Genomic DNA, 57,039 nt, shown 5'->3' on the forward strand with positions numbered 1-57,039 from the left:
GACATCGTCATTCTCGATAATCTTGGAAGCCACAAGTCGAAAACTGTCAGGCAAATGATCCAGGCTGCTGGCGCCAGGCTGTGGTACCTGCCGCCATACTCGCCCGACCTCAACCCGATCGAACAGGCATTCTCCAAGATCAAACACTGGATGCGGCAAGCTCAGAAGCGCACCATCGAGGACACTTGGCGCCACATCGGTCACCTCATCCAGGACATCCAGCCTCGCGAATGCGCCAACTACTTCGCCAACGCCGGTTATGCTTCCGTCAAAATGTGAAACGCTCTAGGTTGCTGATACCGCTTTCAAGCAACGACACCGCTCGACGCGGCCGACTTCGCTGCTCAACATCGTTGGCACGTAGCACGGGATGGCTGAGGTTGCGATGAGTCGTCATTGTCGATGCTGCGGCTTGCGCTCACATACGGTGACAAGCGGATGTTTTCCGCGACAGCAGTTCCTTCATTGCTCACTGACCGGCGCTTCATGGCTGCGAGCCATTGTGCCCGCCGCAACTTGCAGCGAAGAACCAACCACCCAGGAGCCGGCAACAAAACCTATCAGGCCGTTCGGCAGGTTTTGGTCAAGGACAAGGATGCTGACGGACAGAGTTGCGGCAATTGACGCACCGAAGGTTCCGGCCGCACTCATGATCTCGACCGGCTCGGAACCGTTCCATTCTTCCGAGATGCTCGATGTCGGCCTGCCTGCGACATTGCCGGACAAATCAATTCCGACATAATAGCCAAGAGCTCCGTAGATCATCGTTATCAGCACGATCCAGCCGCTTTCAAACAGTCCGCCTTTCTGTCGTAACAGGGTCGCACCAACGTAGAGGCCGCAAGAGGCCCCAACGGCTGCCAGCCCGATTCTTTCAAGAAGATGGGCCGATTTGATCAGACTGGAACGGGCGATCCGAAGATTGCTGACGCGCCTGATTAAAGAGAAGGCGCTGGAAATTGCGCTGCTTATCTTCATAGGGGGCTCCTTCTGAGTAAGTAGCAGCCTACCGGCCGACCCCGAACAGAAGCTGCGTGAGTTGCGCGACGCCCTTTCATTCCAATTTCTGAAAATCTTTGCTGAGTGATGGGACTGGCTTGCTCGCGAGCAAGACGGAGCCAATCCAAAGCTGCGAGCATGCGGCTGCGCAGGCATTGCATCTCACCCGTGTATGCCAAATGGTGCGGGTGCGGCAATTTCTTGCCGGAGTGATAATTCAAAAAGAGAGCGATTGAGTATGAAGCGGTTCACACACTGCTCTTCCCTATCGCTCCATTCAGTCACAATTTCCGGAGGACGCGTCTGCATCGTCGCGATGACCCGACGGCGAACGCGCTCGAGCTGCAACGCGCGGTTGGTCAGCGAGCTGTCCGCGTCTCGCCGAGATCAGAGATCCGCACTTGGCTTCGTGAAGCTCGCAGTATCAGGCCGACCATTCCTCGCCCCAGACCTGGACGACGTGGCCGGGCGACACTTCGCGATATTGCTGCACGAGCGGCTGATAATCCGGTGCGCGCACGGGGCTTCTGATCTCATCGTTCGAGGCCTCGCGGCGCGTGCCGCGGCGCGACGGATCGGGCACCGGCACGGCGGCCATCAGCTTCTTCGTATAGGGATGCTGCGGATTGCCGAACACGGCGGCACGCGGACCGATCTCGACGATCTCGCCGAGATACATCACGGCGACGCGGTGGCTCATGCGCTCGACCACCGCGATGTCGTGAGAGATGAACAGATAGGCGAGGCCCATGCTGGCCTGAAGGTCGAGCATCAGGTTGACGACCTGCGCCTTGACCGAGACATCGAGCGCGGAGACCGCTTCGTCCGCGACGATCAGCTTCGGCCCGAGCGCGAGCGCGCGGGCGATGCAGATGCGCTGGCGCTGACCGCCGGAGAATTCGTGCGGGAAGCGCGCGGCCATGTCGGCGGAGAGGCCGACGCGGACGAGAAGGTCGGCGACCTTGTCGCGGGCCTGCGCCGCAGTGGCGAGGCCATTCGCGAGCAGTGGCGCCGCAATCGCAGTTCCCACCGACATGCGCGGATTGAGGCTCGCGAACGGATCCTGAAACACGATCTGCATGTGCTTGCGGAAGTCGCGTAAGGCCCGGCCGTTCATGGCCAGCACATCCTGGCCGTCGATCAGGACCCTGCCGCTATCCGGCTCCGTCAATTTCAGGATGGAGCGGCCCGTCGTCGACTTGCCGCAGCCGGATTCGCCGACCAGCGCCAGCGTCTCTCCGGCGCGCAAGGTGAAGGAGACGTTCTCGACCGCATGGACGCGGCCCGAAACCTTGCCGAACAGGCCCGAGCGGATCGGGAAACGTGTGGTGAGGCCTGAGACTTCCAGCAACGGCCGCTCGGCCGTCGAGACGGTGTCGGGCGTCTCCCCCGGCTCGTCCGAAGTACCCGTCACCTTGTCGACGATCGGAAAGCGCATCGGCCGCGCGCGTCCGTCCATCGAGCCGAGACGCGGCACGGCCGCGAGCAGCGCGCGCGTATAGGGATGCGAGGGCGCGGCGAAGATGCGCGCGGTCGCGTCAAGCTCCACCGCCTGCCCGCCATACATCACCACGGTGCGGTCTGCGATCTCGGCGACGACGCCCATGTCATGGGTGATGAAGAGGATCGACATCCCCTCCTCCTGCTGAAGCTCCTTCAGCAGCTCCAGGATCTGCGCCTGGATGGTGACGTCGAGCGCGGTGGTCGGTTCGTCCGCGATCAAGAGCTTCGGCTTGCAGGCCAGCGCCATCGCGATCATCACGCGCTGGCGCATGCCACCGGAAAAGCGATGCGGATGCTCGTGGAAGCGCGATGTCGCCGCGGGGATGCGGACGCGATCGAGCAGCCGGACGGTTTCGGCCTCCGCCGCCGCGCGCGACAGGCCGCGATGCTGGATCAGCGCCTCCGCGATCTGGAAGCCGATGGTGAGCACCGGATTGAGGCTCGTCATCGGTTCCTGGAAGATCATGGCCACGTCATTGCCGCGGATGTCCTTCATGCTCGCTTCGGGCAGCGCGAGCAGATCGCCGCCGGCCAGCATGACGCGGCCCTCGATGCGGCCGATCTCCTTCGGGATGAGCCGCATGATCGACAGCGCGGTGACGCTCTTGCCCGAACCGGACTCGCCGACGATCGCCACGGTCTCGCGTGGCGCGACGTCGAAGGATACGTTGCGCACCACCGGAATCCATCGCCGCTCGAGCATGAAGGAGGTGGTGAGGCCGGCGACCGAGAGTACGGGGGACTGCGCTTGTGCGATCACCTGGTTAGCTCTGCTCGCGTCGATGCTCATGCGAAGCCCCCTGCCGCGGAGACGGTGCGCCCCCTCCCCCGCTTGCGGGGGAGGGTTGGGGAGAGGGTGTCTCCGCAAGCGAGAACCCCCAAGAGGAGAGAGCCCTCACCCGCGCCTTCGGCGCGACCTCTCCCGCAAGCGGGAGAGGTTAAGCGAGTCCGTGGCTGCACCGATGTCATCATCACCATCGCGACCTCAGTAACCACGGCTGCGGTCGACACGCCCCGGCAGCTCCTCGCCGCGGCGGTGACGGGCGATGACGTCGAGCACGAAATCGACCGCCGCATCGGGCGTCGTCATGCTGGCATTGTGCGGCGTCAGCAGGATGCGCGGATGGCTCCAGAATGGATGGCCCGCCGGCAGCGGTTCGGGATCGGTGACGTCGAGCACTGCGCCTGATAGCGCGCCGCTGTCGAGAGCCGCGAGGAAATCGGCCTCGACGAGATGCGGGCCGCGCCCGACATTGACGAGACAGGCACCGCGCGGCAGGCGGGCGAAGAGGTCCGCATTCAGGATGCCGCGGGTCTCGTCGGTCAACGGCAGCAGGCAAACGAGAATATCGCTCTGCGCCAGAAAGTCCGGCAATGCGTCAGCGCCCGCGTAACAGGTGACGCCTTCGATCTCGCGCGGCGAGCGATTCCACCCCGATAGCGGAAAGCCGAACGGCTTGAGCCGTTCGAGCACGGCCTGGCCGAGCTGACCGAGCCCCATCACGCCGACGCGCCGGCGCTTGGCCGGCGTGATCCGGATCTCGCGCCAGACCTGCTGCTTCTGCTGGCTGATGAAGTCGAGGAGATCGCGATGCAAGCCGAGCACGGCCATGGTGACGTACTCGACCATGGTCTCAGCGATGCCGGGCTCCAGCATGCGGACCAGCGGAATGTGTGCCGGAACTTTCGTGGTATCGAACTGATCGACGCCAGCGCCAACCGAGAAGACCAGCTCGAGATTGGGAAAGGTCGTCGCGATGTCATCCGGCGGCACCCATGCCACCAGATGGCGGACGTCGGCGGGATTGCCGATGTCGGGCCAGAGCCGGAACGGCATGTCGGGCGCGCGCTGCGCGAAGATGCTCGCCCACTCTGCGCCGCGCACCATGTTGGCCTTGTAGAGAACCGTCATGCCGTCCTCAGAACGGGCTGACCGGCGCGAGCCGGCGGCCGTCGATCATGCGCTTGTGGCTGTAGGCGGCGGGATCGACCAGCGGCGTCGCGCCGGTCACAATATCGGCGGCGAGCTTGCCGGCCGCGGGGCCGATACCGAAGCCATGGCCGGAGAAGCCGGTGGCGAGGAAGAAGCCCGGCAAGGCATCGACCGGCGAGATCACCGGAATCGTGTCGGGCGTGCAGTCGATGGTCCCGCCCCAGGCTTCCGCGATCTTAATGTCCTTCAATTCCGGATTCGACTGGATCAGCGACGCGAGCGCCGCATTGACCAGCGACATGTCGGGCGCGGGATCGCGCACACGCTCGGCCTCGAAAGGAGACGGCTTGTCAAAACTCCAGCTGGTGCCGCGCATGAGCTGATCGAAGAACGACTTGCCGAACGACAGCTTCAAGCCGTTCTTGCGGTGTTGATAGGTCGGCCAGAAGGTGCGCGCGTAACGGAACAGGTCCGGCGACAGCTCCACGGTGCCGCGGTTGCGCAGCGCCAGCGTGAAGCCGCCGTCGAGGCGGCGGCGGATGCAGTAGAAATCGGTGCCGAGCGCGCCGGAGGTGATCTCCGGTCCCGGCGTGGTGCGGCAGGCGGTGGCATTGACGAGGCCGATCGGCAGCTCGATGCCGTGGCGGCGGCAGAACAGCGACGACCATGCGCCGCCCGCGAGCAGCACGGATTGGGTGCGGATAGTGCCCTTCTCAGTGACGACGGCGCTGACGCGCCCGCCCTGCGTCTCCAGTCCGCGCGCGGCGCAGCCTTGATGGATGGTGACGCCGTGCTTGCGCGCGGCGGTGGCAAGCGCTGGCACCGCCATCGACGGTTCGGCACGGCCATCGCTCGGCGTATGCAGGCCGCCGACCCATTTGTCGGTATTATCAGGCATGCGCTCGGCAACTTCCGCCGGCGTCAGGACGGTGGAGTGCACCTGCTGCTCGCGCGCGATCGCGGCCCAGCGCTCCCAGCCGGCAAGCTCGTCCTTGCTCTTGGTGAGGAAGAGGACGCCGGTGCGGCGGAAGCCGGCATCGACACCGGCATCGTTCTGCATGTCCTCCCACAGCCGCAGCGCCTCGCGGGCGAGCGGAATCTCCTCGCGGGCGCGCCCCTGCTGGCGGCACCAGCCCCAATTGCGGCTCGACTGCTCGCCGCCGACATGGCCCTTCTCGACCAGCGCGACGGAGTGCCCCTTCTTCGCCAGGTGATAGGCCGCCGAGACGCCGATCACGCCGCCGCCGATGACGACGACGTCCACCTGCGCCGGCAGGCGTTCATCGCTGTTGATACGGTTGAGCGGCGGGGACATGGGGCACTCCTGGAGTTCAGTTCGATCGAGTCTTGCTCGTCACGGGATGTTCATTCGCGGATCGAGCGCGTCGCGCAGGCCGTCACCGAGGAAGTTGAAGCTGGTCACCGCGAGCGTGATGGCGAGGCCCGGCGCGATTGCGAGCCAGGGCGCGCTGGTGAGATAGATCTGCGCGTTGTTGAGCATGTTGCCCCAGCTCGCGGCCGGCGGCTGGATGCCGTAGCCGAGATAGCTGACATAGGATTCGAGCAGGATCGCTTTCGCGACGTTCAGCGTCGCGGCGACCACGATCGGCGCGATCGCATTGGGCACGAGCTCGCGGAACATGATCCGTAAGTTCGACGAGCCGAAGGCGAGCGCGGCCACCGCGAACTCACGTTCGCGCAACGACCGCACCTGGGCCTCGACGACGCGGGCGACGGCCATCCACGCCGTCGCCGCGATCAGCACGGTGGTGGTGACGAGGCCGGGCTCGGTGAGCGCCGCGAGCGCGAGCAGGAGGAAGATGGTCGGAAAGCACAAGACGGCATCGACCAGTCGCATCAGGACCGCACCGACCACGCCGCCATAGAAGCCGGCAAAGGCGCCGACGGCAATTCCGACGGCCATCGCGATCACCATTGCGACGATGCCGATCGAGAGCGAGACGCGCCCGCCCATCATCAACCGCGCCAGCACATCGCGGCCGAGCTCGTCGGTGCCGAGGATATGCGCGCCCGACAGCGGCGGCGCAAACCGCTTCATGATGTCGATATAGGTGTCGTCGAACGGCAGCAGATAGGGACCGAAGGCCGAGCCGAGCACGAGCACCAGAATGATCACGGCGCCCGCGAGCGCCAGCCGGTGGCGGCGGAAGCGCCGCCACGCGGCCTGGCCGGGGGCAAGCTGGACGGTGGACAGGGCTGCGGTCGCCATCGCCTAGCCCACCCGAATGCGCGGATCGACGACCGCATAAAAGATGTCGGCAAGCAGCGAGCCGATCAGCACCATCGTCGCCGAGAACATCAGGATGCCCATGACCACGGGATAGTCGCGATAGCCGATGGAATCGAGGAACAGCCGGCCCATGCCCGGCCAGGTGAACACGGTCTCCGCCACCAGCGCGCCGCCGAGCAGCGTCGGAAACTGCAGGCCCGCGACCGTGATCATCGGCAGCAGCGCGTTGCGCAGTGCGTGCACGGTGAGGATGCGCCATTCCGGCATGCCCTTGGCCCGCGCGGTGCGGATGTAGTCCTGGTTGATCACCTCGAGCATCGAGGAGCGCATGAAGCGGCCCCACATCGCGGTCTCGACCAGCGCCAGCACCATGGCCGGCGCAATCAGGTGATGCAGCAGGTCGAGGAAGGAGCCGTCGCCGACTGTCTGCCGGTTGCCGGCCGGCAGCCAGCCGAGCTTCACGGAGAACACGTAGATGGTGACGAGGCCGAACCAGAAGGTCGGGATCGACAACGCGATCATGCCGCCGACGGTGGCAAGCATATCGAACAGCGAATAGCGGCGCAGCGCGCCGAGGATGCCAATCCAGCAGCCGAGCAGCACCGCGATGATCGTCGCCGTCGCCATCAGCTCCAGCGTGGCGCCGAGATGCGACGAGATCACCGACAGCACCGCCTCGCCGTCGCGATAGGAGCGGCCCCAGTCGCCTTTGAGCATCCGGCCGAACCAGTCGAGATATTGGATCGGCAGCGGCCGATCGAGCCCGAGCTGTTTGGTGACGCGATCGAGATCCTCCTGCGTCATCTGCGCCGAGGCCGCGAATTGCGACAGCGGACCGCCGGGCGCCATGTGCAGGATGGCAAACCCGATTCCCGAGACGATCACCAGCAGCATGATCGCCTGCGCCAGGCGGTTGACGACGTAACGGGCCATCTCAGGCGATCCAGCGTGTTGGACGTGTCACGCCCAATACCATTCGCGCATGTTCCAGCTGTTGATCGACATGTTGATGTTGGGACGGAAGCCTTGCAGCCCCTCCTTGATGCCTTCGGCGATGAAGCTCTGAAACAGCGGCAGGATGGCGAGGTCGTTGCGGATCAGCTTTTGCAGCTCGCCATAGGTCGCCTTGCGCTGCGCCAGGTCGAATTGCTTGGCGCCTTGGGCCAGCAGCCGGTCGGCCTCGGCACTCTGATATTGATAAGTGTTGTAGCCGCGGCCGCCCTTGGCGGGAATGGCGCCCGAGCCGAAGCGCGGCGTCACGTCGGGGTCGCTGCCCAGCATGAAGTTCACGCCGACGATCACCGAATTGAACTTCGATTGCTGCCAGAAGTCGCCCCAGATCACGGCCGCCGGCATGTTGTTGACGCGCATCGCCGCGCCAATGGCCCGCCAGTCCTGGATCAGGAGCTGCTGGCACTGTTCGCGCACGGCACTGCCCGCCGTCGTCGAGTTGGCGAACTCGAGCTTGACGCCGACCTTCTCGCGAATGCCGCTGGAGCCGCGAACCCAGCCCGCGGCGTCGAGCAGCGCGTTGGCCTTGGCCGGATCGTATTTGTGCTGCGGCAGCCCCTGCTGGAACGACCAGGCCTGCTGCGGCACGAAGCTCTCGGTCGGCGTCGGCAGACCGTAATAGAGCGCGTCGATGATCGCCTGCTTGTTGATGCCGAGATAGAGCGCCTCGCGCACAGCACGATCGGTGAAAGGGCCAAAATCCAGGTTCGGCGCGATATGCTCTACCGAGGACGTCGAGGAGACGAAGATCTTGCGGCCCTTCAGCGTCTTTGCCTCCTGCACGAAGTTCGGCAGGATGCCTTGCAGGCCGGTGTAGTCGACCTGACCGGTGCGGAATTGGGTGTAGAGCACGGTGAGATCAGGGATGTATTTGAAGACCACGCGTTCGACGTACGGCCCCTTGCCATGATAACCGGTGTGGGCGTTCAACTGGATATGGTCGCCGGGCACGCGCTCGCCCCAGCGAAACGGGCCGGTCCCGACAGGCGCATTGTGGAACGGTGAGGCGTTCGGATCGGACACCTTCTCCAGGATGTGCTTGGGCACGATGAAGGTGAACGACGCCAGGATCGACATATAGGGCGAATAGGGCGCTTCCATCCGCCAATGGATCTCGTCGGGCGCCACGACGGTGATGTCCTTGACGAGGCTATGGCCGACCCGGCTGCGCGCGCGGAAACCGGGATTGTTGATCAGCTCGATGGAGAATTTGACATCCTCTGCCGTGAACGGCGTGCCGTCGTGCCACTTCACGTCGCTGCGGAGCTTGATCTTCCAGGTCAACCCGTCGGCCGACAGGCCGCCGTTCTCGAGGGTCGGGACTTCGCGAGCGAGGTCGGGAACGAAATTCCCGTCGGGATCGATGTACCAGAGCGGCGAGAACACCTGCCACCAGATGCCCTGATCGACCTCGATACCTGGCATCAGCGGATGGAAGACGGTCGGCTCCTGCGACAGCGCCGCGATCACCTGGCCGCGCGGCTTGTCCGGGGGAGTGGTCGGGCGTTCGGTCTGGGCGAAGGCATTACCTGAAAACGTCCATCCCGCTGCGGCGCCGGCGCCGAGCTGGAAGAATTGACGGCGATTCGGAATGCCGAGATGCAGTGCCCCAACGCCGTGCTTGCCGGTGTCGTCTGCCATGACCCACTCTCCGTTTCCGCACGCGGCACCGTCTCCCGCGCCCCCGAGACCCCGGCAAAGGGACAGGAGTGGGCTTTAGTGCTTCTAAATTTTTCAGTCAAAATTTCATCATGACTAAATACAGCTGTCAATCGCATTGCTAGTATGCGCGACCTTTTCACTCCGACTGAAGCCATGGGACCGATGCGGTCCGAGGCTGAGATGATGCATGGGAGAGCGACATGGATGGTCGCGGCGAAACGAACAGTCCGAAGGACGCCTCGACGATCGAGGCTGACGATGCGGGCGACCAGCGCCTGGGTGAAACCGTGCGGCTGCTGCGGCAGCGCGCCGGCCTCTCGATCCAGGACGTCGCCAACAAGACCGGCCTCTCCACCGGCATGATCAGCCAGCTCGAACGCGCCCGCGCGATGCCGTCGGTCCGCACGCTGCGCCTGCTCAGCATCGCGCTCGACGTTCCCATCTCCTATTTCTTCGAGAGCAGCGATCCCGTCGACGGGCAACGCTACATCGTTCGCAAGAACAACCGGCGGCTGCTGCGGCTCACCGCCAGCGGCGTCGTCAAGGAAGCGCTGACCCCGGAAGGCAAAGGCCAGCTCGAGCTCTACGAGCTCACGCTCAACCCCGGCGCCTCCTCCGGCACCGACTTCCTGCAGCACACCGGCGAGAAGGCGGGTTACATCCTCTCGGGCAGCCTGCGGCTGTGGCTGGACAACCAGGCCCACCTGCTGGAAGCCGGCGACAGCTTTCGTTTTCCGAGCATCGTGCCGCACATGTTCGACAACCCGACCCAGCAGGTGGCGCGCGCAATCTGGGTGACGACGCTGCGCGAAAACCAGGGCGAGACGTCCTCGCAAAAGCAGGCATAGCCGATTGACTAGCTCATCCGCCGCCGCAGCGTGGCTGACGGCGTCTCGCCGAATTTTTCGCGGTACGCGCCGGCCATGCGGCCGAGATGGGTGAAGCCGAGATCGAAGGCGATGTCGGTGATGGAGGCATCGCGGGCGGCGTGCGCGAGGCGCGCGTGCAGGCCAGCAAGGCGCATGTCGAGCAGCATCTCCGAGATGGATAGGCCGAAGTGACGGCGGAAGCCGAGCTGGAGCGCGCGGATGCCGATGCCGGACACGCAGGCGAGCTGCGCGAGATCGAGCGGCTCGCCGGCATTGTCCGCCAGATGGTCGCGCGCGACGCGGAGCGCGCGCGGCAGGCGCTCGGCCTGCCCTGAGAACGTTTGAATCGCGTCCGACAGGCCATGCCGCTGCCGGTTGAGGAGATGATCGAGCAGCGCCTCGCGCCAATCGGCCACCGCGACTGGCGACAGCCTGCCGGAGGGACCGACACGCTCGGCGAGCGTCATCAGCTCGGCAAGGCTGGTCTGCAAGGCCCGCCCGGAGGGCGCGTCCAGGTCGATCACCGGATCGAACTCGACCCTGCCTGCCGCCCTGCCCGACAGCGCCGCGGCGCGCTGCTCGACCATGCGGCGGTCGAGCAGCAGGATCGCCTGCGCACAATCGCTCCACATCATCCGGGTCGGAATCGTCGGCGACAGCAGCGACGCCGTCCGGTCCGGCGCGGCATCGAGCTCGCTGACGCCGGCACGAATGCGAGCGGTGCCCGCAAGCGGGACTTGCACCAGGAAGAAGCGCTCGAGGCAGCCGGGATCGATACTGACCGATCCGCCATAGGCGACGTAGTTGATGGAGAAGCCGTCGAACGCCGCGCAATTGTGCCGGGCGGAGAAGCCGGCCGCGCGTGGCTGTGTCGGCTCGAGATCGTGCGGGCAGAAGATGCGGCCGATCTGCTCGGCGGCTTCGTCGACATCGTCAGTGGTGACGCGGGCGAAGGCCGCAAGCCGCTCGGCTGCGGGCGCCCTTGCGCTCATTTCCAGCACGGCTGCGGACGTCATCGACCACGCTTCGCGTCGCGGAATTGCTTTAAGCCTATAATAGTTCCCCTGACGCGAAAAGGGTCGCGCCCGCAAAATCGTCGTGCTGCATGGCCATAGGCGCATCCGGATTCGTTTAGCGGATAGACAGCCGGCCTATAGCTGGCCGAAGCTCCGTCCCCGCCGGAATCCATGAGGAGCAAGCCATGACTGCACTCGAAAAGGGCATTACTGCAAACGGCACGGGCTATGGCGGCAAGAGCTGGAACATCCTTGGCCAGGTCTATTTCCCCAAGGCCGTCACTGATTCCACCTTCGCGTTCGAAACCAACAGCGATCCCGGGCAGTTCGTGCCGGTGCACATCCATCCGACCCAGGACGAGTTCATCCTGGTGCAGGAAGGCACGCTCGACCTCAAGCTGGACGGCCAATGGGTCAAGGCTCATGCGGGCGACCTCGTGCGCATGCCGCGCGGCATTCCGCACGGCTATTTCAACAAGTCCGACAAGCCGTGCCGGGCGCTGTTCTGGGTCTCGCCGATGCAGAAGCTGGAGGCGCTGTTCAACCAGCTGCACAATCTGACCGACCCTGCCGAAGTCGTGCGCATCTCGGCGCTGCATGAGGTCGACTTCCTGCCGCCCGAGGCCAATGACTAGGCGACCCGCCTCCTCCGCTTGCACCTGCTTGCAGCCCGGCCGGCCGCGCCTTGCGGCCGAACGCGGCCGCTCGCGCGCCAAACACATCGAGCAACCCCATGGTCAGCCCAAAACATGTCTGCGTGATCGGCGCCGGCGTCTCCGGTCTTGCCGCCGCAAAAGCGTTCTCCAGCCGCGGCCACCGCGTCACCATCGTCGAGCGCAGCGGCGATCTCGGCGGCGTCTGGGAGCCGGCGCGCTCCTATCCTGAGGTGCAGACGCAGAGCCCGAAGGAGCTCTACCGCTACACCGACCGCGCCATGCCGGACATCTATCCGGAATGGCCGACCGGGCCGCAGGTCCACGCCTATCTCGCCGACTACGCCAAGAGTTTTGGCCTGGATCATATGCTGCGCCTCAACACCGAAGTCGCCGGCATCGCGCGGCGCGCCGACGGCAGACCGGGCTGGATCCTCGCCTTGACGAGCAAGGATGGCACAACGAACGAAGACTTCGATTTCGTCGCGGTCTGTACCGGACAGTTCAACGAGCCGCGCGAGCTGCATTGCCCCGGCGAGGACGGCTTTCTGGCGCAGGGCGGCCAGATCCTGCACTCGTCGAAATACGGCGACCCGGCGCTGGCGAAGGGACGCCGCGTCGTCGTGCTCGGCGGCTCGAAGTCCGCAACCGACATCGCCGTGAATGCGGTGAAGTCAGGCGCGCGCGAGGTGACGATCGTCATGCGCGAGCCGGTCTGGCGCATCCCCTATTTCATCGGCGGCCTCGTCAACTTCAAACGCATCCTCTACATCCGCGCGCAGGAGGAGATGTTTCCGGGCTGGGGCGCCAGCGCGATGGCAAGGCTGGCACATCGCATTGCCGCGCCGCTGGTCTGGGCCAATTGGCGCGGGCTGGAAAGCTTGCTCAAGGCGCAGCTCAAGCTCAAGCAGTGCAAGATGGTGCCGACGGAGCGGATCGAGGACGGCGTCAACTGCTCGGTGCCGATCGCGACACCCGGCTTCTATCCGATGGTGGCCGACGGCCGCATCAAGGCGGTGTTCGGCACGTTCGACCATTATGAAGGCGACAACATCGTGATGAGCGGCGGCGAGCGCGTCGGTGCCGATGTCGCCGTGCTCGCGATCGGCTACAAGCTCGGCGTGCCGTTCCTGCCTGAGGTTTATCGGCAGAAACTGGTCGACGCGGACGGGCAGTACCGGCTCTATCGCCTGATCGCCAACCCTGATCTGCCGGAGCTCGGCTTCGTCGGCTTCAACTCGTCGTTCTGCACCGTGCTCTGCGCCGATCTCGCCGCCAACTGGCTGGTGCGCTATGCCGACGGCCAGCTCGCCAACCAGCCGACGGCCCAGGCGATGCGCGACAACATCGAGATGATGCTGCACTTCAAGCGCGTCGAGCGGCCGGCCGCGGGCGTCTATGGCGGCCTGTGCGTCGCGCCCTATCACTATCGCCATTTCGACGAGCTGATGGCCGACATCGGCGCGAAGAATCAGAAGCGCGGCGGGCTCAAAGGCCACTTCCTGCCTCCGGACGCGGATGCCTATGCGAAGTTCCTGGCGACGGCGCCAGACTATCGCGCGGCGTAAGACGTGTCGGACTTCGGCAGCACCGTCTCGAGATCCGAATCGATCACATCCGCCGTACGCTGATAGTGCTGCTGCAGGAGCGCGACGGCATCGTCGGTCTTCCGGTCGAGCACGGCCTGGAGGATCTGTGCATGCTCCGTCCCGATCTTCCGGACCGGGTAGGCCTTCGCAATCGACATCATGCGATAGCGGTAGAGCCGGTCGGCAAGCTGCTCGCAGAAGCCGAGCAGCGGGCGCGAGCCGCACAGACCAATCAGCGTCGCATGAAACGCGCGGTGCACCTTCTCCCACTCGGGATTGTCCGCGAACTTTTGCGGATCGAGCGAACGCGGCGTGCGGTCGAGGCGGTGATGCGTCACCAGAAGCGCCTCCTCCCATTCTTGGGTCGCGTTCTGCATGGATTCGCGCAAGGCCAGCCCTTCGACCCAGCAGCGCGTCTTGGTCAATTCCCGGAGCTCATCCTTGCTGACCGGCTTCACGTAGAAGCCGCGCTGCTCCATGCCGACGACGAACTCCTCGGTGGTGAGACGGTTGAGCGCCTCGCGGAGCGGAGTCTGCCCGACATTGTAGTGCTCCATCAGGAAGCGCGACTGGAGCTTGCGTCCGGGCGCAAGGCGCGTGGTCAAGATGTCGGCCTTAAGGCGGGCATAGATGCTCGTCGCCAAGGTCGCCGGCTGCTCCATCTTCTGGCTCGACAGGTCAGATCTCATGAAAGTTCCCACTGATTCATCGAGCTTTCTTGTACATCAGGCGACCCCGAGACCATAATTTATAAATTTTATCTTTACGACGATTTTTATATAGATTATCGATCCGCCAACGCCAACAATTCTTGTGGGGATCGGCGCCGGCCGGCCCGCGAACTCTGACGAGGAAGTCCGATGTCCAATTGCCCCGTGGCCGCCCTGCGCAGCGTCGAGATCACGACGCCGCGCCTTGGCGCCTCGGCCGACTTCTACGCAAAGGTCTGGGGCCTCGATGTCGCTGCCGAAGCCGAGGGCACGGTCTATCTCGCCGCCACCGGAGCGGATCTTCACGTTCTCGAGCTCACGCAGGGCGAACGGGCTGCGCTGCGCAAGGTCACTTTTCGCGTGCGCTCGCGTGACGATCTCGACCGCCTGTTCGCGCGCGCATGTGAGGCGGATTGCGAGATCATCACGCCGCCCGGGGCATCGTACGCGCCGTCGGGCGGCACGCACTTCGTGATCCGCGAGCCGCAAGGCTGCTGCATGGAGTTCGTCCACGGCGATCGCACCAAGACGGCGCGCACTGTGGCTGACCGCCCCGAGCGGCTCGCCCACGTCAACATCAACAGCGCCGACATCGAAAAGCTCTCGACGTTCTACCAGCAGGTGCTCGGCTTTCGCCTGACCGACCGCTCGAAACTGATGGCATTCCTGTGCTGCAACAGCGATCACCACGCCGTCGTACTCGCGGAAGCACCGGTCAACGGTCTCAACCACGTCGCCTTCTTGATGCCGGATCTGGAATCGGTGATGCGCGGCTCCGGCCGCATGATTAATCACGGCTTTCCGATCGGCTGGGGAGTCGGCCGGCACGGGCCCGGCGACAATGTGTTCGCCTATTTCGTCGATCCGGATGGGGTCGTCATCGAATACACCGCCGAAGTCCTCCAGGTCGACGACAACTACCGCGCGAAAGGACCCGCCGAATGGGTCTGGCCACCGGGACGCACCGACCAATGGGGCATTGCGCCGCCCAAGAGCGAGGCCTGCAAGAACGCGCAACTCTCCGTGCTCTTCGACGCGGATCGCCACGCATGACGACGCCCTCGACCACCACGGACTACGACGTGCTCGTCGTCGGCTTCGGGCCCACCGGCGCAGTCGCGACCGGCCTGCTCGGCCATCTCGGCCACCGCACGCTCGTCGTCGACCGCCTCACCGACGTCTACGACAAGCCACGCGCGATCGCGCTCGATCACGAGATCTTTCGCCACTTCGACAATATGGGATTGGCCGATGCGATCGCGCCCCATGTCGAGCCCTTCACCGCCTCCGAGCATTTTGGCGTCGACGGCCAGTTGATCCGGCGCGTCCACATGATCGCAAAGCCCTATCCGCTCGGGTACACGCCGAGCATGGTGTTCAGCCAGCCGCCGGTCGAGGCGGAGCTGCGTCGTCACGCCACGAGCTTTGCCTGCGTGCAGGCCGAGCTCGGCGCCGAGCTGGTCGATCTCCTGCAGCGGCCGGATCGTGTCGAGGCGAAGCTGAAGGATGCCGGCGGACAATTGCGCACGGTGACGGCGCGGTACGTCCTCGGCTGCGATGGCGCCTCGAGCACGGTGCGCCAGATCGCCGGGATCGCGCTCGAAGATCTGATCTTCGACGAGCCCTGGCTGGTGGTCGACGTGCGGGTTGATGAGGCCGCGCTCGCAAAGCTGCCGCGAAACTCCGCGCAGTTCTGTAGTCCGGCGCGGCCCGTGAGCTTCCTGATCGGCCCCAAGAACCATCGCCGCTGGGAGATCATGCTGCTGCCGGGCGAGGACCCCAGGCAGATGGAACGGCCAGAGAACGTCTGGTCTCTGCTGTCGCCCTGGCTCACGCCGGAAGACGGCGAATTGTGGCGCGCGGCATCCTATCGTTTCCACGCGCTGGTGGCCGCCGATTGGCGCAACGGCCGCGTCGTCATCGCCGGCGATGCCGCGCATCAGCAGCCGCCCTTCATCGGCCAGGGCATGTGCCAGGGCCTGCGAGATGCGACCAACCTCGTCTGGAAGCTCGATTCCGTGCTGAAGGGCATCTCGCCCGACGCCCTGCTCGACAGCTACACGGCCGAGCGCAAGCAGCACGTGATTGAACTGACCGGCAAGATCAAGACGATCGGCCAGTCGATCTGTGAACGCGATCCCGCGGCCGCGCGACGCCGCGATACGCAGATTCTCCTTGAGGGCGGCGGCAAGCCGCTCGAAATCACGCGGCAGGAAATCATCCCGCCGCTGCGCACGGGTTTCCTGATGAGGCAGGATGGTGCGGCGCGCGGAAGCCTGTTTCCGCAGCCGCAGGTCCTGCGCGGCGACAAGGCTTGTCTGCTCGACAAGATCACCGGATCCGGCTTGCGCATATTCATCGACGGTCGCCGCAGCGATGCGCCGTCTCTAATCGCGCACTGCGCCGCGCATCCGGAGTTGATCCCAACGGCAATCGCGCCTGCCGGCACGGACGCATCCGGCATGCTCGAGGAGACCGACGGCGTGCTGGCCGGCTGGTTCGACCGACACGGCGTCGCCGCCGCGGTCGTGAGGCCCGATCATTACGTGTTCGGGACGGCGCGCAACGCGGGCGAGCTCGGCTCTCTCTTGCGCGAGGTCGGCTCGCGTCTGCACGGCCATCTCAATCCCGATCTGAACATGGAGAAGACTGCATGAAACTCGCAACCGTTGCGATCGACGGACGGAGGACCTGGGGCCTCGTCGAGGGCGACAATTTCCTCGATGTCGGCGCCGTGCTCACTACCCGCTATGCCGATCTGAGGGCCGCCATCGCCGGCATGCTCGCCGGTGTCGCGGATGCGAAGTCCAGGGCAGCCGATACGCCGCTTGCCAAGCTCAGCTGGCTGCCGGTCGTTCCGAACCCGGACAAGATCCTGTGCGTCGGCCTGAACTACGAGACGCACCGAAAGGAAACCGGCCGCCCCGAGGTCGAGCACCCCACCATCTTCTCGCGCTATTCCAACAGTCAGACCGGGCATCTGAAGCCCATCATCCGGCCGCGCGTCTCGACCGATCTCGACTTCGAGGGCGAACTCGCGGTCATCATCGGCAAGGCCGGGCGATATATCCCCCGCAGCGAGGCGATGGGCTTTGTTGCCGGCTACGCCTGCTACAACGACGGCAGCATCCGCGATTTCCAGCGCCACACCCATCAGTTCACACCGGGCAAGAATTTTCCTGATACCGGCGCGTTTGGCCCGTGGATGATGACGCCGGATGAGCTCGGCGAGCTCGGCGAGCTTAAGCTGACCACACGCCTCAACGGGCAGGTCGTGCAGGAAGCACAGATCAAGCACATGATCTTCGATATCCCCCGCCAGATCGAATATTGCTCGACGTTCACCCGGCTCGAGCCCGGTGACGTCATCGTCAGCGGCACGCCCGGCGGCGTCGGCGCCAAGCGCACCCCGCCGCTCTGGATGAAGCCCGGCGATATCGTCGAGGTCGAGGTCGAGAAGCTCGCCATCCTGCGCAATCCGGTCATCGACGAGGCGCCGTGAGCGATCCGCCCGACGTCCCTGCACCTCGGCGGCGGCGAGGCCTGCCTCGTTCGCCGCCGGGCCGACGCGCCTGATTTGAGACGACACAAGCAAAAGCCAAAGAGGGGAAACACATGAGCAACACCGCTGAGGTCATCGCCGGCGCAACCGATCGCGCCGAAGCCGCGCCCATCACGCCCGCATTCCGCAAGCTCGTGGTCGCATCCTCGCTCGGATCTGTCATCGAGCACTATGATTTCTTCATCTACGCCTTCACCGCTCCCATCGTGTTCGATCGCTTCTTCTTCCCGAAGATGGATTCGACCGCGAGCATGCTGGCGGTATACGCGACCTTTGCAGTCGGCTTCGTCGCCCGGCCGCTCGGCGGTATGGTGTTCGGCCATTACGGCGACCAGCTCGGCCGCAAGGCGATGCTGACGATCACCTTCGTTCTGATGGGCGTCGCGAGTTTCCTGATCGGCTGCCTGCCGAGCTATGATTCGATCGGACTCCTGGCGCCGATCGCGCTGGTCGCCTTGCGCTTCCTGCAGGGCTTTGCCTTCGGCGGTGAATACATGAATGCGGTGTCGCTGACGCTGGAGAATGCGCCATCGGCGAGGCGCGGCTTCTTCGCCTCCTTTGTCAACGCGTCCGGTCCGATCGGGGTGATCCTGGCCTCCGGCTTCATAGCTTTGCTCGGCTCTCTCTCGACGCCGCAGGATTTTGCACAATGGGTCTGGCGCGTGCCCTTCGTGCTGAGCCTTCTGCTGGTGGTGCTCGGCACCTATATCCGCCTCCAGGTCGATGAATCGACCCTGTTCAAGGCGGTGCAAGCCTCGGCCGCGCGACCGAAGGCACCGCTGCTCGACGTGGCGCGGTCGTGGAAGAAGTCGGTGCTGTTCGGCTGCTTCGCCAACATGGTGCACAGCACGTTCCAGTACATGAGCACGGTCTTTGTGCTCGGCTATGCCGTCAGGACGCTGGGCATGGCGCAAGCCAACGTCACTTTCGGCACCATGGTCGCCAACGTGCTGGAGATGTGCATGGTGCCGCTGATCGCGGCCTATTCGGACCGCTTTGGCCGCCGCCCGTTCATTGCGCTCGGCATCCTGCTGGCGGCGGCGTGGTACCCGATCTACTTCCAGCTCGTCGCGACCAAGGATCCGACGCTGCTGATCATCGGTCTCGTCGTCTCGATCGGCGTCATCCACGCCCTGATGTTCGCGCCGGAAGCGGCCTTTACGGCAGAGCTATTTCCGACGGAGGTTCGCGTCAGTGGCTCCTCCCTCGGCAAGCAGCTCGGCATCATCCTGGGCGGCGGCATCGCGCCGCTGGTCGGCACCGCCCTGATGGGATCAAGCGGCAGCTTCACGCCTGTGATCCTCTATTTCGAGGCGATCGCGGCCTGCGCCTTCATCGGTATCCTGCTCGCCCCGGAAAGCGCGAAACGCACGCTCTAGGCAGCGCGACCACTGGAGCACCGCCAGCTCCAGAGCGATTGCATCTCGCCAGCCGCCGCCCCCGACGCTTACGATCCCCGGTGACGATTCGACCGGCGCCGGGGAACCGCCATGGGACAGAGATATCTGATTGCCGCAACCCTGACTGCTCTTGGCTGGCTCCTGACGGCGCCCGCCCTCGGACAGCAGGGTCCGCTCACCGCGCGGCAATCCGAGGCGCTCGCCACCTACGAGCGGGCGCTCGCCGACTTCAAATCCATCCTCGCCGAGCGGCGGCGCCAAATCGACGCGAAGGAGCCGCTGCCGAACCTGCCAGGACAGGCGCTCTATCTCGCGCGCGTCGCCGTGATCAGCAGCTACAAGGATCTCACCGACGCCATGCCGTCGCGGATCGGCCGGCCGAACAAGTTCGAGATTCCGCCGGCCTATTTCGATGCCGACATCGAGCCGCTGGTCGACGAATACGGAAAGCTGTTCGACCTCATGGAGGCGCCGCCGGCCAATGCGCAGAACTCGCCAACGCCGTTCAAGGACGTCGTCGATCTCGCGGTCGCGATTGCGCGCGCGAAGGGCCTTGCGCCTGAACATGCCGAGGCCGCGGGCCGCATCAGCCTCGGGCTGTTCTTTGCGGAGACCAACGGCAAGCAGAATGTCCGCAATGCGCGCTCGAACACCTATATGGGGAGCTTCCAGACCGGCCCCTCCGAAGACCGCAACGGTCGCAGGAAATGGGAGGCCATCAAGGGCGACATCGTCGCCATCGATCCGGCGCTGAGTGCGCGCGACGACAAGGAAGAGGCGCGGGCCCGCGGCACTGACCATCGCTTCAACCACTGGACCAACGTGCGCGACGGCCTGATGAACGCGCATGCCGACCTGTTTCGGGAGATACCTGGAATCGTGAGGACGCTGCCTGACCCGATCGACCAGATGAAGCTGTTCGAGCTGATCCAGATCGTTCCCACCCCGACCAGGTCCGCGCTCAAATCGGGCGATCTCCTGAACTACAGGGTGTCCAGTCCCACGATCATGAAGCACCTGCGCAACAACAGCATTTTTGCTTTCGGACAGGCCGACCGGGCGCGCAGCTCGGCAAGCTACCGCGAGATCCTCGCTGCGATGTGGCTGTTCAATCGGAAGTTCGAGCGCGCGATGGCGAAGTACGCGGAGATCAGGCCGCGCTGATGCATCGGTTGCAACCGCCAGTGGAGGTTGTAGTCTCGCGATCTCATCGGCGACACGGACCGTTGCATGCGCATTCTCGTTCTCGGCGGCAGCCAGTTTCTCGGGCGCGCGATCGCAAGCCATGCTCGCGCCAGCGGTCATGACGTGACCTGCGCCGCCCGCGGCCTTACGGGGCCGATGGCCGCGGGCGCGCGCTTTGTGCGGATCGATCGCGATGTCGCCGACGGTCTTGCGCCGCTCGCGGGTGAGAGATTCGACGCCGTGGTCGATGTCTCGCGTCATCCCGGCCAGGTCCGTCGCGCCGTCGCCGCGCTGAAGCGGCCGGGCGTGCATTGGACTTTCGTTTCGACGATCAGTGTCTATGCGGACAACCGCATCCCGGGGCAACGCGCCGACACGGCGCCGCTGCGCGAACCTGTTGCGGGGGAGATCGAGCACAGCACCGACGCCATCTATGGCGCAGCCAAGGTCGCTTGCGAGCAAGCAGTCGGCCACGATGCCTTCATCTGCCGCGCCGGCCTGATCGCCGGACCGGAGGACCCGACCGGACGGTTCGCCTACTGGCCGGCGCGGCTGGCGCGCGGCGGCGAGGTGCTGGCGCCGGGATCGCCGGAGGATGCCGTCCAATTCATCGACGTGCGCGATCTCGCGCAGTGGATCGTGCATGCGGCAGAGACCCGTCTCACCGGCATCTATGACGGGATCGGGCCAATTCGCTCGCGCGGCGAATTCCTGGCCGAGTGCGCATCCGCGCTGGGCGCGTCGTGCACGTTCACCTGGGTCGACCGTGCCTTTCTGGAAGCGCATGACGTGCGGCGCTGGGCGGGTCCGAAATCGCTGCCGCTGTGGCTGCCTCTGCCCGACTTCGCCGGCTTCATGACGCGCGACACCTCGCCGGCGCGCGCGGCCGGCCTGACCTCGCGACCGCCGGGAGACACCGCGCGTGCTACGCTGCATTGGCTTCGCGCCAGCAAGGGACTGGTCGTCGGTCTCACCGCCGAAGAAGAGAAGGACGTGCTTGACGCCTGGCATGCGCATCGTGCGCTTGGTGAAGAGCAGGACGATCGCATATGACCTGTGGCAGCTGCCTGTGCGCACGCCTCGTCCTTCGAGACGGCGCTTACGCGCCTCCTCAGGATGAGGCTAAATAACTGTCAAAGACACACCGCCCGTTGCGGCGCAAGGCCTGCGACCACCATGGCTATGGTGTTCCACGGCCGGGCATTTGTTGGTAGCCTGCCGCACCGACAGACAGCAACCGGGGGCCACCGAATGACGCGCGCGAATCCCGCATCTCCCGCACGAGGTAGGAAAGCGTGGAGTCATGTCGGGCGGGTTTTGGCAACGGCAACCGCCGTGATCGCACTCACCGGCTGTGAGGACAAGAACACGTTCGTGGCGCCGCCGCCGCCCAAGGTCGACGTCGCGACGCCCGTGCAGCGTCCTGTGACGCGCTACATCGAGGCCACCGGCAACACCGCGCCGATCAAGAGCGTCGATCTGGTCGCGCGCGTGCAGGGCTTTCTGCAATCGATCGACTATCAGGACGGCACCTTCGTCAAGCAGGGCACCCAGCTGTTCACGATCGAGCCGGAGACCTACAAGCTCAAGCTCGAGCAGGCGCAGGCGGCCGAAACCGGCGCGCAGGCCTCGCTGCGGCAGGCGGAAGCCGACTACAAGCGGCAGGCCGAACTGGTGCAGCGCCAGGCGGTCTCGCAAGCCACGCTCGACACCTCGACCTCGAACCGCGACAACGCCCAGGCCAATCTCCAGCAGGCTCAGGCCAACACCAAGCTCGCCGAAGTCAATTACGGCTACACCAAGGTCACGGCGCCGTTCGACGGCGTCGTCAGCGCGCACATGGTCTCGATCGGCGAGCTCGTCGGCGTCTCCTCGCCGACCCAGCTCGCCACCATCGTCGCGATGGACCCGATCTTTGTGAACTTCACCGTCAACGAGCAGGACGTGCTGCGCATCCGCGCCGAGGCGGCGCGCCGCGGGCTGACGCCCACCGACCTCAAGCAGTTTCCGATTCAGATCGGCCTCCAGACCGAGACCGGCTACCCGCATCAGGGGGATCTCGATTATGTCTCGCCGACCCTCAACCAGTCGACGGGCACGCTGGCGGTGCGCGGCCTCGTTCCCAACGACAAGCGGGTGCTGCTGCCCGGCTATTTCGTCCGGGTCCGCGTGCCCTTCGACCAGGAGAAGAGCGCCCTGCTCGTTCCTGATACTGCGCTCGGCAGCGATCAGGGCGGCCGCTATCTGCTCGTGGTCAACGGCGACAACATTGTCGAGCAGCGCAAGGTGCAGATCGGCCCCGTCGATAACGGCCTGCGCGTGATCGAGAGCGGCCTGAAGCCGGAGGACCGCGTGGTGATCGCGGGGCTGCTGCGCGTCATCCCGGGCCAGAAGATCGACCCGCAAGCGACGAAGATCGACCAGTCCCAGGCGTCTGCCAAGTAGGAGCCGCCGGCCATGATCTCAAAGTTCTTCATCGAGCGACCGGTCCTCTCGAACGTCATCGCGCTGCTGATGATCCTGATCGGCGGCGTCGCGCTGTTCAATCTCGCCATCGCGCAATACCCCGACGTGGTGCCGCCGACGGTGCAGGTCACCACGCGCTATCCCGGCGCCAGCGCCAAGACCGTGATCGACACAGTGGCCTTGCCGATCGAGCAGCAGGTCAACGGCGTCGAGGACATGCTGTACATGCAGTCCTACAGCGGCTCGGACGGCACCTACACGCTGACCGTGACGTTCAAGATCGGCACCGACCTCAACTTCGCGCAGGTGCTGGTGCAGAACCGCGTCTCCAGCGCGCTGTCGCAATTGCCGCAGGCGGTGCAGAACCAGGGCGTCACCGTGCAGAAGCGGTCGACCTCGATCCTCTTGTTCGTGACGCTGACCTCGCCGGATGCAAGGTACGACAGCTTGTACTTAAGCAACTATGCCACCATCAACATTCGTGACGAACTCTCGCGCCTCCCCGGCGTCGGCAACGTCACCGTGTTCGGCGCCGGCCAGTACTCGATGCGGATCTGGCTCGATCCCAACAAGCTGCAAGTCCGAGGTCTCGTGCCGCAGGATGTCATCCAGGCGATCCAGCAGCAGAGCCAGCAGGTCTCGGCCGGCCAGGTCGGTGCGCCGCCGACGCCGCCGGGACAGGCGTTCCAGTACACGCTCAACGTCAACGGACGGCTCGACGACGCCAGCCAGTTCGAGAACATCATCGTCAAGTCAGGCACCAGCGGCGACGTCACGCGGGTGCGCGACGTCGGCTGGGTCGAGCTCGGCGCGCAGACCTACAGCCAGATCTTCTCGCTCAACAAGCAGCCGGCGGTCGGCATCGGCGTGTTCCAGTCGCCCGGCGCCAACGCGCTCCAGGTCGAGCAGGCCGTCGAGAAGAAGATGGCCGAGCTCGCCAAGCGCTTCCCGGAAGGGATCAAATACGACACGCCATTCGATACCACCAAGTTCGTGGAAGCCTCGGTGCACGAGGTCTACATGACCTTGATCGAGGCCGGCCTGCTCGTGCTGGTCGTGATCCTGGTGTTCCTGCAGGACTGGCGCGCGATGCTGGTGCCGGCGACGACCGTGCCTGTCACCATCATCGGCGCGTTCGCCGCGATGGCGGCGCTCGGCTTCACCATCAACATGTCGACGCTGTTCGCGATCGTGCTCGCGATCGGCATCGTGGTCGACGACGCCATCGTCGTGGTCGAAGGCGCCGCCCACAACATCGAGCAGGGCATGAACGGCCACGACGCCGCGATCAAGGCGATGGACCAGCTGTTCGCGCCGATCGTCGGCATCACCCTGGTGCTGATCTCGGTATTTCTGCCGGCCTCGTTCCTCGCAGGACTCACCGGCCGCATCTATTCGCAATTCGCGCTGGTGATCGCCGCGACTGCGCTGCTCTCCGCCATCAACGCCGCGACCTTGAAACCGACGCAATGCGCGCTGTGGCTGCGGCCGGCGGTGCCGCCGGAGCAGCGCAATTTCTTCTATAGGGGTTTCAATGCGGTCTACAACCGCGTCGAGCGTGGCTACACAAGGCTGATCACGTTCCTCGTGAAGCACGCCACCATCTCGGTCGCGTTCGCCCTGCTGGTCATCGGCGCCAGCGGCTATGGCCTGTCGCGGGTGCCGACCGGCTTCCTGCCGATCGAGGACCAGGGCTATCTGATCGCCGCCGTGCAACTGCCCGACGGCGCCGCGCTGGAGCGGACGCAAGCCGTGCTCGACCGAGCGAGCGGGCTGATCAAGGACACGCCAGGCGTGGCGCAGGTCATCACCATCGCCGGCATCTCCGCGCTCGACAACAGCGCCAGCCTCGCCAATGCCGGCGTCGCCTACATCATCCTGAAGGACTGGGACGCCCGCAAGGGTCCCGGCGAGGATCTGCGCTCGCTGGTGTACGGGCTGAACGACAAGCTCGCGACCATCATGGAGGCGCGCACCATCGTGCTGCCGCCGCCGCCGATCCAGGGCATCGGCAACGCCGCCGGATTCTCGATGCAGGTTGAGCTGCGCGACGGCAACAGCGATTTCGCCAAGCTGCAGGCCATCACCGGTGCGATGGTCTCTAACGCCCAGAGCCAGAGCGCGCTGCAGCGCGTGCAATCCTCGTTCCGCTCCTCGGTGCCGCAATTCAACGTCGAGATCGACCGCATCAAGACCCAGACCCTGCACGTGACGACGGATCAGGTGTTCTCGGCGCTGTCGACCTATCTCGGCTCGTCCTATGTCAACCAGTTCAACAAGTTCGGCCGCGTGTTCCAGGTCTACACCCAGGCCGATCCAGCCTTCCGCGTCACCGAGCGCGACATCGCCAACATGCAGGTGCGCAACTCGAACGGCGACATGATCCCGATCGGCACCGTCGCCAAGATCACGCCGGCGACCGGGCCATCGCTGATCAGCCTCTATAACCTCTATCCGTCCTCGACCGTGATCGGCCTGCCGGCGCAGGGCTACTCCTCCGGCCAGTCGCTGAAGCTGATGGAGGAGATCGCGGACAAGACGCTGCCGCCGGGCACCGGCTATGAATGGACCGCGATGTCCTACCAGGAGAAGGCCGTCTCGAACCAGATCTACTGGGTGTTCGGCCTTGCCATGCTGCTGGTCTATCTCGTGCTCGCCGGCCAGTACGAGAGCTGGTACGCGCCGATCTCGGTGATCCTCGCCGTGCCGCTGTCGCTGCTCGGGCCGATGCTGATCCTCTCCGGGCTCAAGATCGACAACAACCTCTATTGCCAGATCGGCCTGATCCTTTTGATCGCGCTCTCGGCCAAGAACGCCATCCTGATCGTCGAGGTCGGGCTCGAGCTGCACGGCCGCGATGGCAAGCCGCTCCTGGAGTCCGCGATCGAAGCCGCGCGCGCCCGCTTCCGCCCGATCCTGATGACCTCGTTCGCCTTCATCCTCGGTGTCGTGCCGCTGGTGCTCGCGACCGGCGCCGGTGCCAGCGCGCGCAAGTCGATCGGCATCACGGTGTTCTCGGGCATGCTGGCCTCGACCTGCCTTGCGGTGCTGTTCGTGCCGGCCTTCTTCGTGGTGGTGCAGCGCTTCGAGAACTGGCGTGCGTCGAAGAAGGTGGCGAAGGCAGTGGCGGAGGTGAAGGCTTAAGAGCCGCTGGGTCGGATGGACCGTGCCGCGCGCTCAGTGTAACCTTTCCCGCGTGCGGGAGAGGTCGGCGCGCAGCGCCGGGTGAGGGCTTTCTCCTCTGGGAGACTGTCCCAATGCGGAGACAGCCCTCTCCCCGGCCCTCTCCCGCAAGCGGGAGAGGGGGTGCACCGTCCGCGCAGATATAGCTTGCCCTCAAGCCTTCTCCGCCGGCGCCTGCTGCGCCTCGCCGCTCGACACCAGCAGCACGGACACCTTCGATTGCCTCAGCACGGCGTCGGCGACGCCGCCGAAGGAGAGATGGTCGGCCTGGATGCGATCGACGCCCATGACCACGAGGTCGACGTCGGTGGTGTCGATCTCGCGCAGGATCGCGGCCTCCGGCGCCCGGTTCAGCCGCAGCGTGGTGGTGATGTCGACGTCGTAGCGGGCCGCGAGATCGCTGGTGTCCTTGAGTATGCCCGTCTCCTGGCTCAGTCCGCGCGAAGTGCCACGCTGTGCGCCCTTGTCGCGCGTCGTCGCCACATAGATCACCCGCAGCGAGCCTGAGCCGGCCAGCGCCACCGCGACTTCGGCGCCGCGCTTGGAGACGCCGCTGCCGGAAACGGGAACCAGGATGTTGAGCGCGTCGGGCTTCGGCTGCTTCAGATGCTTGCCCTTGCCCACGACAATCGCGAGCGGTCCTTCAAACTGCGCGGCGATGTCGTCGATCCTCCGATCGAAACGGTCCTTGGTCGCGATCACCTTGTCGATGCCGACGACCAGGAGGTCGAAGCCCTTGCGGGCCTCGTCGGCAATGGTCTCGCCGAGCTCCGCGCGGCCGGTGCGGGTGACGACGTCGATGGCATCGCCATTTCCGGAGACGGTTTCGGCGGCCTTCTTCACCACGGCTTCGTGACTCTCATGGCGGTCCTTCTCCTGCTCGTTGGGCCGCTGGCCGATATGCAGGACGGTGATCGGCAGGCCGCGCATGCCGGCGATCAGGCCCGCGACGTGGGCTGCGAAGGTGGCGTTGGAGCTTTCGTCCACCGCCAGCAGGGGACGCTCGAGATTGGCGATGAAGCCGCGCTTCTCGAATTCTTCCCGCTCCAGCCGCTCCTTCTCCTCCTTGCTCATCGGCAGCCTGGCCAGCGCCCCGCGCAGCATCGGCGGCATCGCCATCGTGGTCACGATCGCCATGGTCACGATCATCGTGAACAGGTTCTGGCTGAGCACGCCGATGGAGAGGCCGATGGTGGCGATGATCACCTCGGTCGAGCCGCGCGCGTTCATGCCGCTGGCGAGCGCCAGCGACTCCCTGGCATTCAGCCCGCCCACGGTGCCGCCGACGAAGGCGCCCCCGAACTTGCCGACGCTGGCGATCACGACGAGGAGCCCGGTGAGCATCAGGAGGTCGGGATCGCGCAGCACCGAGAGATCGGCGCTGAGTCCGGCGAGACCGAAGAACACCGGCATGAAGAAGCTCGAGATCAGCCCGCGCAGGCGCTCGTCGATCTGCCGCGTCAGGATCGGGGATTCGCCGACCAGGATGCCGGCGACGAAGGCCCCGAGCACCGTATGGACGCCGATCAGATGCGTGATCAACGCCATGACGCTCATCAACAGCAGGATCACGGTGATGACGGGCGCCGCGCTGACAAGCGTGTCGTTGGCCCAGCGGATCAGCTGGAACACCAGGCGGCGGCCGATGGTGAAGCTGACGGCAAGGAAAGCGAGCGTCCCCAGCACGGCTTTCGCCACCGAAGCGATATCGAGCGTGCCGTGCGAGGCCAGGCTGAAGATGACGGCGATGATAATCCAGCCGATGGTGTCGTCGATGACGGCGGTCGCGACGATGATCTGCCCGACATTGCGCCGCATGAAATTCATCTCGCGCACCACCACGGCGACGATCTTCACCGAGGAGATCGACAGCGCCGTGCCCATGAACAACGACGCCACCAGGCGCTCCTGCGGATTGGGCAGCAGCGCATCCGGCAGGAACTCGCCGAGGGTGAAGCCGCAGGCGAAGGGCACCAGAATGCCGGCAATCGAGATCGCGATCGCGGCCCTGCCGACCTTCCGGACCAGCTTGAGATCGGTCTCCATGCCGGTCAGCAAGAGCAGCAGCAGAATGCCCACCTGCGCGATGCCGTCGATCATCGCCTTCTGCTCGGGCGTCTTGGGGAAGATCGCGTGCTGCGCCTCGGGCCAGATCCAGCCGAACAGCGACGGCCCCAGCATGATGCCGGCGAGCAGTTCGCCCATCACCGAGGGCTGGCCGATCCGCTGCATGATCTCGCCGAGACCGCGGCCGACCGCCATCAGCAGCGCGATCTGCAGGATCAGGAGGAATTCGGAGGGCCCGGCCGATTTGCCGGCTTCGGCGCCGGCCGCAATGGTGGTGAGGACAAGCGCCGCGGGGACAAGGCCGACCGGTCGGAGCAGGCGCGATCGCATGCAGGTTTCTTTCCCCCTTCATCTGCCCCGGTGTCGGGGCCACAGAGGATAGAACCCGCGGAAGGCGGAGCCGGTTCCGCTGCGCGCGGCGGGGTTCAAAAACGAAAAGTGCGAAAACAACCCCATGCACAGTAGAGATGAGGTTGAAAAAGCCCGCGAATTTCGGTCTTGCCGAAACGGCTTGCTCCGTCGGGCAAAACACTGGCAGAATGGCATCGTGGGTGGCAGGGTGCCTCCTCATCCCCCCGCGCAGCGAAGCAATCCAGAGTCCCTCCGCGGAAAGGTTCTGGATTGCTTCCGCCTTCGCCGAGGCTTCGGCGGACAAGTCGCTGCGCTCGCAATGACGAGTGGAGAGAGTCCCAACCTTACGCCCCGCTCGTGCCCCGGACGCAGCGCAGCGCCACCCCGGCGATGCGAAGCATCGTCCGGTTCGGCGGTGCGCTGCTGAGCCGGGGCCCATGTCTCGATGGAATTCGCGGCCTCTGGGTCCCGGATCGGCGCGCGCTTGAGGCGCGCTTGTCCGGGACACGAGATTTCATGCCGCCTGCGGCGTCCTGATCTCGCGCGGCAGGATCAGCGCGGCGGCGATCGCGAGCAGGCAGAGCGCAGCGAAGGCGTGCAGCATGGTGACGAAACCGCCCTGCTCGTAGAGCCAGGCGACCAGGCCGACGGACGCGCCGGCCGCGGTGAAGCCGACGAAATAGCGCACGGCATAGGCGCGCGAGCGCCATTCCTCGGTGGTGTACTTGCCGACCATGGCGTCGTTGACCGTGACCTGCCCGAACGCGCCCATGACGATGCCGATCGAGACCACGATCAGCGGCAGGTTGGACAGGCTCGCAGCCAGATACAGGAACGGCGCCAGCATGAAGGACAGCGGCAACGCCACCGTCTTCAGCGAATAGCGGTCGAGCAGCCGGCCGATCGTGTACTGCGTCATCGCGCCGAACACGTAGACGCCGGCGGCGATGACCCCTAACAGCGCCGGGCTCTTGGTGAGGTCCGCGAGCCGCTCGGCGAACAGCTTTGGCAGCGCCACGTTAACGGCATTGAACGTTGTCGAGATCGCGATCACCACGATCAGCAGCGCCAGGATCACGCGCCACATGTCCTGCTTTGCCACCCGCGCCTGCGCTGCCGCCTGCTTCGAGCCCTTGCGATCCTCGTGCACGACGCTCATCGCGAAGCCGATGCCGATCAGGACCGTGACCACGCCGGGAACGATGAAGGTAAAGCGCCAGCCGAGATATTGGCCGATCACGCCAGTGACCAAGGCCGACGACGCCACGCCGAGATTGCCCCAGACGCCGTTGATGCCCATCTCACGGCCGAGCCGGTCGGCATAGGACACGATCATGGCGGTGCCGACGGGATGATAGATCGAGGCAAACATGCCGATCGCGAGCAGCGCGGCGCCGAGCTGCACGGGTGTGTGCACGAAGCCGACCGCGATCATGGAGGCGCCGATGCCGACGAAGAAGATCAGCATCATATGGCGGCGGCTCCAGCGGTCTCCGAGCCAGCCGGTGAGCAGCGAGCCCGCGCCGAAGGCAACGAAGCCCGGCGTCGCGTAAGGCAAAAGTTCCGAATACGCCATGCCGAGCGCCGGGCCCATGATGATGACCGCGGCGGCGAAGATCAGCATCGAATAATGGTCGATGAAATGGCCTGCATTGACGAAACTGATGACCCGGCTGGGACTGTTCATACGGAATCCTCTCCTACTCCGAAAATGAGTTATATGTCGTGGCCATGACGGGATGCTGCCAATGACTGTCTTGGAAACGCCAATCCTCCGGGAGGTCCGGAGCAATCACCGCTCGCCCGCGGGCGTACACCTGGTCGCCCGCGATTATCCCAAGGCGATGCGGATCGAGCCGCACCTGCACCGCGAGGCGCAGCTGATCTATGCCGCGAAGGGCACGATGCAGGTGACGACGCCCGGGGGACGCTGGCTGGTGCCGCCGGACCGGGCCGTCTGGGTGCCGGCCGGGCTCGAGCATGCCATCGACCTGCTCGCCGACATCGAGATGCGCACGCTGTATTTCGACCTGGCTTGGCTGAAGCGCGAAAAGCGCTATGAGGGATTGACCAGGGAATTCGTGGTGCGGGTGTCGCCGCTGCTCAATCAGGCGATCCTGGCGCTGTTCGACGCGCGCAACACCGAGGAGCGCACCGAGCTCCTGGTCCGCCTGGTGATGCTGGAATTGCACCAGGCCGAGGATTCCGCGACCTTCGTGCCGCTGCCGCATGAGCCGCGCTGCCGCCGGGCCGCGATGATCGTGCTCGACGATCCCACCGGCCTGCACGACATCGACACGCTGGCGCGCGAGGTCGGAACCTCGGCGCGCACACTGTCACGGCTGTTTTCGAGCGAGACGCAGCTGAGCTTCAAGAGCTGGTGCCAGCGCGCGCGGATCGCGGCGGCGATCGAGCGCCTGTCGACGGATGCCAGCGTGTCGATGAAGCAGCTCGCGACCCAGCTGGGTTATGCCAGCGTGCCGGCGTTCTCGGCCGCGTTCCGGCAGGTGACGGGGCGCACGCCGACGGAGTTTGCCACACACTCGGTGTCATCGCCCGGCTTGACCGGGCGATCCAGTACTCCGAGACGGCGCGGCTAGAAACGAGAAGCCGCGGCGTGCTGGATGCACCGGTCAAGCCGGGGCATGACAGCGCGCTTTGGAATGAGCACTGCCTGCCATATCAATCTCCCCGCCCGGGCATGACGGCATTCTCCAAACGCAGGCCCCAACTAAAGATGCCGCATTCCCCTGCTTGATTGTGATCGGCTTCCACCCAAATCCCATGTAAGCTTCCGCAACGCACAAACCTGAATCGAAAGCCCAGATGGCCAACGCGTTCTTCTCCGACCTGCTCGCCACCATCTCCGAGCGCGGGCGCACGCTGCTTCGCCGCGGCGACGCCTCGGACACCAAACGGGATGCCGATGGACTGCTCGAGCTCTGCGGCGCGCTGCTGTCCGGCCGGGGCGAAGCCTCCGGCACCGCCATGGCGCGCGAGGTGCTCGATCTCTATCAGGAGCTGGACGCGGCGGGACGCCGCGCCTTTTTCGAAGGACTGGTGCACTTTTTCGGCCCCGACCGGGAACGATTGTCCAAGGCAATCGAACAATGGCGCGCCAAGCCGACCGATGAGGATGCCAGCGCGCTGCACTTTGCCTCCGAGCCGCGGCGGCAGGAGCTGATCCGCCGACTCAACCGCGCGCCGGGCGGCACCGGCGACCTCGTCAACATGCGCGCCGATCTGCTCGGCATGATGAACGGACACACCGATCTCGCCGCGCTCGACCGCGACGTCTCGCATCTTCTCTCTTCGTGGTTCAACAGGGGGTTTCTCGTGCTGCGCAGGATCGACTGGTCGACCCCGGCCAACATCCTCGAAAAAATCATCCGTTACGAAGCCGTGCACGAGATCTCCGACTGGGACGATCTGCGCCGCCGCATCGATCCGGTCGACCGCCGCTGCTACGCCTTCTTCCATCCGGCGATGGTGGACGAGCCGCTGATCTTCGTCGAGGTGGCGCTGACCGAGACCATCCCCGGCGCGATCGCGCCGCTGCTCGCGGTCGACCGCCAGCACCTTCCCATCGCGAAGGCGCGCACCGCCGTGTTCTACTCGATCTCCAACACCCAGCGCGGCCTTGGCGGCATCTCCTTCGGCAGCTTCCTGATCAAGCAAGTGGTGGAGGAGCTGCGCCGCGAGCTCCCGAAGCTCGACAGCTTCGTGACGCTGTCGCCGGTGCCCGGCTTCATGGCATGGGTGAAGCAGGACAAGGACCTGCCGCTGTCGGACGAGGACCGCGAGGCTCTGAAGCGCCTCGACGATCCCAAATGGTTCGAAAGCCCCGAGACAGCGGCGCTGCTCCGCAACGTGCTGGAGCCGCTCGCCGCCTATTACTTCCTGAAGGCGCGCACGCCGAAGGGCCGGCTAATCGATTCCGTCGCCCGCTTCCATCTCGGCAACGGCGCAAGACTCGAGCGCATCAATTGGCTCGGCGACCTCTCGCCCAAGGGCATACGCGAGTCCGCCGGCGTGATGGTCAACTACCTCTACCGCCTCGACGACATCGAGAAGAATCACGAGGCCTACGCCAATGACGGCGAGGTGGTGGCGTCGAGCGCGGTGAAGAAGCTGCTGAAGGGCGAAGGGCGAAGGCTGCTGGATATGCGGTTGTCGTAACGAGGCCGCCCGGCTCGCGCCACGGCGTCATTGCGAGCGCAGCGAAGCAATCCAGGCTGCGACCTGCGGAAAGACTCTGGATTGCTTCGCTGCGCTCGCAATGACGGAGTGTGGGGCGACAGTAGGGCTACTCCGCCAGCGCCTTCATTTCCTTGTAGAGATCGGACTTGCCTTCGAAGCCGATGCCGGGAAGATCGGGCATGGTGATGTGGCCGTTCTCGACGCGGACACCGTCCGGGAAGCCGCCGTAAGGCTGGAACAGGTCGGGGTAGCTTTCGTTGCCCCCTAAGCCGAGGCCGGCGGCGATGTTGAGTGACATCTGGTGGCCGCCATGCGGGATGCAGCGGCTCGGCGACCAGCCGTGGGTCTTCAGCACCTCCAGCGTGCGCTGGTATTCGCACAGGCCATAGGACAGCGCGCAGTCGAATTGCAGCCAGTCGCGGTCGGGGCGCATGCCGCCGTAGCGGATCAAATTGCGGGCGTCCTGATGGCTGAAGAGATTCTCGCCTGTGGCCATCGGGCCGGGATAGAACTCGGCGAGCGCGGCCTGTAGCGCGTAGTCGAGGGGATCGCCGGCCTCCTCGTACCAGAACAAGGGGTAATCGCGCAGCATTTTCGCGTAGGCGATCGCCGTCTCCAGATCGAAGCGGCCGTTGGCGTCGACGGCGAGCTGCGCGTCGTTACCGATCTCCTTCAGCACCGCCTCGATGCGGGTGCGGTCCTCGTCGATATCAGCGCCGCCGATCTTCATCTTGACGACGTTGTAGCCGCGGTCGAGATAGCCGCGCATCTCGCCGCGCAGCATCGAGAGATCCTTGCCGGGATAGTAGTAGCCGCCGGCGGCGTAGACGAAGACGCGCGGATTGGCGGTGACGCCGTGACGTTCGGCGAGCAGGCGGAACAGCGGCTTGCCGGCAATCTTCGCCACCGCGTCCCACACCGCCATGTCGATGGTGCCGACCGCGACCGAGCGCTCGCCATGGCCGCCCGGCTTCTCGTTGGTCATCATCGCGCCCCAGACCTTGTCGGGGTCGAGATTGTCGCCGGCGCTATCCAACAGCGACTTCGGATCAGCTTCGAGAATACGCGCGGCGAAGCGCTCGCGGATCAGGCCGCCCTGCCCGTAGCGGCCGTTGGAGTTGAAGCCGTAGCCGATGACGCGCTTGCCGTCGCGCATGACGTCGGTGACGACGGCGACGAGGCTCGTCGTCATCTTGGTGAAGTCGATATAGGCGTTGCGGATCGGCGAGGAGATCGGTTTGGTGATCTCGCGGACGTCGACGATGCGGATGGACATGGGGCTGGCCTTTGGTGGTTATTATCGTCATTGCGATCGAAGCGAAGCAATCCAGAGCGTCACCGCGGAAATAGTCTGGATTGCTTCGTCGCAAGGGCTCCTCGCAATGACGAGGAGAGAGCGGCGCACTCAGCCCACCTACTTCTTATCCCGGAAATACGGCTCGACCGGGCCGTGCACCTTGATGGTCAGCGGATTGCCGTAGCGGTCCTTGGCGTTCCCTGCGGTGACGCGGACCCAGCCCTCGCTGATGCAGTACTCCTCGACATTGGTCTTCTCGATGCCCTTGAAACGGATGCCGACGTCGCGCGCCAGGATGTCCGCGTTGTAATAGGGGCTGTTCGGATCGACCGACAGGCGGTCCGGAAATTCGTCGCTCATGATTGTCTCGCTCACAACAGTGTTTCGATTTGCTGCCGCAATCCTTCGGGCCGTGCGGTCGGCGCGTAGCGCGCGACCACCTTGCCGGCACGGTCCACCAGGAATTTGGTGAAATTCCATTTGATGGAGGCGCCGAGAAGCCCGGATTGCTGGCGTTTCAGGTACTCATACAGAGGATGCGCCTTCGGCCCATTGACGTCGATCTTCTCGAACAGCGGGAAGGTGACGTCGTAATGGGTCGAGCAGAACTCCTGGATCTCGCTCGCCTGCCCCGGCTCCTGCGCGCCGAACTGGTTGCAGGGAAAGCCGAGCACCGCGAAACCGCGCGGGGAGAGATCGCGATAGAGATCCTCAAGACCGCGATATTGCGGCGTGAAGCCGCATTTGCTCGCGGTGTTGACAATCAAGAGCACCTGCCCCTCGAAGCGGCGCATCGGCACCTCCTCGCCGGCAAGCGAGTTGGCCTTGAAGTCGTAGATGGCGGTCATCGCTAGCCCACGGGATCGATCGGCGACGGCGGCACGCCGCCGGCCTCGATCGCTTCGCCCGCAAGCAGACAAAGGTCCTCGCGGTAGCGGCCGGAGACGATGTGCACGCCGACCGGCGCCTTGCCGACGAGTCCGGTGGAGACGACGAGGCCCGGCAAACCCATGAAGGGAATCGCGATTTGCGGCAGCTGCGCTTCCCAGACGCGCTTGAAGGATTCGTTGTCCTTGCGGTCGAGATGATCCGGGAACGGCAATTCGCCGGAGACCGGCGTCAGCAGCACCGCATATTGTTCGAAGAACAGCATCCATTCGCGCGTCAGCGTGGCTCTCCGGGTCAGCGCCTTGGCGTAATTGGCCTGGTCCATCGGCGTGACCCTATTGCGGTTGCCGCGCAGGCAGGCCAGCGCGCCGGGATCGCCCTCGCGCTCGGCCATCTCGAGCTGCGCCTCATAGCCGTCGCCGAGCCAGAGTTTTATTTGCCACTCCACCGCCTCGCGCATCGGCGGCGTGTCCGCGATGATGTCGACAGTCCAGCCGGCACGTTCGAGGCGCTTGCCGGCATCGCTCACCGCCGCCTTCACCTCCGGCGTGGCGGCAAGGCCGCCCGGATTGAGGCAGAGCGCGGCACGCTTTTCCCGTGCGGGTCCTTGCAGCGGCACCGGCACGAACCAGGGGTCGCGGATGTCGCGGGCCGACATCGCTTCGAGCGAGATCCGCAAGTCATTGACCGTCCGCGCCAGGGGGCCCGACACCGCCATGATCTGCGGCCCGATCGGGCGCTCCGGCAGCGCCGGGTTGAAGGCGGGGATGCGGCCGAGCGTCGGGCGCAATCCGTGCACGCCGCAGGCATAGGCGGGATAGCGGATCGAGCCGGCAATGTCGGTGCCATGGGCAATGTGGCCGATGCCGGCCGCGACCGCCGAGCCGGCGCCGCCGGAGGAGCCGCCCGGGGTCAGCGAGGCATCACGGGGGTTCTTGGTGTCGCCATGGATCAGATTGGTGGTGAACCAGCGGTAGGAGAAGGCCGGGCAATTGGTGCGGCCGAGCAGGATGGCGCCGGCTTTGCGGAAATTGGCGACCACCGGATTGTCCTCGCGCGCGATCACGTCGCGCTGGAGCTTCAGGCCGTTGGTGGTGGCAAAGCCTTCCTGGTCGACATTGGCCTTGATGGTGACGGGGACGCCGGCGAGCACCCCGGGATCCTCGCCCCGTGCGATCGCGGCATCGACGGCATCGGCCTGCTTGAGCACGTCGTCCGGCCGGTGGTCGATCACCGCGTTGAGCTGGGGATTGACGGCATCCAGGCGCGCCAGACCGGCCTTGGCGGCCTCCCTGGCGGACACCTTTTTGGACTTGACGAGGGTGGCGAGGTCGGCAGCCGACAGGCGCCAGAGATCTTGCATGGCTTGCTCCGTGTAACCGGCGTCTTTTAACGCCGGCAACGCGGCAAAGCCATGCGGATTTCGCGGGGGTGAAGGGCGGGTTTGGTGCCGGGCGGTGCCTTATTCGCCGTCATTGCGAGGAGCCCTTGCGACGAAGCAATCCAGACTGCCCCCGCGGAGGGATTCTGGATTGCTTCGCTTCGCTCGCAATGACGGTGGAGGGAGCTGCGTGCCCCTGACGTAGCCTTGCGCCCGTCTAATGCTTCGTCGCCGACTGGTCCGGCAGGTCCAGCAGGGCCTCGGTGAAGGGAAACTCCAGCACGATCTCGCCGTCGGCGTCGGTCACCTCGATGACTGCCTCCAGCAGGGCCCGTTGGGTGCCTTCCGACTTCACGACTTCAAGGATCATCTGGCGCGCGACCTCCCAGGCGCGATCGGGGTTGCGCAGGTCCTCGCCGTCAGGATCCACGATCAATTCGTCGCCGATACGGGTGTTGAAGAAATATCTGGGCATGCCTGATCCAATGGGGTCGCCTGTAGTCGAATAGAAGCCGTTCCATACTCACAACTCGTTTATACCGACAGGGATCACGACCTATCGGCGATTTTGCGTACGGCTTCGTTCATCTTTACGGCGGCAATGCGCTCACTTTGCAGTGCAACAATTCCGCTGACCTAATACCTAGGTCGGGAAAATTTCACTGGCGAACTTTTCCGCCAGCATTAGTTTAACGGGCGGGCGGATACGTCCCGAATTCGCAAGATGGAGAGCCGAAATGGCCTGGAAAGCCCCGAAGATCGTCGAAGTGCCCTGCGGCATGGAAATCAATATGTATGTGAGCGCCTCCCGCAAGTAAGCGGTTGGTGAGATCGCGTTCTGCGCAGGTGGATCTTTCGGTCACGATGCATTTCCGGAAGACGGGATTTGTGTCGGCCTGAGACCCACCTCGCGAATTTGCCTCCAGGAGACGGATCATGCTTCGCGTCGTCGTCCTGGGCGCCGGGGCCGGCGGCGGAGTTCCGCAATGGAATTGCGGCTGCGAGGGCTGCAGAGCGGCCCGCAGCGGCGGCCACGAGCTTCAAAGGACCCAAGCCTCGATCGCCTTCAGCGGCGACGGCGAGCACTGGTTCCTGATCAACGCCTCTCCCGACCTGCGGCAGCAATTGAATGCCACGCCACAGCTGCACCCCAAGGCGGGCGCACTGCGTCACACGCCAATTGCGGGCGTGATTTTGACCAACAGCGAAGTCGATGCGGTGGCGGGCCTGCTGTCGATGCGCGAGGGTTCGTCCTTCACGATCTATGCGCATGAGAAGGTGCTGGCGATCCTCGGCGCCAACAGCATCTTCAACGTGCTGAACGAGAAGAACGTGCGGCGCCAGCCGATCGCTCTTCGCGAGCCGTTCGAGCCCCGCCTGCCGGATGGTGCGCGCTCCGGCCTGGAGGTGCTGCCCTTCGCGGTGCCGGGCAAGTCGGCTTGGTATCTGGAAGGCAAGGTGCATCCGGGCGGCGAGAGCGGCGACGGCGACACGCTGGGCCTGAAGATCACCGACAGGGCCACGGGCAAGTGCTTCTACTTCATCGCGGCCTGCGCCGAGGTGACCGACGCGCTCAAGGCCGAGATCGATGGTGCCGCGCTGGTGTTCTTCGACGGCACGGTCTGGCGCGACGACGAGATGATCAGGGCCGGCCTCGGCCACAAGACCGGCAAGAGCATGGGACATGTCGCGATGTCCGGCGACGACGGCGCCATCGCACGGCTGGCCGACCTCAATATCGACAGGAAGCTGTTTCTGCATATCAATAACTCGAATCCGGCGCTGCTGCCCGGCTCGCCCGAGCGCAAGGCTGCGGAGCAGGCGGGCTGGCAGATACCCGCTGACGGAACGGAGATCGTGCTGTGAATGCCGCGTCACTGACTGGAATGACCGCGCTCTCGATCGGCAAGGACATCAAGCTCACGAGCGCCGAGGAGCTCGAGGCGACGCTGCGCCATATCGGGGCGACGCGCTATCACAGCCTGCATCCGTTCCATAAGCTGCTGCATGGCGGCAAGCTGAACAAAGGCCAGGTGCAGGCTTGGGCGCTCAACCGCTACTATTACCAGAGCACGATCCCGATCAAGGACGCGGTGGTGATCTCGCGCTTCCGCGACCGCGCCACGCGCGTGGAATGGCGCCACCGTATCGAGGACCATGACGGCGATGTCGGCTCCGAGGGCGGCATCGAGCGCTGGCTCAAGCTGACCGAAGGCCTCGGGCTCGACACCGCTTACGTGGAATCCAACGAAGGCATTTTGCCGGCGACGCGCTTTGCGGTGGAGGCCTACGTCCACTTCTGCCGCGAAAAAAGCCCGCTGGAGGCGATCGCCTCCTCGCTCACCGAGCTGTTCGCGCCGAACCTGCACGAAGAGCGCATCTCCGGCATGCTGGAGCATTACGACTTCGTCAACCCCGAGATCATGAGCTACTTCAAGCGGCGGCTGGCGCAGGCGCCGCGCGATGCCGGTTTTGCGCTCGACTATGTCAAGACGCATGCCACGACGCCGGAGCAGCGTGCGCTTGTGTGCAACGCGCTGATCTTCAAGACCAACGTGCTGTGGGTGCAGCTCGATGCCCTCTATCATGCCTATGTCGAGGGCCACATTCCGCCGGGCGCCTTCGTGCCCAAAGCGGGCTGAAGAGGAACAGTAATGGCCGGGCCGCGTCATATCAGCGTCAGCGAGACAAGCCGCCCCGTGCTGCCGCGGCATGCCAAGCTGAAATATGACGAGACGCGACAAGTCTGGGTGATCCTGGCGCCGGAGCGGGTGCTGGCGCCGGATGAGATCGCGGTCGAGGTCTTGCAGCTCTGCAACGGTGAGCGCAATGTCGGCGACGTCGCCGATCAACTGGCCGCGAAATACGCCGCGCCGCGCGAGGCGATCCTGGCCGACGTCATCGTCATGCTGCAGGATCTCGCCGACAAGGGCTTTCTCACCGAGGCCCGGGAGAAGACGTCATGAGCGATTTGCTCGGCAACATCCCGCCCGACACCAGCGACAGCCTCGCGGTGCTGGAGAAGCAGCGCTCGACGGCGGAGGCTTTTGGTATCCCGCTCGCCGTGCTGCTCGAGATCACCCATCGCTGCCCGCTGCAGTGCCCCTACTGCTCCAACCCGGTCGAGCTCGACCGCTCCGGCAAGGAGCTGACGACCGACGAGTGGAAAAAGGTCTTGAGCGAGCTCGCCGAGATCGGCGTGCTGCAGGTGCATTTCTCCGGCGGCGAGCCGACGGCACGCAAGGACCTGGTCGAACTGGTGAAGCATGCCAGCGACGCCGGCCTCTACACCAACCTGATCACCTCAGCCGTGCTGCTGACGCGCGAGCGGCTGAGCGATCTCGCGGATGCCGGGCTCTGTCACGTGCAGATCTCCTTCCAGGGCGTTGAGGAAGGCCTTGCCGATCGCGTCGCCGGCTACAGGAACGCTCATCGCAAGAAGCTCGAAGTGGCGAAATGGACGCGCGAGATCGACCTGCCGCTCACCGTCAACGCGGTGATGCACCGGCAGAACCTGCACCAGCTCCCCGACGTCATCCAGATGGCGCTCGATCTCGATGCCGACCGGCTCGAGGTCGCCAATGTCCAGTATTACGGCTGGGCGCTGAAGAATCGCGCCGCCTTGATGCCGACGGTGGCGCAGCTCGACGAGTGCACGCGCCTCGTCGAGGAGGCGCGCGAGCGGCTCAAGGGCCGGCTGACGATCGACTATGTCGTGCCTGACTATTACGCGCTGCGGCCGAAGAAGTGCATGGGCGGCTGGGGCCGGCAGTTCTTCAACATCTCGCCGGCCGGCAAGGTGCTGCCCTGCCACGCCGCCGAGAGCATCACCGGGCTCGAGTTCGAATCCGTGCGCTCCAATCACTCGATCGCCTGGATCTGGCAAAACTCGGACGCCTTCAACCGCTATCGCGGCACCGGCTGGATGAAGGAGCCCTGCAAATCGTGCGAGTTCCGCGAGATCGATTTCGGCGGCTGCCGCTGCCAGGCCTTTGCGCTGACGGGCGATGCGGCCAACACCGACCCGGCCTGCGCGCTGTCGCCGCTGCACGAGACCATCTTCAAGCAGGCCGAGCGCGAGGCCGAGGGCGAGACCAACCGCTTCCTCTACCGTAACTTCGCCGGCGGCACCCTGGAATCCGAGAATGACGCCTGACGCCGACGCAGCCAGCTCGGTCAGGCGCGCCGATCCCTTTGCGCCGCTGACCTCGGACATGCTCGACGTCGGCGACGGCCATGAGCTCTATGTCGAGAGCATCGGGCGCGCGGACGGAATCCCTGCGGTGTATCTGCATGGCGGACCCGGCAGCGGTTGCCAGCCGGACCATCGCCGGCTGTTCGATCCGGACCGCTTCTGCGCCGTGCTGTTCGACCAGCGTGGCTGCGGCCGCAGCCGTCCCAAGGGATCGCGCGAGCACAACACCACGGCGCATCTGATCGCGGACATGGAGAAGATCCGCGAGAAGTTCGGCTTCGAGCGCTGGATCGTGGTCGGCGGCTCCTGGGGCGCGACGCTGGCGCTGGCTTATGCAGAGGCGCACCCCGAGCGCGTCTCGGGCATCGCGCTGCGCGCGACGTTTCTCGGCACGCGGGCCGAGGTGGAGGCGGCCTTCACCTCGCGCCTGTCGCAATTCCATCCCGCGCTCTACGAGGATTTCCTCAGCGTGCTGCCGCGGGAAGAACGCGAACGGCCGGTGGAGGCCTATTGGCGCCGAGTCCTCGATGCCGACCCGGCAGTGCACGGTCCTGCCGCGCGGGCCTGGCACGACACCGAGCGCACGCTCTCGGAGCACAAGCCCGCAAAGACACGGCTGGACCTCGCCTCGCTCAACGTGTGGCGGACGCTGCCGGCGACGCCGTTCATGGAGGCGCATTATTTCGTCAATGACAGCTTCATGAGCGAGAACCAGCTGCTGCAAAACGCGGGCCGGCTCGAAGGCATTCCCGGCATTATCGTGCAGGGGCGCTATGATCTGTTGTGTCCTCCTGCGACATCCCAGGCCCTTGCGAAAGTCTGGTCCGGTTCCGAGCTTCGCATCGTGGAAGAGGCCGGACATTCGCTCTATGATGGCGGCGTGAGGGACGCCGTCATGAAGTCGATTGCGGACCTCGCGTCGAAGATCGGGCGATGAGAGGACAAGAAGAATGCCGCTCGCCGGGAAAGGCATGCTGCTGACGTCGATGAACATCGACGTTTCAGATGAAGCCGATTTCAACCGCTGGTACGATCGCGAGCATCTGGAAGAGCGTGTCGCGATCGACGGATTCCTCGAAGCGCGGCGCTATGTCGCGCATGCCGCCAATCCCAAATATCTATGCCTGTATTCGACCGCGACGTTAGAGGTGCTCGACAGTCCCGCCTACAAGGCGCGGCTCGCGAACCCGACCGACTGGTCGCGGCAGACCATGGCGCGCTTCAAGGACATGCTCCGTGTCGTCGCGCGCATCACCATCAGCAAGGGCACCGGACGCGGGGCCGCGCTCGGCCTGGTGCGGCTGCGGCCGAGGCCCGACAATGCCGCGACCTGGCGTGATGCACTGCAAGAAAGGCTGACGCCGGACCAGCGCGACGGCATCGTCTCGATGCATCTGCTCGAAAGCGAGCTCGAATTGTCGGGCGCAACGGCGGAGATACCGGCGGTGCGCAACGAAGGCGGGCGCGACTGGTTCGTGCTGATCGACGGCACGCATGTCGGCGCGGTCTCCGCCGTCATCGCCGAGCGCTTCACCGGGCCGGCCGCGGCGCCCTTCCCGCTTCCCATCTCCGTCGGCATCTACTGCCTGATGTGGGACCTCACCAAGAGCGATATCGCGCGCGGCTGAACCAGCATCCGCACCGCAGCATGCTGCACCGCACGCACATCGCGCGGAGCATGAATGCCGTGCGCGCTTGGCTCCCATGAAAGAGGGGAAGCGCGCAAATTTGCCGTTGTACTTCGGAACGGTTCTAATAAGCTAACCCAATGACGTCATTCAGAAACCAGATCGAGACGCGTTAAGCGTCCGCCAAGCTCAACAAAAAAGGCCGCGGGGTCTTTGGGCCTGCGCGGACAGGGTAGGAATGAAACCGACCGATATCGCGGCCCCCGACTACTTTCACAAAGTGGTCGATTGCCAGTGGGCCTGTCCTGCGCACACCCCGGTTCCCGAATACATCCGACTGATCGCACAAGGCCGCTACAGCGACGCCTACATGATCAATTGGAAATCGAACGTGTTTCCCGGCATCCTGGGACGCACCTGCGACCGTCCCTGCGAGCCGGCATGCCGCCGCGGACGCGTCGAGGATAATCCGGTGGCGATCTGCCGTCTCAAGCGCGTCGCCGCGGACTTCAAGGACGATATCAAGCAGCGCCTACCGAAGCCCGCGCCGAAGAACGGCAAGCGTGTTGCGCTGGTCGGCGGCGGTCCGGCCTCGCTGACGGTGGCGCGCGATCTTGCGCCGCTCGGCTATCACTGCACCGTGTTCGATGCCGATCCGGAAGCCGGCGGCATGATGCGGACGCAGATCCCGAAGTTCCGCCTGCCCAATTCGGTCATCGACGAGGAGACCGGCTACATCCTGGGTCTCGGCGTCGACTTCAAGGGCGGCCACCGCATCGACAGCATGAAGGCGCTGCTCGCGGAGAAATATGATGCCATCTTCGTCGGCTCCGGCGCGCCGCGCGGCCGCGAACTCGACATTCCCGGCCGGAAGGAGGCAGCCGCCAACATCCATATCGGCATCGAGTGGCTGGCCAACGTGTCATTCGGCCATATCGACAAGATCGGCAAACGCGTGATCGTGCTCGGCGGCGGCAACACCGCGATGGATTGCTGCCGCACCGCGCGTCGCCTTGGCGGCGAGAGCGTCAAGGTCATTGTGCGCTCCGGCTTCGAGGAGATGAAGGCCTCACCCTGGGAGAAGGAAGACGCGATCCATGAGGACATCCCGATCCTGAACTACATGGTCCCGGTGGCTTTCAAGCATGTCGCCGGCAAGCTGATCGGCGTCACCTTCCAGAAGGTGAAGGCCGAATACGACGCCAATGGCCGGCGCAACCTGGTGCCGTCGGGCGAGCCGGACGAGACGATCACCTGCGACGACGTGCTGGTCGCGGTCGGGCAGGAGAACGCCTTCCCCTGGATCGAACCGGATTGCGGCATCGAGTTCGACAAATGGCACATGCCGAAGGTCGATCCCAAGACATTCGTGTCCACCAATCCGAAAGTGTTCTTCGGCGGCGACGCCGCGTTCGGCCCCAAGAACATCATCTGGGCGGTCGCGCACGGCCATGACGCCGCGCTGTCGATCCACAGGATGCTCTCGGGCGAGGCGATCGACGAACGTCCGCTGCCGGAGGTGCAAATCTCCTCGCAGAAGATGGGCATCCACGAATGGAGCTATGACAACGACATCTCCAACGACAAGCGCTTCAAGGTGCCGCATCGCGACAAGGTGATCGCGCTGAAGGACATCCGCGCCGAGGTCGAGCTCGGCTATGACGTCAAGCTCGCGCTCGGCGAGGCGCATCGCTGCCTGAACTGCGACGTGCAGACCGTGTTCTCGACCTCGCTCTGCATCGAGTGCGATGCCTGCGCCGACATCTGCCCGATGGACTGCATCACCTTCACGGGCAACGGCGAGGAAGGCGATTTGCGCCAGCGCCTGAAGGCGCCTTCACCGCATTCGGACCAGGACCTCTATGTGTCCAGCGACCTCAAGACCGGACGCGTGATGGTGAAGGACGAGGATGTCTGCCTGCATTGCGGGCTGTGCGCCGAGCGCTGTCCCACCGGCGCCTGGGACATGCAGAAATATTTCATCGAGATGACCTACGCAGGTTCGACATGCCCGACAAAAAGCCGCTCAGCAGCGTAAACGACTTCGTCGTCCGCTTCGCCAACGTCAACGGCTCGGGCTCGGCCAGCGCCAACGAGATGTTTGCGCGCGCGATCCTGCGCCATGGCGTGCCGGTGTCCCCGCGCAACATCTTTCCATCCAACATCCAGGGCCTGCCGACCTGGTACGAGGTGCGCGTGACGGAAGCCGGCCATCTCGGCGCCCGCGGCGGCGTCGACATGATGGTGGCGATGAACCCGCAGACCTGGGACAAGGACGTCGCCGGCATCGAGCCCGGCGGCTACCTGTTCTACGATTCCACCAAGCCGATGCCGTCGACGAAATTCCGCGACGACATCACCGTGATCGGCGTGCCGCTGACCGCCATCACCAATTCGACCTATACCGATCCGCGCCAGCGCCAGCTGTTCAAGAACATCATTTATCTCGGCGCGCTCAGCGCGCTGCTCGACATGGATCCGAAGCTGATCGAGCAGCTGATCGGCGAACAGTACAAGGGCAAGGAGAAGCTGCTCTCCTCCAACGTCCACGCGCTGCATCTCGGCCGCGACTGGGCGCTACAGAACCTGAAATGCCCGATCGGGCTCAGGGTGAAGAAGTCCGACAAGGTCGGCGACCGCATCTTCATCGAGGGCAACAGCGCCGCCGCTCTCGGCGCCGTGTATGGCGGCGCCACCGTGTGCGCGTGGTATCCGATCACGCCGTCCTCGTCGGTGGCGGAGGCCTTCACCGCCCATTGCAAGAAGTACCGGCACGATCCCGAGACCGGCAAGGCCAAATACGCGATCGTGCAGGGCGAGGACGAGCTGGCTTCCATCGGCATCGTCATTGGCGCCTCCTGGAACGGCGCCCGCGCCTTCACCGCGACCTCGGGCCCTGGCATCTCGCTGATGACGGAGTTCATCGGCCTCTCCTATTTCGCCGAGATTCCGGCGGTGATCATGAACATCCAGCGCGCCGGCCCCTCCACAGGCATGCCGACCCGCACCCAGCAATGCGACATCATCGCCTGCGCCTATGCCTCGCATGGCGACACCAAGCATGTGCTGCTGTTCCCGGAAGATCCGGCCGAGGCGTTCGAGTTCGCGGCTGCCGCCTTCGATCTCGCCGAGCGGCTGCAGACCACGATCTTCCTGATGCTCGATCTCGACATCGGCATGAACCACCGCCTCTGCCGCCCGCTGAAGTGGGACGATGCCCGGCAATATGACCGCGGCAAGATCATGACGGCGGAGATGCTGGAAGAGGGCCGCGACTTCGGCCGCTATCTTGACGTCGACGGCGACGGCATTCCTTACCGCACCTATCCCGGCACGCATCCGACCAAGGGCTCCTATTTCACCCGCGGCACCTCGCGTGATCGCTATGCGCGCTACTCCGAGGAAGGCACCGTCTATGCCGACAATATGCAGCGCCTGGTGCGCAAGTTCGAGACCGCGCAGGATCTGGTGCCGCGGCCGCTGCAGGCCAATGCGGAACGGCCGACCAAATATGGCGTGATCTATTTCGGCTCGACCTCGCCGGCGATGGACGAGGCGATCGGCCTCTTGGAGGCGCGCGGGCATCAGCTCGATCGCCTGCGTATCCGCGCCTTCCCGTTCCATTCGAGCGTCGCAAGCTTCCTCGCCGAGCACGACTTCGTCTACGTCGTCGAGCAGAACCGCGACAGCCAGCTCCGCCAGCTCATCGTCAACGAGAACGGCATCGATCCCGTCCGGCTCGTGCCGATCGTGCACTACGACGGCACGCCGATCACCGCCCGTTTCATCGCAAAAGCCATTGGCGACCACCAGGATCACCTCAAGGTGACCCCGCTCCGCAAGGCCGTGTCATGATTTGTCCGTCACTCTCTCCGTCGTCATGCCCGGGCTTGACCCGGGCCTCCACGCTCTTTCTCTCCGCCGCCAGGACGTGGATGGCCGGGACAAGCCCGGCCATGACGCCGCGGAAGCTTCAGGTGCTCTGATGACCTACATCGCGAAACCGAAATTTCATCATCCGGGCCTCAAGAAGAACGCGCTCGGCTACACGCATCGCGACTACGAGGGCAAGATCTCGACGCTGTGCGCGGGCTGTGGCCACGATTCGATCACGGCCTCAATCATCGAGGCCTGCTACGAGCTCTCGATCGAGCCGCATCGGGTGGCCAAAATCTCCGGCATCGGCTGCTCGTCGAAGACGCCGGACTATTTCCTCGGCAATTCGCACGGCTTCAACTCCGTGCACGGCCGCATGCCCAGCGTGCTGACCGGTGCCAACCTCGCCAACCGCGATTTGATCTATCTCGGCGTCTCCGGCGACGGCGATTCCGCCTCGATCGGCTTCGGCCAGTTCGCGCATTCGATCCGGCGCGGCGTCAACATGACCTACATCGTCGAGAACAACGGCGTCTACGGCCTGACCAAGGGCCAGTTCTCGGCGACCGCCGACCGCGGCTCGAAGAGCAAGAAGGGCGTCACCAACACCGACAACGCCATCGACCTCGTGGCGATCGCGCTGCAGCTGGGCGCGACCTTCGTGGCGCGCTCGTTCTCCGGCGACAAGAGCCAACTGGTGCCGCTGATCGCAGCCGCGATCGGCCACAAGGGTGCATCCTTCATCGACGTCATCAGCCCCTGCATCGCCTTCAACAACCACGCCGGCTCGACCAAGAGTTTTGACTATGTCCGCGAGCACAACGACGCCGTGAACCGGCTCGACGTGCTGGTGGGCCGCGATCCGATCGCAGTGGATTATGCTCCAGGCACGATTCAAGTCGTGGAGCAGCACGACGGCAACAAGATCGCGCTGCGCAAGATCGACGCCGACTACGATCCGCATGACCGGTTGGGAGCACAGACCTTCCTTGCGAGGCACGCCGCCAAGGGCCAGATCGTCACCGGCCTGCTCTATGTCGACCCCGATGCGGAAGACCTGCACGAGCACCTCAACACGGTCGAGACCCCGCTCAACACGCTGGAAGCGGACACGCTGTGTCCGGGCTCGGCGGTGCTGGACAAGATCAACGCCAGCCTGCGGTGATCAACGGCGCCGTACCGGACCGGGCTGCCTGACTCGTACCGTGATTTTCTCGGACGCGACGGGCGGATCGAAGGGATAGTGCTTCGCATCGCCCAGCACCAGTTGCAGCGTGTGCGTGCCGGGCGGAAGCTCGAGAAACGTTTCGGTTTGCCCTGCCCCGAAATGCAGATGGGACTTGTCCTGCGGGATCGGCTCCTTGATATCGATGGGGTCGTTGACGTCGACCAACAAATGGTGATGACCGGCGCTTTGATAGTCATCGCCAGCATGGGTCACGCCCATGTTGCGCAGACCGAACCGGACCCAGAACCCACCACGGATCTTCTGCCCCTCCTGCGGCGTGATGAAATAGAGCTTTGCGTCCTTGGGAGCGGTCTTGCCCTGAGAGTAAGCAGCGCTTGGCAGCAAAACACTTGGCAGCAAAACACCTGGCAGCAATGCGAGCGCCGCCGCGAGCGCGGCGCAGCGAATGATTTTCATCAAATCTACTCCAGCCTTAAGGACTTAGCGCGACACGGAATCCATGCGTCGGGTAACGGACATTGGTATCATAGCCATCGCGGTTGGACGGCCGCACGTATCTCGAATCGTTCTTCCAGGAGCCCGAGCGCAGGACGTGCGATGAGCAGTCGCCGCCGGTCCATGCCGAGCCGTCGACCGGCGCCCCCTGATAATTCTTGTGCCAGCAATCCTCGACCCACTGGTCGACGCCGCCGCCCATGTCGTGGAGCCCGAACGGATTGGGCTTGAAGCTGCCTACCTTCGCCGGCTGCTCGGCCGCGAGGTCGCCGCAATCCTTGCATCCGGCCATGCCCGGCTGCAGCTTGTCGCCCCACCAATACTTTGTTTGCGTACCGCCGCGGGCTGCGTATTCCCATTCGGCCTCGCTCGGGAGCCGGTACCGCTTTTTCGTCGCCTGCGACAGAAAGGCGGCATATTGCTGCGCATCAGTCCAGCTCACATTGCTGACCGGCGCATCGTCCTTGCCGGTCGCGGTGAAACCGCACGCGTTCGCAGCCGCGCATTCGTTCCACTCCCGCACCGTCACTGGATATTTTCCGATCGAGAACGGCTTGATCGTGACCTGGTGGATGGGACGCTCGGTCGGATCGTCGTTGCTTCCCATCGCGAAACTGCCGCCGCGAAGGGCGACCATTTCGGGCTCGCGCAGCGGCGTCGCGGACGGGCTTGGCGCCGGCGTCGACGATGGAGGCGCCGAAGCCAATGAGGGAGATGGTTGCGGCGCCTGCGTCGCGACTTCGCGCGGCGGAGCTTGCGGGACCGGAGATGGCGCCGGAGAAGCGGCGGGCGCTGCGACCTGCTCGCCCATCCTGCCCTGCGGCGATGCCAGCAGATACCAGAGTGCGCCGGCGGCAATGACGAGCAGCGTGATGGCCAGGAAAAAGATCAGCGCGTTCTCGCGCCGGCTTCTTGTCCTGCCGACGGCATCTGCATCCGGCAGCACGCGATAGACGCGCACGGGATCGGTGATGTTCTTGACCTTGCGGTCGCCGAGCGACTCATAGCCGCACACGATCTTGTGCTTGATCTGCTCGTAGATCGCGCCGGAGATGTAGACCTGTCCCGGCTCCGCGATGCCCTCGATACGCGTGGCGATGTTGACGCCGTCACCATAGATGTCGTCCGGCTCCACGATGACGTCGCCGAGATTGACGCCAATCCGATATTCGAGCCGGGAATGCTTGGGAATCGAGGCGTTGCGACCGACGAGATTTTGCTGGATGACGATGCTGCATCGAACGGCCTCGACGGGACTGTCGAAAATGGCGATGAAGCCGTCGCCGGTCGTCTTCACCAGACTTCCATGGTGCTCGATGATGGTCGGCTGGATGATGTCGCGCTCGATCCGCTTGACGCGGGTATGCGTGCCTTCCTCGTCGGCCTGCATCAGCCGGCTGTAGGAGGCGATGTCGCCGACGATGATCGCGGCGAGACGACGAGGCATTCCGCTGTGCGGCGGCGGCTCATCCTGATTTCCGGATCTGAAGTTGCGAATTTCGCCCATGCGGGGGACTCCACAAACTTGCAAGGCAGCCCCAGCCTACGACTGCCAAAGGCGGTCGTCTGTGAAGGCTATCACATTGACGAACCGAGACAATGTCGCAGCGATCGCCGGCGTCGGGTTCCGGAGAATCAGGGCGTCACACCCATTGAACCTTCTTGATCGCAGCCATGACTAAGGAGGCCGTTGGCCCCTATCCCTGCAGGATGGGTCACACGAGCGACGTGCGGAGGTTGAACGCGCTGCGCTCCCGCCCTGACTTTCGCTGCGCTGACCAGCCTCGCCCATGCCGATGAGGCCGACAAGGTCAGGGAGACCACGCGCAGGCGAACCCCGACGTCAGCAAGCGCGTGGTCGAGTTCTCCAAGGACGGCGTCGAGCTCGCCGCCTGCGGCAACACGATGAAGGCGCAGAACGTCACGCTCAACGAGCTGCTGCCGGGCTTCGTCAGCGCCGAGAAGGGCGGCGTGGTGCGTTTGGCCGAGCTGCAGTCGCAGGGGTATCTGTATTTGCGGCCGTAGGGCCCGAGAGGCCGCCACATCCCCCGTCATTGCGAGCGTAGCGAAGCAATCCAGAATCCCTCTGCGGAGGCAGTCTGGATTGCTTCGTCGCAAATGGCTCCTCGCAATGACGTGGAGAGAGTTGCGCGAGTGAGCGCCATATCCCCCACAGCGCTTGACTTACCCATAACCCCGGAGTTATGGGTTTATCCATAACTTTCTGATTATGGATCTTTCATGTCCGCCGCGCACGATCTCCTGTTCAGGACGCTCGCCGATCCGACCCGGCGGGCGATCTTCGAGCGGCTGTGCCGCGAGGGGGAGCAGACCGTCGGGGCGCTGACGGCGCGATCCGGTGTGTCCCAGCCGGCGGTCTCAAAGCATCTCGGCGCCTTGAAGCAGGCTGGCCTGGTGCGCGACCGCCATGAAGGACGCCAGACCCACTACAGCGCGCGGCCCGGTGCGCTCAATCCGCTGATCGACTGGACCGGCCAGATGGCCGGGTTCTGGCAGAAAAGGCTCGACGCGCTCGATGATCTGCTGAAGAGGATGGACCAATGAACGAACCTGCCGAGACGCGCTCCGTCGTCATCGAGCGCGAATTTGCCTTTCCGGCTGAACGGATCTGGCGCGCGCTAACGCAGCCGCATCTGATCGAGGAATGGCTGATGAAGAACGACTTCAAGCCGACCGTCGGCCATCGCTTCAACCTGCGCGGCGAATGGGGCGGCGTGCTGGACTGCGAGGTGCTCACTATCGAGCCGCAGAAGACGCTCGCCTACACCTGGAATTTCTCGCATGAGGACGCTGCCTTCGATCTCAAGAGCGTGGTGACCTTCACGTTGACACCGACGGGCGCGGGCACGCATCTGCGCGTCGAGCAGGCAGGCTTCAGCCCGACGCAGAAGCAGGCTTTTGGCGGTGCGCATGCCGGCTGGAAGCAGTTTTTGGCCAAGCTGGACGAAGTGCTGGCGCGGGCAGACTAGCTCCGCCGGCGTCCATTTCGATCAATCTCGGAGGAGGTCTCAATGAGCACCCAAATGTGGATTCGGCAGATTCATCGCTGGCTGTCGATGGCGTTCACGCTTGCGGTCATCGCCAACATCGTGACGATGACCATGCAGCTCCAGGCCGTGTGGATCGGCTTCTTGGCGCTCGTCCCGCTCATCCCGCTGCTCGCGACCGGGCTATATTTGTTCGCGCTGCCCCATGTCGGCCGCAGCAAAGCGAACGAGGCGAGATGATGAAGAAGGCCGTGACAGCGAAAAAGGCGAGCGTGAAAGAAGCGAATGAACCTTCGCCCTCGAAACTGATCGACGGCAGGATCAAGGAACTCGGCGACTGGCGTGGCGAGATGCTCGCGCGGATTCGCGGCCTGATCAAGCAGGCGGATCCCGACGTCGTCGAGGAGTGGAAATGGCGCGGCGTTCCCGTGTGGGAGCACGACGGCATCATCTGCACCGGCGAGACCTACAAGGAAGTGGTGAAGCTGACCTTCGCCAAGGGCGCGGCGCTGGACGACCCCGCGGGCCTGTTCAATTCCAGCCTCGATGGCAACGTGCGCCGCGCCATCGACATTCGCGAGGGCGAAAAGATTAACGAGAAGGCGTTGAAGGCGCTGATCCGGGCGGCGGTGGAGCTGAATGCGAGCAAGGCGAAGAAGAAGCCGGCAAAGCGATCGGCCTAAACAGCCGTAGTGCAGCCACGAGTGCCTTCCTTCTCCCCTTGTGGGAGAAGGTGGCGCGAAGCGCCGGATGAGGGGTCTCTATCGGCAGGGGAAGGTGTGGAGAGATACCCCTCACCTCAATGAGCTTGCATCTGCCGGCGTCGCTGCCCTCTCCCACAAGGGGCGAGGGCACATCAACGCGCATTTCGCCTTATTGCCGCATAGTAGGCCGCCTCAGGCCACCGCGGCCGGGATCGGGCGCGGGCTGACGACATATTCGCGTACGACCTTGTCGTTGGCATCGACCTCGATCAGCGCAACGTCGTAGGTCCAGAGATCGGCGAGATGCTGGAGCACGCGCTTGGCGTCGGTCTCGTTGAGCTGCGAGCCCTTGATGACGTGATGATGCAGGATCAGGCGCCGATCGCCGGAGAGATCGACGTCAACCACCTCGATATTGGCGTCGATGAAGCCGACGTCGTGCTGCCGCGCCAGCTCGCGGCGGACGCGGCGGAAGCCGCGCTCGTCGTGGATGGCATCGACCCGGATGCCGGCGCGCTCCTCTGGATCGTCGTGCAGATGGAACATGCGGAAGTGCCGCATCAATCTGGGGCTCAGGAACTGGCCGATGAAGCTCTCGTCGCGGTAATTGGCCCAGACGTCACGCAGCACGCCCATGACATCGCCCTTGCCGGCGATGTCGGGGAACCATTCGCGGTCCTCGTCTTCCGGCCTGGTGACGATGCGCTCGATGTCCTGCATCAAGGCAAAGCCGAGCGCGTAGGGGTTGAAGCCGGAGAAGCGGGGATCGTCGAATTCGGGTTGGAACACGACGTTGGTGTGCGATCCCAGGAATTCGAGGAAGTTGCCGTCGCTGATGCGCCCCTGCTCGTGCAGCCTGGTCATGATGCGATAGTGGACGTAGGTCGCCGTCCCCTCGTTCATGACCTTGGTCTGGCTCTGCGGATAGAAATATTGCGCGATGTGGCGGACGATGCGCAAGAGCTCGCGCTGCCAGGGCGCCAGCCGCGGCGCGCTCTTCTCCAGGAAATAGAGCAAATTCTCCTGCGGCAGGCCGAGCAGCTTGCGGCGGCGCTCGATGCTGAGCGCGGACCGGCTCTTGGTCGCGCCCTTGGGGACTGTGCGCCAGAGATCGTTGAAGACTTCCTCCTCGTGCTGGCGGCGGCGCCCTGCCCGCTTCTCCTCGGCGCGCAGATCGAGCTTCTTCTTGCCGGGATAACGGTCGATGCCGTGCGACATCAGCGCATGCGCGGCATCGAGCGTGCGCTCGACCTCGATGCGGCCGTAGCGATCCTCGCATTGCATGACGTAGTTCTTGGCGAAGTCGAGATAGTCCAGGATGCCGTCGGCATCGGTCCACTGCTTGAACAGATAGTTGTTCTTGAAGAAATGGTTGTGGCCGAAGGCGGCGTGCGCGATCACCAGCGTCTGCATCGTCGCCGTGTTCTCCTCCATCAGATAGGAGATGCAGGGCGAGGAGTTGATCACGATCTCATAGGCGAGCCCCATCAGGCCCTTGCGATAGGACGCTTCGTGGAACGCAAAGTGCTTGCCGAACGACCAGTGCTTGTAGAACAAGGGCATGCCGACCGACGAATAGGCGTCCAGCATCTGCTCGGCAGTGATGACCTCGATCTGGTTCGGATAGACGTCGAGCCCGAGATCCTTCAACGCCACCTCCTCGCAGGCATCGGTGATGCGCTGCAAGGTGTGAAAATCCCAATCGGCGCCTTCGAACAATCGTTCCGTCATGGAGCGGCCTTCTCCTGGGCAGTATCGCGGCGGTGGAACAGATCGTGGAACACCGGAAAGATCTCGCTGCGCTCGGAGACCTTGCGCATCGAGAGCGGTGCGCCGCTGTTGCGCAGGCGCTCATAGAGGGTCCAGAGCGAGGAGTCGGAGAGATCGAAAGCGCTGCCGCCTGATTCCCCGACCTCGAGATAGGCAAAGAACTGGCAGACCGGCAGGATCTTGTCGGTCAGCAGCAGCCCTGTGAGCTCGCCGTCGGAATAGGAATTGTCGCCGTCGGAGGCTTGCGCGGCGTAGATGTTCCAGTCCGCCGGGTTGAAGCGCTCGCGCACGATCTCGTGCATCGCCTGCAGCGCGCTGGAGACCAGCGTGCCGCCCGAGGCCGGACCGTAGAAGAAGGTCTGCTCGTCCACCTCCTCGGCGCGGTCGGTGTGGCGGATGAAGACGATCTCGACGTGCTTGTAGCGCCGCTTCAGGAACACGTAGAGCAGCATGTAGAAGCGCTTGGCCAGATCCTTCATGTGCTCGGACATCGAGCCGGAGACGTCCATCAGGCAGAACATCACGGCCTGCGCGACGGGCTTCGGCACGGTCTCGAAGCGCCGGTAGCGGATATCGAGCGGATCGATGAAGGGGATGCGCTTGGATTTCGCCTTCATCTTTTCGAGCCGAGCGACCAGTTCCGCGCGCTCGTCCTCGTCCGTGCATGCTTCGATCGCGGCTTCCAGCTCTTCGATCTCGTCCTTGCGGGGACGCCTGAGCGCGATGCGGCGGGCGAGCGCGAGCTTCACCGTCCGGCTGACCGAGATGTTGGCGGGCGAGCCGGACATGGTGTAGCCGGCGCGCTGGATGCCTTCGCTCTCGGTCTGGGCGATCTTGCGCTTGGCGAGATCCGGAAGCTCGAGGTCGTCGAGGAAAAGATCGACGAACTCGTCACGGCTCAGCACGAAGCGGAAGGCGTCCTCGCTGTCGCCTTCGCCGGGGCCGGAATCCTTGGCGCTGCCCTGGCCGGAGCGCTGGAGATAGTCGCCTTCGACGAACTTCTTATTGCCGGGCAGGACCATGTCCCGCGTTCCGCCTTCACGGCGGAAGCGCGGCTCGTGCATGCCGTCGAGCGGGATCGTGACCTCACCACCCTCCAGGACGTCCTTGATGTCGCGTTCCTGCGAAGTCTTCTTGACGGCGCCCTGCACCAGGGATTTGGCCCGACGCAAGAACCGCTGGCGGTTCTCAAGACTCTTGCCGCCTGGATTCAGGCGCCTGTCAATGATGTGAATGGGCACTTTTCCATCCGCCTCAACCGGCCTGCTTCACGCGCATGTACCATTCAACGAGCCGGCGAACCTGACGCTCGGTGTAGCCACGCTCCACCATGCGTGCGACGAACTCGCCGTGCTTCTTCTCCGTCTCGCCGTCCTTCTTCGACCCGAAGGAGATGACCGGAAGCAGGTCCTCGACCTGGGAGAATATCCGCTTTTCGATCACATCGCGAATCTTCTCATAGGAGGTCCAGGTCGGATTCTTGCCGCCGTTCTGGGCCCGCGACCGTAACGAGAATTTGACGACCTCGTTGCGGAAGTCCTTGGGGTTGGCGATACCCGCCGGCTTCTCGATTTTGGTCAGCTCCTGGTTCAAGAGCTCGCGATCGAGCAGCTGGCCGGTGTCGGGATCCTTGAAATCCTGGTCCTCGATCCAGGCGTCGGCATAGTCGACGTAGCGATCGAACAGGTTCTGGCCATAATCCGAGTAGGATTCCAGATAGGCCTTCTGGATCTCGTTGCCAATGAACTCGGCGTAGCGCGGCGCCAGCTCCGCCTTGATGAATTCAAGATAGCGTTTCTCGGTTTCCTCCGGAAGCTGCTCGCGGCGGATCGCCTGTTCCAGCGCGTACATCAGGTGCACGGCGTCGGCGGCGACCTCCTGCGGATCGTGGTTGAAGGTCGCAGCCAGGACCTTGAAGGCGAAGCGGGTGGAGGCACCGTCCATGCCCTCGTCGACGCCGGCGGCATCGCGATATTCCTGGACGCTGCGCGCTTTCGGATCGGATTCCTTCAGGCTTTCGCCGTCGTAGACCCGCATCTTGGCGAACAGGGTGGAGTTCTCGTGCTTGCGCAGGCGCGACATCACCGAGAACCGCGCCAGCGTCTCCAGCGTCGAAGGCGCGCAAGGAGCCGACGCGAGCTCGGAGCCCTGGATCAGCTTTTCGTAGATTTTCTGCTCCTCGGCGACCCTGAGGCAGTAGGGCACCTTGATGACGCAGATTCGGTCGATGAAGGCTTCGTTGTTCTTGTTGGCCTTGAAGCTCGCCCACTCGGCTTCGTTCGAGTGCGCGAGGATGATCCCGGTGAACGGGATCGCGCCGATGTTCTCGGTGCCGATATAGTTGCCTTCCTGCGTCGCGGTCAGCAGCGGATGCAGCATCTTGATCGGCGCCTTGAACATCTCGACGAATTCGAGGATGCCCTGATTGGCGCGGTTGAGGCCGCCGGAATAGCTGTAGGCGTCGGGATCATTCTGGGCGTAGGTCTCGAGCTTGCGGATATCGACCTTGCCGACCAGCGAGGAGATGTCCTGGTTGTTCTCGTCGCCGGGCTCGGTCTTGGCGACCGCGATCTGGCGCAGCCGCGACGGCTGGATCTTTGCGACGCGGAATTGCGAGATGTCGCCGCCGAAGGCTTCGAGCCGCTTGTAGCACCACGGGCTCATCAGGCCGGTGAGACGGCGGCGCGGAATGCCGTATTTCTCCTCCAGCATCGGACCGAGATGATCGGGATCGAACAGGCTGAGCGGGCTCTCGAACACGGGCGAGAGTTCGTCGCCGGCCTTGAGCACATAGATCGGGTTCACTTCCATCAGCGACTTCAGCCGCTCGGCGAGCGAGGACTTGCCGCCACCGACCGGGCCGAGCAGATAGAGGATCTGCTTGCGCTCCTCCAGGCCTTGCGCCGCGTGGCGGAAGAAACCGACGATGCGCTCGATGGTTTCTTCCATGCCGTAGAAGCCGGCGAAGGCCGGATAGGTGCGGATCGTGCGGTTCAAAAAAATACGGCCAAGGCGTGGGTCCTTGGCCGTATCGATCGTCTGGGGATCACCGATCGCCGCTAGCAGTCGTTCGGCCGCGTTCGCGTATTTCATGGGATCGCTTCGACACGATTCCAGATATTCCGCCATCGACATGTCGTGCTGGCTTCTCGCCTCGAACGACCGAGCGAAAGCGTTGAATAGAGAATCGTTGTACATGATCCCTCTCCGCGTGAGTTCCGCTATAAGCTGAAACGAAAGCAGTTACCGGACCGTTCCTCAGGCCGTTTCGAATCAGCGTGAGCACATGACGATCATTGGACACCCGGGCGCCAACTCGACGCAACGCACAACGTAGGCACTCCATGAGTTACGAACAGGCACATGCCTGTAATTTGTGCGAATCTGTCTCTATATTGGCTCATTTCCAGAAAATGTCACTTGGTCGCAACATCCGGACGTTCCCGGGGATGTGCCGATCCGGCAATGCAGCATAGCGATCCGGGAGCGGCGATCTTATGACACTTGTACGGCGAAGCTTTGGGGGCCGCGTTCATCTTCCTGCTGCAATGCAGTGTGCGCGCTGCTGGCGGCGTGGCAGTCGCGACAGGCGCGCAGCAGTGTATCAAAATCAGTCGCCAGGCCCTCCGTGCGGATGACGATGCGACCATCCTTCACGGCCCGAGCCAGGGTGGGAATGGCGCACAGCTGGCGCCGCAATGCCGGCGACGGCGTCAGCACGATCGTCTTGTGGCCGCGGCATTCTTCAGCTGAAATCTCCGCGATCGACTCCCACGGCAGAAATTCATTGCCGATGCGGAGATCGCGGATGCCGTAGGGGGTGACGACCACCACGGCTCCTCGCTCGGCGGGAAGCATCCAGATCAGCCAGCTGGTCACCAGGCCGAACACCACGACGCCGACATAGCCGACCGTCGTGTCATAATCGCCGAGACCGTCCCACCAGTCCAAGGCAAGGCTTGCACTGAGCAGGGTCATGGCAAAACCCGCCGCGACCA

At 64.5% G+C, this 57,039-nt stretch carries 50 protein-coding genes and 1 pseudogene (1 of these 51 only partly in view); 29 read left to right on the forward strand and 22 right to left on the reverse strand.

Annotated elements, in window-relative coordinates; genetic code table 11:
* On the forward strand, positions 1 to 279 hold a 279-nt coding region (locus YU9_RS0109840; protein WP_027572662.1), incomplete at its 5' end, for an IS630 family transposase.
* Positions 280 to 462: 183 nt separating this feature from the next.
* Here the strand turns inward: YU9_RS0109840 and YU9_RS0109845 are convergent.
* The 7 genes from YU9_RS0109845 to YU9_RS0109875 all read right to left on the reverse strand — a co-directional run bounded on the left by YU9_RS0109845 (position 463) and on the right by YU9_RS0109875 (position 9,338).
* Positions 463 to 978 carry a hypothetical protein gene (locus YU9_RS0109845; RefSeq protein WP_027572663.1) on the reverse strand — a complete coding sequence of 172 codons (516 nt, stop codon included), beginning with the start codon at positions 976 to 978 and terminating at the stop codon, positions 463 to 465.
* Between the two features lie 445 nt (positions 979 to 1,423).
* Complete coding sequence (locus tag YU9_RS0109850) at positions 1,424 to 3,292, reverse strand: ABC transporter ATP-binding protein (protein ID WP_027572664.1); 1,869 nt, start codon at positions 3,290 to 3,292, stop codon at positions 1,424 to 1,426.
* Positions 3,293 to 3,487: 195 nt separating this feature from the next.
* A complete protein-coding gene (locus tag YU9_RS0109855) occupies positions 3,488 to 4,414 on the reverse strand; it encodes a glyoxylate/hydroxypyruvate reductase A (protein ID WP_027572665.1) in 927 nt (308 codons plus the stop codon).
* A 7-nt stretch (positions 4,415 to 4,421) separates the two neighbouring features.
* A complete protein-coding gene (locus YU9_RS0109860) occupies positions 4,422 to 5,750 on the reverse strand; it encodes an FAD-binding oxidoreductase (RefSeq protein ID WP_027572666.1) in 1,329 nt (442 codons plus the stop codon).
* 39 nt (positions 5,751 to 5,789) lie between these two features.
* Positions 5,790 to 6,665: an ABC transporter permease gene (locus YU9_RS0109865; RefSeq protein WP_027572667.1), complete on the reverse strand. Its 876-nt coding sequence runs from the start codon at positions 6,663 to 6,665 to the stop codon at positions 5,790 to 5,792.
* Positions 6,666 to 6,668: 3 nt separating this feature from the next.
* Positions 6,669 to 7,619 (reverse strand): ABC transporter permease, encoded by a 951-nt coding sequence (locus tag YU9_RS0109870; protein ID WP_027572668.1) that lies wholly within the window; start codon positions 7,617 to 7,619, stop codon positions 6,669 to 6,671.
* Between the two features lie 27 nt (positions 7,620 to 7,646).
* Positions 7,647 to 9,338 (reverse strand): peptide ABC transporter substrate-binding protein, encoded by a 1,692-nt coding sequence (locus YU9_RS0109875; protein WP_027572669.1) that lies wholly within the window; start codon positions 9,336 to 9,338, stop codon positions 7,647 to 7,649.
* Positions 9,339 to 9,559: 221 nt separating this feature from the next.
* Between YU9_RS0109875 and YU9_RS0109880 the strand changes: the two genes are divergently transcribed.
* Entirely contained in the window at positions 9,560 to 10,207 is a 648-nt protein-coding gene (locus YU9_RS0109880; RefSeq protein WP_027572670.1) for a helix-turn-helix domain-containing protein, read from the forward strand.
* 8 nt (positions 10,208 to 10,215) lie between these two features.
* Here the strand turns inward: YU9_RS0109880 and YU9_RS0109885 are convergent, their stop codons facing one another.
* Positions 10,216 to 11,244, reverse strand: a complete 1,029-nt coding sequence (locus tag YU9_RS0109885) for an AraC family transcriptional regulator (protein WP_027572671.1) — start codon at positions 11,242 to 11,244, stop codon at positions 10,216 to 10,218.
* 185 nt (positions 11,245 to 11,429) lie between these two features.
* On the opposite strand from YU9_RS0109885, the gene YU9_RS0109890 reads away from it, so the two are divergent.
* Positions 11,430 to 11,879: a cupin domain-containing protein gene (locus tag YU9_RS0109890; RefSeq protein WP_024339447.1), complete on the forward strand. Its 450-nt coding sequence runs from the start codon at positions 11,430 to 11,432 to the stop codon at positions 11,877 to 11,879.
* Between the two features lie 98 nt (positions 11,880 to 11,977).
* Positions 11,978 to 13,465, forward strand: coding sequence for an NAD(P)/FAD-dependent oxidoreductase (locus tag YU9_RS0109895; RefSeq protein ID WP_027572672.1), 1,488 nt, complete (start codon positions 11,978 to 11,980; stop codon positions 13,463 to 13,465).
* Here the strand turns inward: YU9_RS0109895 and YU9_RS0109900 are convergent.
* The gene (locus YU9_RS0109900; protein WP_027572673.1) at positions 13,450 to 14,175 is read right to left on the reverse strand and encodes a GntR family transcriptional regulator; all 726 of its coding nucleotides are present in this window, start codon (positions 14,173 to 14,175) and stop codon (positions 13,450 to 13,452) included. The genes YU9_RS0109895 and YU9_RS0109900 overlap by 16 nt on opposite strands.
* 171 nt (positions 14,176 to 14,346) lie before the next feature.
* Here YU9_RS0109900 and YU9_RS0109905 point away from each other — a divergent pair, with 171 nt between their 5' ends.
* The 8 genes from YU9_RS0109905 to YU9_RS0109940 all read left to right on the forward strand — a co-directional run bounded on the left by YU9_RS0109905 (position 14,347) and on the right by YU9_RS0109940 (position 25,953).
* Entirely contained in the window at positions 14,347 to 15,249 is a 903-nt protein-coding gene (locus YU9_RS0109905; RefSeq protein ID WP_027572674.1) for a VOC family protein, read from the forward strand.
* A complete protein-coding gene (locus tag YU9_RS0109910) occupies positions 15,246 to 16,853 on the forward strand; it encodes a bifunctional 3-(3-hydroxy-phenyl)propionate/3-hydroxycinnamic acid hydroxylase (RefSeq protein WP_027572675.1) in 1,608 nt (535 codons plus the stop codon). The genes YU9_RS0109905 and YU9_RS0109910 overlap by 4 nt, the downstream gene beginning before the upstream one ends.
* Entirely contained in the window at positions 16,850 to 17,698 is an 849-nt protein-coding gene (locus YU9_RS0109915) for a fumarylacetoacetate hydrolase family protein (protein WP_027572676.1), read from the forward strand. The genes YU9_RS0109910 and YU9_RS0109915 overlap by 4 nt, the downstream gene beginning before the upstream one ends.
* Before the next feature lie 113 nt (positions 17,699 to 17,811).
* Positions 17,812 to 19,137: an MFS transporter gene (locus YU9_RS0109920; protein ID WP_036017212.1), complete on the forward strand. Its 1,326-nt coding sequence runs from the start codon at positions 17,812 to 17,814 to the stop codon at positions 19,135 to 19,137.
* 111 nt (positions 19,138 to 19,248) lie between these two features.
* Positions 19,249 to 20,322 (forward strand): hypothetical protein, encoded by a 1,074-nt coding sequence (locus YU9_RS0109925; RefSeq protein WP_027572678.1) that lies wholly within the window; start codon positions 19,249 to 19,251, stop codon positions 20,320 to 20,322.
* Between the two features lie 66 nt (positions 20,323 to 20,388).
* Positions 20,389 to 21,396 carry an NAD-dependent epimerase/dehydratase family protein gene (locus tag YU9_RS0109930; protein WP_027572679.1) on the forward strand — a complete coding sequence of 336 codons (1,008 nt, stop codon included), beginning with the start codon at positions 20,389 to 20,391 and terminating at the stop codon, positions 21,394 to 21,396.
* Positions 21,397 to 21,594: 198 nt separating this feature from the next.
* Positions 21,595 to 22,788, forward strand: a complete 1,194-nt coding sequence (locus YU9_RS0109935; RefSeq protein ID WP_027572680.1) for an efflux RND transporter periplasmic adaptor subunit — start codon at positions 21,595 to 21,597, stop codon at positions 22,786 to 22,788.
* Between the two features lie 12 nt (positions 22,789 to 22,800).
* Positions 22,801 to 25,953, forward strand: a complete 3,153-nt coding sequence (locus YU9_RS0109940; RefSeq protein ID WP_027572681.1) for an efflux RND transporter permease subunit — start codon at positions 22,801 to 22,803, stop codon at positions 25,951 to 25,953.
* Positions 25,954 to 26,145: 192 nt separating this feature from the next.
* On the opposite strand, the gene YU9_RS0109945 is transcribed toward YU9_RS0109940, so the two are convergent.
* Together YU9_RS0109945 and YU9_RS0109955 are read right to left on the reverse strand one after the other, a co-directional pair.
* Positions 26,146 to 28,389 carry a cation:proton antiporter gene (locus YU9_RS0109945; protein ID WP_027572682.1) on the reverse strand — a complete coding sequence of 748 codons (2,244 nt, stop codon included), beginning with the start codon at positions 28,387 to 28,389 and terminating at the stop codon, positions 26,146 to 26,148.
* A gap of 535 nt (positions 28,390 to 28,924) precedes the next feature.
* Complete coding sequence (locus YU9_RS0109955; protein WP_027572684.1) at positions 28,925 to 30,097, reverse strand: MFS transporter; 1,173 nt, start codon at positions 30,095 to 30,097, stop codon at positions 28,925 to 28,927.
* 61 nt (positions 30,098 to 30,158) lie between these two features.
* On the opposite strand from YU9_RS0109955, the gene YU9_RS0109960 reads away from it, so the two are divergent.
* Both YU9_RS0109960 and YU9_RS0109965 read left to right on the forward strand, forming a co-directional pair.
* Positions 30,159 to 31,010 carry a helix-turn-helix transcriptional regulator gene (locus YU9_RS0109960; RefSeq protein WP_027572685.1) on the forward strand — a complete coding sequence of 284 codons (852 nt, stop codon included), beginning with the start codon at positions 30,159 to 30,161 and terminating at the stop codon, positions 31,008 to 31,010.
* Between the two features lie 226 nt (positions 31,011 to 31,236).
* On the forward strand, positions 31,237 to 32,589 hold the full coding sequence (locus YU9_RS0109965; RefSeq protein ID WP_027572686.1) for a malonyl-CoA decarboxylase: 1,353 nt from the start codon (positions 31,237 to 31,239) through the stop codon (positions 32,587 to 32,589).
* A gap of 127 nt (positions 32,590 to 32,716) precedes the next feature.
* On the opposite strand, the gene tarD is transcribed toward YU9_RS0109965, so the two are convergent.
* The 5 genes from tarD to YU9_RS0109990 all read right to left on the reverse strand — a co-directional run bounded on the left by tarD (position 32,717) and on the right by YU9_RS0109990 (position 36,651).
* Positions 32,717 to 33,886, reverse strand: coding sequence for a D(-)-tartrate dehydratase (tarD, locus tag YU9_RS0109970; protein ID WP_027572687.1), 1,170 nt, complete (start codon positions 33,884 to 33,886; stop codon positions 32,717 to 32,719).
* A gap of 138 nt (positions 33,887 to 34,024) precedes the next feature.
* Positions 34,025 to 34,267: a DUF3297 family protein gene (locus tag YU9_RS0109975; protein WP_035730878.1), complete on the reverse strand. Its 243-nt coding sequence runs from the start codon at positions 34,265 to 34,267 to the stop codon at positions 34,025 to 34,027.
* 11 nt (positions 34,268 to 34,278) lie between these two features.
* The gene (locus YU9_RS0109980) at positions 34,279 to 34,755 is read right to left on the reverse strand and encodes a glutathione peroxidase (RefSeq protein ID WP_027572688.1); all 477 of its coding nucleotides are present in this window, start codon (positions 34,753 to 34,755) and stop codon (positions 34,279 to 34,281) included.
* Positions 34,756 to 34,757: 2 nt separating this feature from the next.
* Entirely contained in the window at positions 34,758 to 36,158 is a 1,401-nt protein-coding gene (locus YU9_RS0109985; RefSeq protein ID WP_027572689.1) for an amidase family protein, read from the reverse strand.
* A 235-nt stretch (positions 36,159 to 36,393) separates the two neighbouring features.
* Positions 36,394 to 36,651: a hypothetical protein gene (locus YU9_RS0109990; protein ID WP_027572690.1), complete on the reverse strand. Its 258-nt coding sequence runs from the start codon at positions 36,649 to 36,651 to the stop codon at positions 36,394 to 36,396.
* Between the two features lie 262 nt (positions 36,652 to 36,913).
* Between YU9_RS0109990 and pqqA the strand changes: the two genes are divergently transcribed.
* The 10 genes from pqqA (at position 36,914) to YU9_RS0110040 (ending at position 47,040) form a co-directional block, all read left to right on the forward strand.
* Positions 36,914 to 36,994, forward strand: coding sequence for a pyrroloquinoline quinone precursor peptide PqqA (gene pqqA, locus YU9_RS41230; protein ID WP_036017213.1), 81 nt, complete (start codon positions 36,914 to 36,916; stop codon positions 36,992 to 36,994).
* 118 nt (positions 36,995 to 37,112) lie between these two features.
* Complete coding sequence (gene pqqB / locus YU9_RS0110000) at positions 37,113 to 38,042, forward strand: pyrroloquinoline quinone biosynthesis protein PqqB (RefSeq protein ID WP_027572691.1); 930 nt, start codon at positions 37,113 to 37,115, stop codon at positions 38,040 to 38,042.
* Between the two features lie 20 nt (positions 38,043 to 38,062).
* Positions 38,063 to 38,818, forward strand: coding sequence for a pyrroloquinoline-quinone synthase PqqC (gene pqqC, locus YU9_RS0110005; protein ID WP_371259137.1), 756 nt, complete (start codon positions 38,063 to 38,065; stop codon positions 38,816 to 38,818).
* Between the two features lie 12 nt (positions 38,819 to 38,830).
* The gene (gene pqqD, locus YU9_RS0110010; RefSeq protein ID WP_027572693.1) at positions 38,831 to 39,142 is read left to right on the forward strand and encodes a pyrroloquinoline quinone biosynthesis peptide chaperone PqqD; all 312 of its coding nucleotides are present in this window, start codon (positions 38,831 to 38,833) and stop codon (positions 39,140 to 39,142) included.
* On the forward strand, positions 39,139 to 40,332 hold the full coding sequence (pqqE, locus tag YU9_RS0110015; protein WP_027572694.1) for a pyrroloquinoline quinone biosynthesis protein PqqE: 1,194 nt from the start codon (positions 39,139 to 39,141) through the stop codon (positions 40,330 to 40,332). Before pqqD ends, pqqE begins: the two co-directional genes overlap by 4 nt.
* Positions 40,322 to 41,308: a prolyl aminopeptidase gene (pip, locus tag YU9_RS0110020; RefSeq protein ID WP_027572695.1), complete on the forward strand. Its 987-nt coding sequence runs from the start codon at positions 40,322 to 40,324 to the stop codon at positions 41,306 to 41,308. Before pqqE ends, pip begins: the two co-directional genes overlap by 11 nt.
* A gap of 13 nt (positions 41,309 to 41,321) precedes the next feature.
* Positions 41,322 to 41,999, forward strand: a complete 678-nt coding sequence (locus YU9_RS0110025; RefSeq protein ID WP_027572696.1) for a DUF4286 family protein — start codon at positions 41,322 to 41,324, stop codon at positions 41,997 to 41,999.
* 238 nt (positions 42,000 to 42,237) lie between these two features.
* Positions 42,238 to 44,037, forward strand: a complete 1,800-nt coding sequence (locus YU9_RS0110030; RefSeq protein WP_027572697.1) for an FAD-dependent oxidoreductase — start codon at positions 42,238 to 42,240, stop codon at positions 44,035 to 44,037.
* Entirely contained in the window at positions 44,007 to 45,854 is a 1,848-nt protein-coding gene (locus YU9_RS0110035; RefSeq protein ID WP_027572698.1) for a 2-oxoacid:acceptor oxidoreductase subunit alpha, read from the forward strand. Before YU9_RS0110030 ends, YU9_RS0110035 begins: the two co-directional genes overlap by 31 nt.
* Before the next feature lie 130 nt (positions 45,855 to 45,984).
* Complete coding sequence (locus tag YU9_RS0110040) at positions 45,985 to 47,040, forward strand: 2-oxoacid:ferredoxin oxidoreductase subunit beta (protein WP_027572699.1); 1,056 nt, start codon at positions 45,985 to 45,987, stop codon at positions 47,038 to 47,040.
* Here YU9_RS0110040 and YU9_RS0110045 read toward each other — a convergent pair whose 3' ends face one another.
* Together YU9_RS0110045 and YU9_RS0110050 are read right to left on the reverse strand one after the other, a co-directional pair.
* Positions 47,041 to 47,520 carry a DUF4399 domain-containing protein gene (locus YU9_RS0110045; RefSeq protein ID WP_027572700.1) on the reverse strand — a complete coding sequence of 160 codons (480 nt, stop codon included), beginning with the start codon at positions 47,518 to 47,520 and terminating at the stop codon, positions 47,041 to 47,043.
* 16 nt (positions 47,521 to 47,536) lie between these two features.
* The gene (locus tag YU9_RS0110050) at positions 47,537 to 49,066 is read right to left on the reverse strand and encodes an SUMF1/EgtB/PvdO family nonheme iron enzyme (protein WP_027572701.1); all 1,530 of its coding nucleotides are present in this window, start codon (positions 49,064 to 49,066) and stop codon (positions 47,537 to 47,539) included.
* 317 nt (positions 49,067 to 49,383) lie between these two features.
* On the opposite strand from YU9_RS0110050, the pseudogene YU9_RS41235 reads away from it, so the two are divergent.
* The 5 genes and pseudogenes from YU9_RS41235 to YU9_RS0110075 form a co-directional block, all read left to right on the forward strand.
* Positions 49,384 to 49,584, forward strand: a pseudogene (locus YU9_RS41235) (DsrE family protein); the annotation flags it as partial.
* A 216-nt stretch (positions 49,585 to 49,800) separates the two neighbouring features.
* Positions 49,801 to 50,124: a helix-turn-helix transcriptional regulator gene (locus tag YU9_RS0110060; protein ID WP_027572702.1), complete on the forward strand. Its 324-nt coding sequence runs from the start codon at positions 49,801 to 49,803 to the stop codon at positions 50,122 to 50,124.
* Positions 50,121 to 50,549 (forward strand): SRPBCC domain-containing protein, encoded by a 429-nt coding sequence (locus YU9_RS0110065; protein ID WP_027572703.1) that lies wholly within the window; start codon positions 50,121 to 50,123, stop codon positions 50,547 to 50,549. The genes YU9_RS0110060 and YU9_RS0110065 overlap by 4 nt, the downstream gene beginning before the upstream one ends.
* A 42-nt stretch (positions 50,550 to 50,591) precedes the next feature.
* Positions 50,592 to 50,807, forward strand: a complete 216-nt coding sequence (locus YU9_RS0110070; RefSeq protein WP_027572704.1) for a hypothetical protein — start codon at positions 50,592 to 50,594, stop codon at positions 50,805 to 50,807.
* Positions 50,807 to 51,250 (forward strand): DUF1801 domain-containing protein, encoded by a 444-nt coding sequence (locus tag YU9_RS0110075; RefSeq protein WP_027572705.1) that lies wholly within the window; start codon positions 50,807 to 50,809, stop codon positions 51,248 to 51,250. The genes YU9_RS0110070 and YU9_RS0110075 overlap by 1 nt, the downstream gene beginning before the upstream one ends.
* A 213-nt stretch (positions 51,251 to 51,463) precedes the next feature.
* On the opposite strand, the gene YU9_RS0110080 is transcribed toward YU9_RS0110075, so the two are convergent.
* The 4 genes from YU9_RS0110080 to YU9_RS0110095 form a co-directional block, all read right to left on the reverse strand.
* Complete coding sequence (locus tag YU9_RS0110080; protein ID WP_027572706.1) at positions 51,464 to 53,002, reverse strand: SpoVR family protein; 1,539 nt, start codon at positions 53,000 to 53,002, stop codon at positions 51,464 to 51,466.
* Positions 52,999 to 54,276, reverse strand: coding sequence for a YeaH/YhbH family protein (locus tag YU9_RS0110085; protein ID WP_027572707.1), 1,278 nt, complete (start codon positions 54,274 to 54,276; stop codon positions 52,999 to 53,001). Before YU9_RS0110085 ends, YU9_RS0110080 begins: the two co-directional genes overlap by 4 nt.
* Positions 54,277 to 54,295: 19 nt before the next feature.
* On the reverse strand, positions 54,296 to 56,239 hold the full coding sequence (locus YU9_RS0110090; RefSeq protein WP_027572708.1) for a PrkA family serine protein kinase: 1,944 nt from the start codon (positions 56,237 to 56,239) through the stop codon (positions 54,296 to 54,298).
* 297 nt (positions 56,240 to 56,536) lie between these two features.
* A protein-coding gene (locus YU9_RS0110095) for an STM3941 family protein (protein ID WP_027572709.1) crosses the window boundary here: on the reverse strand, positions 56,537 to 57,039 show its 3' portion. Its footprint extends 121 nt past the window's final position; the window shows 503 of its 624 coding nt (coding positions 122-624); the start codon falls outside the window, past its right edge; its stop codon occupies positions 56,537 to 56,539.

The organism is Bradyrhizobium sp. WSM1743, from assembly GCF_000473065.1.
Classification (GTDB): Bacteria; Pseudomonadota; Alphaproteobacteria; order Rhizobiales; family Xanthobacteraceae; genus Bradyrhizobium.

Coding starts and splice junctions, on each gene's coding strand:
- YU9_RS0109845 (WP_027572663.1), bottom strand. CDS start 978: ATGAAGATAAGCAGCGCAATTTCCAGCGCCTTCTCTTTAATCAGGCGC.
- YU9_RS0109850 (WP_027572664.1), bottom strand. CDS start 3,292: ATGAGCATCGACGCGAGCAGAGCTAACCAGGTGATCGCACAAGCGCAG.
- YU9_RS0109855 (WP_027572665.1), bottom strand. CDS start 4,414: ATGACGGTTCTCTACAAGGCCAACATGGTGCGCGGCGCAGAGTGGGCG.
- YU9_RS0109860 (WP_027572666.1), bottom strand. CDS start 5,750: ATGTCCCCGCCGCTCAACCGTATCAACAGCGATGAACGCCTGCCGGCG.
- YU9_RS0109865 (WP_027572667.1), bottom strand. CDS start 6,665: ATGGCGACCGCAGCCCTGTCCACCGTCCAGCTTGCCCCCGGCCAGGCC.
- YU9_RS0109870 (WP_027572668.1), bottom strand. CDS start 7,619: ATGGCCCGTTACGTCGTCAACCGCCTGGCGCAGGCGATCATGCTGCTG.
- YU9_RS0109875 (WP_027572669.1), bottom strand. CDS start 9,338: ATGGCAGACGACACCGGCAAGCACGGCGTTGGGGCACTGCATCTCGGC.
- YU9_RS0109880 (WP_027572670.1), top strand. CDS start 9,560: ATGGATGGTCGCGGCGAAACGAACAGTCCGAAGGACGCCTCGACGATC.
- YU9_RS0109885 (WP_027572671.1), bottom strand. CDS start 11,244: ATGACGTCCGCAGCCGTGCTGGAAATGAGCGCAAGGGCGCCCGCAGCC.
- YU9_RS0109890 (WP_024339447.1), top strand. CDS start 11,430: ATGACTGCACTCGAAAAGGGCATTACTGCAAACGGCACGGGCTATGGC.
- YU9_RS0109895 (WP_027572672.1), top strand. CDS start 11,978: ATGGTCAGCCCAAAACATGTCTGCGTGATCGGCGCCGGCGTCTCCGGT.
- YU9_RS0109900 (WP_027572673.1), bottom strand. CDS start 14,175: ATGAGATCTGACCTGTCGAGCCAGAAGATGGAGCAGCCGGCGACCTTG.
- YU9_RS0109905 (WP_027572674.1), top strand. CDS start 14,347: ATGTCCAATTGCCCCGTGGCCGCCCTGCGCAGCGTCGAGATCACGACG.
- YU9_RS0109910 (WP_027572675.1), top strand. CDS start 15,246: ATGACGACGCCCTCGACCACCACGGACTACGACGTGCTCGTCGTCGGC.
- YU9_RS0109915 (WP_027572676.1), top strand. CDS start 16,850: ATGAAACTCGCAACCGTTGCGATCGACGGACGGAGGACCTGGGGCCTC.
- YU9_RS0109920 (WP_036017212.1), top strand. CDS start 17,812: ATGAGCAACACCGCTGAGGTCATCGCCGGCGCAACCGATCGCGCCGAA.
- YU9_RS0109925 (WP_027572678.1), top strand. CDS start 19,249: ATGGGACAGAGATATCTGATTGCCGCAACCCTGACTGCTCTTGGCTGG.
- YU9_RS0109930 (WP_027572679.1), top strand. CDS start 20,389: ATGCGCATTCTCGTTCTCGGCGGCAGCCAGTTTCTCGGGCGCGCGATC.
- YU9_RS0109935 (WP_027572680.1), top strand. CDS start 21,595: ATGACGCGCGCGAATCCCGCATCTCCCGCACGAGGTAGGAAAGCGTGG.
- YU9_RS0109940 (WP_027572681.1), top strand. CDS start 22,801: ATGATCTCAAAGTTCTTCATCGAGCGACCGGTCCTCTCGAACGTCATC.
- YU9_RS0109945 (WP_027572682.1), bottom strand. CDS start 28,389: ATGCGATCGCGCCTGCTCCGACCGGTCGGCCTTGTCCCCGCGGCGCTT.
- YU9_RS0109955 (WP_027572684.1), bottom strand. CDS start 30,097: ATGAACAGTCCCAGCCGGGTCATCAGTTTCGTCAATGCAGGCCATTTC.
- YU9_RS0109960 (WP_027572685.1), top strand. CDS start 30,159: ATGACTGTCTTGGAAACGCCAATCCTCCGGGAGGTCCGGAGCAATCAC.
- YU9_RS0109965 (WP_027572686.1), top strand. CDS start 31,237: ATGGCCAACGCGTTCTTCTCCGACCTGCTCGCCACCATCTCCGAGCGC.
- tarD (WP_027572687.1), bottom strand. CDS start 33,886: ATGTCCATCCGCATCGTCGACGTCCGCGAGATCACCAAACCGATCTCC.
- YU9_RS0109975 (WP_035730878.1), bottom strand. CDS start 34,267: ATGAGCGACGAATTTCCGGACCGCCTGTCGGTCGATCCGAACAGCCCC.
- YU9_RS0109980 (WP_027572688.1), bottom strand. CDS start 34,755: ATGACCGCCATCTACGACTTCAAGGCCAACTCGCTTGCCGGCGAGGAG.
- YU9_RS0109985 (WP_027572689.1), bottom strand. CDS start 36,158: ATGCAAGATCTCTGGCGCCTGTCGGCTGCCGACCTCGCCACCCTCGTC.
- YU9_RS0109990 (WP_027572690.1), bottom strand. CDS start 36,651: ATGCCCAGATATTTCTTCAACACCCGTATCGGCGACGAATTGATCGTG.
- pqqA (WP_036017213.1), top strand. CDS start 36,914: ATGGCCTGGAAAGCCCCGAAGATCGTCGAAGTGCCCTGCGGCATGGAA.
- pqqB (WP_027572691.1), top strand. CDS start 37,113: ATGCTTCGCGTCGTCGTCCTGGGCGCCGGGGCCGGCGGCGGAGTTCCG.
- pqqC (WP_371259137.1), top strand. CDS start 38,063: ATGACCGCGCTCTCGATCGGCAAGGACATCAAGCTCACGAGCGCCGAG.
- pqqD (WP_027572693.1), top strand. CDS start 38,831: ATGGCCGGGCCGCGTCATATCAGCGTCAGCGAGACAAGCCGCCCCGTG.
- pqqE (WP_027572694.1), top strand. CDS start 39,139: ATGAGCGATTTGCTCGGCAACATCCCGCCCGACACCAGCGACAGCCTC.
- pip (WP_027572695.1), top strand. CDS start 40,322: ATGACGCCTGACGCCGACGCAGCCAGCTCGGTCAGGCGCGCCGATCCC.
- YU9_RS0110025 (WP_027572696.1), top strand. CDS start 41,322: ATGCCGCTCGCCGGGAAAGGCATGCTGCTGACGTCGATGAACATCGAC.
- YU9_RS0110030 (WP_027572697.1), top strand. CDS start 42,238: ATGAAACCGACCGATATCGCGGCCCCCGACTACTTTCACAAAGTGGTC.
- YU9_RS0110035 (WP_027572698.1), top strand. CDS start 44,007: ATGCCCGACAAAAAGCCGCTCAGCAGCGTAAACGACTTCGTCGTCCGC.
- YU9_RS0110040 (WP_027572699.1), top strand. CDS start 45,985: ATGACCTACATCGCGAAACCGAAATTTCATCATCCGGGCCTCAAGAAG.
- YU9_RS0110045 (WP_027572700.1), bottom strand. CDS start 47,520: ATGAAAATCATTCGCTGCGCCGCGCTCGCGGCGGCGCTCGCATTGCTG.
- YU9_RS0110050 (WP_027572701.1), bottom strand. CDS start 49,066: ATGGGCGAAATTCGCAACTTCAGATCCGGAAATCAGGATGAGCCGCCG.
- YU9_RS0110060 (WP_027572702.1), top strand. CDS start 49,801: ATGTCCGCCGCGCACGATCTCCTGTTCAGGACGCTCGCCGATCCGACC.
- YU9_RS0110065 (WP_027572703.1), top strand. CDS start 50,121: ATGAACGAACCTGCCGAGACGCGCTCCGTCGTCATCGAGCGCGAATTT.
- YU9_RS0110070 (WP_027572704.1), top strand. CDS start 50,592: ATGAGCACCCAAATGTGGATTCGGCAGATTCATCGCTGGCTGTCGATG.
- YU9_RS0110075 (WP_027572705.1), top strand. CDS start 50,807: ATGAAGAAGGCCGTGACAGCGAAAAAGGCGAGCGTGAAAGAAGCGAAT.
- YU9_RS0110080 (WP_027572706.1), bottom strand. CDS start 53,002: ATGACGGAACGATTGTTCGAAGGCGCCGATTGGGATTTTCACACCTTG.
- YU9_RS0110090 (WP_027572708.1), bottom strand. CDS start 56,239: ATGTACAACGATTCTCTATTCAACGCTTTCGCTCGGTCGTTCGAGGCG.